This window comes from Saccharothrix sp. S26 (genome assembly GCF_021390395.1).
Lineage (GTDB): Bacteria > Actinomycetota > Actinomycetes > Mycobacteriales > Pseudonocardiaceae > Actinosynnema.
Genome location: NZ_JAJUWT010000011.1, coordinates 111,562 through 168,005, shown reverse-complemented (window position 1 = coordinate 168,005; position 56,444 = coordinate 111,562). Strand labels below are relative to the sequence as shown.

At 71.9% G+C, this 56,444-nt stretch carries 56 protein-coding genes (1 of these 56 running past the window's edge); 26 read left to right on the top strand and 30 right to left on the bottom strand.

Annotation, left to right across the window (positions count from 1 at the left end):
* Positions 1-86: 86 nt before the first annotated feature.
* The 5 genes from LZG04_RS19460 to LZG04_RS19440 form a co-directional block, all read right to left on the bottom strand.
* Positions 87-2,285: a DUF5682 family protein gene (locus tag LZG04_RS19460; protein WP_233818987.1), complete on the bottom strand. Its 2,199-nt coding sequence runs from the start codon at positions 2,283-2,285 to the stop codon at positions 87-89.
* Complete coding sequence (locus LZG04_RS19455) at positions 2,285-3,373, bottom strand: AAA family ATPase (protein ID WP_233818985.1); 1,089 nt, start codon at positions 3,371-3,373, stop codon at positions 2,285-2,287. Before LZG04_RS19455 ends, LZG04_RS19460 begins: the two co-directional genes overlap by 1 nt.
* On the bottom strand, positions 3,370-4,797 hold the full coding sequence (locus tag LZG04_RS19450; RefSeq protein ID WP_233818983.1) for a DUF5691 domain-containing protein: 1,428 nt from the start codon (positions 4,795-4,797) through the stop codon (positions 3,370-3,372). The genes LZG04_RS19455 and LZG04_RS19450 overlap by 4 nt, the downstream gene beginning before the upstream one ends.
* A gap of 220 nt (positions 4,798-5,017) precedes the next feature.
* A complete protein-coding gene (locus LZG04_RS19445; RefSeq protein WP_233818981.1) occupies positions 5,018-6,295 on the bottom strand; it encodes an SWIM zinc finger family protein in 1,278 nt (425 codons plus the stop codon).
* Positions 6,296-6,334: 39 nt separating this feature from the next.
* On the bottom strand, positions 6,335-7,513 hold the full coding sequence (locus tag LZG04_RS19440; RefSeq protein ID WP_233818980.1) for a homogentisate 1,2-dioxygenase: 1,179 nt from the start codon (positions 7,511-7,513) through the stop codon (positions 6,335-6,337).
* Positions 7,514-7,582: 69 nt separating this feature from the next.
* Between LZG04_RS19440 and LZG04_RS19435 the strand changes: the two genes are divergently transcribed.
* The 3 genes from LZG04_RS19435 to LZG04_RS19425 are packed head-to-tail and all read left to right on the top strand — an operon-like array spanning position 7,583 to position 10,290.
* Complete coding sequence (locus tag LZG04_RS19435) at positions 7,583-8,449, top strand: hypothetical protein (protein ID WP_308199180.1); 867 nt, start codon at positions 7,583-7,585, stop codon at positions 8,447-8,449.
* Positions 8,446-9,618 (top strand): fumarylacetoacetate hydrolase family protein, encoded by a 1,173-nt coding sequence (locus LZG04_RS19430; RefSeq protein ID WP_233818978.1) that lies wholly within the window; start codon positions 8,446-8,448, stop codon positions 9,616-9,618. The genes LZG04_RS19435 and LZG04_RS19430 overlap by 4 nt, the downstream gene beginning before the upstream one ends.
* 3 nt (positions 9,619-9,621) lie before the next feature.
* Positions 9,622-10,290, top strand: coding sequence for an IclR family transcriptional regulator (locus LZG04_RS19425; RefSeq protein WP_233818976.1), 669 nt, complete (start codon positions 9,622-9,624; stop codon positions 10,288-10,290).
* Positions 10,291-10,313: 23 nt separating this feature from the next.
* On the opposite strand, the gene LZG04_RS19420 is transcribed toward LZG04_RS19425, so the two are convergent.
* The 3 genes from LZG04_RS19420 to LZG04_RS19410 all read right to left on the bottom strand — a co-directional run bounded on the left by LZG04_RS19420 (position 10,314) and on the right by LZG04_RS19410 (position 11,736).
* Positions 10,314-10,517 (bottom strand): hypothetical protein, encoded by a 204-nt coding sequence (locus tag LZG04_RS19420; protein ID WP_233818975.1) that lies wholly within the window; start codon positions 10,515-10,517, stop codon positions 10,314-10,316.
* A 30-nt stretch (positions 10,518-10,547) separates the two neighbouring features.
* The gene (locus LZG04_RS19415; protein ID WP_233818973.1) at positions 10,548-11,147 is read right to left on the bottom strand and encodes a TMEM165/GDT1 family protein; all 600 of its coding nucleotides are present in this window, start codon (positions 11,145-11,147) and stop codon (positions 10,548-10,550) included.
* A gap of 250 nt (positions 11,148-11,397) precedes the next feature.
* Positions 11,398-11,736, bottom strand: coding sequence for a hypothetical protein (locus tag LZG04_RS19410; protein WP_233818971.1), 339 nt, complete (start codon positions 11,734-11,736; stop codon positions 11,398-11,400).
* 151 nt (positions 11,737-11,887) lie between these two features.
* On the opposite strand from LZG04_RS19410, the gene LZG04_RS19405 reads away from it, so the two are divergent.
* The 4 genes from LZG04_RS19405 to LZG04_RS19390 are packed head-to-tail and all read left to right on the top strand — an operon-like array spanning position 11,888 to position 18,593.
* Entirely contained in the window at positions 11,888-13,363 is a 1,476-nt protein-coding gene (locus LZG04_RS19405; RefSeq protein WP_233818969.1) for a cytochrome ubiquinol oxidase subunit I, read from the top strand.
* A gap of 12 nt (positions 13,364-13,375) precedes the next feature.
* Positions 13,376-14,392, top strand: coding sequence for a cytochrome d ubiquinol oxidase subunit II (cydB, locus tag LZG04_RS19400; RefSeq protein WP_233818967.1), 1,017 nt, complete (start codon positions 13,376-13,378; stop codon positions 14,390-14,392).
* Entirely contained in the window at positions 14,389-17,478 is a 3,090-nt protein-coding gene (gene cydD / locus LZG04_RS19395; protein WP_233818965.1) for a thiol reductant ABC exporter subunit CydD, read from the top strand. Before cydB ends, cydD begins: the two co-directional genes overlap by 4 nt.
* Positions 17,475-18,593, top strand: coding sequence for a GAF domain-containing sensor histidine kinase (locus LZG04_RS19390; protein ID WP_267936986.1), 1,119 nt, complete (start codon positions 17,475-17,477; stop codon positions 18,591-18,593). Before cydD ends, LZG04_RS19390 begins: the two co-directional genes overlap by 4 nt.
* Positions 18,594-19,146: 553 nt before the next feature.
* On the opposite strand, the gene LZG04_RS19385 is transcribed toward LZG04_RS19390, so the two are convergent.
* The 3 genes from LZG04_RS19385 to LZG04_RS19380 all read right to left on the bottom strand — a co-directional run bounded on the left by LZG04_RS19385 (position 19,147) and on the right by LZG04_RS19380 (position 20,924).
* The gene (locus tag LZG04_RS19385) at positions 19,147-19,647 is read right to left on the bottom strand and encodes a macro domain-containing protein (protein WP_233818961.1); all 501 of its coding nucleotides are present in this window, start codon (positions 19,645-19,647) and stop codon (positions 19,147-19,149) included.
* The gene (locus LZG04_RS43035) at positions 19,529-19,903 is read right to left on the bottom strand and encodes a DarT ssDNA thymidine ADP-ribosyltransferase family protein (protein WP_374202835.1); all 375 of its coding nucleotides are present in this window, start codon (positions 19,901-19,903) and stop codon (positions 19,529-19,531) included. The genes LZG04_RS19385 and LZG04_RS43035 overlap by 119 nt, the downstream gene beginning before the upstream one ends.
* Before the next feature lie 391 nt (positions 19,904-20,294).
* Entirely contained in the window at positions 20,295-20,924 is a 630-nt protein-coding gene (locus LZG04_RS19380; RefSeq protein ID WP_233818959.1) for a response regulator transcription factor, read from the bottom strand.
* 60 nt (positions 20,925-20,984) lie between these two features.
* Here LZG04_RS19380 and LZG04_RS19375 point away from each other — a divergent pair, with 60 nt between their 5' ends.
* Complete coding sequence (locus LZG04_RS19375) at positions 20,985-21,467, top strand: GNAT family N-acetyltransferase (protein ID WP_233818958.1); 483 nt, start codon at positions 20,985-20,987, stop codon at positions 21,465-21,467.
* A 46-nt stretch (positions 21,468-21,513) separates the two neighbouring features.
* On the opposite strand, the gene LZG04_RS19370 is transcribed toward LZG04_RS19375, so the two are convergent.
* The gene (locus tag LZG04_RS19370; RefSeq protein WP_233818956.1) at positions 21,514-22,128 is read right to left on the bottom strand and encodes a macro domain-containing protein; all 615 of its coding nucleotides are present in this window, start codon (positions 22,126-22,128) and stop codon (positions 21,514-21,516) included.
* Between the two features lie 102 nt (positions 22,129-22,230).
* On the opposite strand from LZG04_RS19370, the gene pheA reads away from it, so the two are divergent.
* A complete protein-coding gene (gene pheA, locus LZG04_RS19365) occupies positions 22,231-23,124 on the top strand; it encodes a prephenate dehydratase (RefSeq protein ID WP_233818954.1) in 894 nt (297 codons plus the stop codon).
* Positions 23,121-23,732, top strand: a complete 612-nt coding sequence (locus LZG04_RS19360) for a histidine phosphatase family protein (RefSeq protein ID WP_233818953.1) — start codon at positions 23,121-23,123, stop codon at positions 23,730-23,732. The genes pheA and LZG04_RS19360 overlap by 4 nt, the downstream gene beginning before the upstream one ends.
* Before the next feature lie 16 nt (positions 23,733-23,748).
* Here the strand turns inward: LZG04_RS19360 and LZG04_RS19355 are convergent, their stop codons facing one another.
* Both LZG04_RS19355 and LZG04_RS19350 read right to left on the bottom strand, forming a co-directional pair.
* Positions 23,749-24,099 carry a metallopeptidase family protein gene (locus LZG04_RS19355; RefSeq protein WP_233818951.1) on the bottom strand — a complete coding sequence of 117 codons (351 nt, stop codon included), beginning with the start codon at positions 24,097-24,099 and terminating at the stop codon, positions 23,749-23,751.
* A 4-nt stretch (positions 24,100-24,103) separates the two neighbouring features.
* Entirely contained in the window at positions 24,104-25,174 is a 1,071-nt protein-coding gene (locus LZG04_RS19350; RefSeq protein WP_233818950.1) for a septum formation family protein, read from the bottom strand.
* A 120-nt stretch (positions 25,175-25,294) separates the two neighbouring features.
* Here LZG04_RS19350 and LZG04_RS19345 point away from each other — a divergent pair, with 120 nt between their 5' ends.
* The 3 genes from LZG04_RS19345 (at position 25,295) to LZG04_RS19335 (ending at position 27,689) form a co-directional block, all read left to right on the top strand.
* Positions 25,295-25,981, top strand: a complete 687-nt coding sequence (locus LZG04_RS19345; protein WP_308199179.1) for a hypothetical protein — start codon at positions 25,295-25,297, stop codon at positions 25,979-25,981.
* Positions 25,982-27,145, top strand: coding sequence for a glutathionylspermidine synthase family protein (locus tag LZG04_RS19340; RefSeq protein WP_233818948.1), 1,164 nt, complete (start codon positions 25,982-25,984; stop codon positions 27,143-27,145).
* Between the two features lie 91 nt (positions 27,146-27,236).
* On the top strand, positions 27,237-27,689 hold the full coding sequence (locus LZG04_RS19335; RefSeq protein WP_233818946.1) for a DUF350 domain-containing protein: 453 nt from the start codon (positions 27,237-27,239) through the stop codon (positions 27,687-27,689).
* 78 nt (positions 27,690-27,767) lie between these two features.
* Here the strand turns inward: LZG04_RS19335 and LZG04_RS19330 are convergent, their stop codons facing one another.
* On the bottom strand, positions 27,768-28,355 hold the full coding sequence (locus LZG04_RS19330) for a hypothetical protein (protein ID WP_233818944.1): 588 nt from the start codon (positions 28,353-28,355) through the stop codon (positions 27,768-27,770).
* Between the two features lie 82 nt (positions 28,356-28,437).
* On the opposite strand from LZG04_RS19330, the gene serS reads away from it, so the two are divergent.
* Complete coding sequence (gene serS / locus LZG04_RS19325) at positions 28,438-29,691, top strand: serine--tRNA ligase (RefSeq protein WP_233818942.1); 1,254 nt, start codon at positions 28,438-28,440, stop codon at positions 29,689-29,691.
* 373 nt (positions 29,692-30,064) lie between these two features.
* Here the strand turns inward: serS and lhgO are convergent, their stop codons facing one another.
* Entirely contained in the window at positions 30,065-31,252 is a 1,188-nt protein-coding gene (gene lhgO, locus LZG04_RS19320) for an L-2-hydroxyglutarate oxidase (RefSeq protein WP_233818939.1), read from the bottom strand.
* An 11-nt stretch (positions 31,253-31,263) separates the two neighbouring features.
* Positions 31,264-32,139: an LLM class flavin-dependent oxidoreductase gene (locus LZG04_RS19315; RefSeq protein WP_233818937.1), complete on the bottom strand. Its 876-nt coding sequence runs from the start codon at positions 32,137-32,139 to the stop codon at positions 31,264-31,266.
* Between the two features lie 33 nt (positions 32,140-32,172).
* Here LZG04_RS19315 and LZG04_RS19310 point away from each other — a divergent pair, with 33 nt between their 5' ends.
* Together LZG04_RS19310 and LZG04_RS19305 are read left to right on the top strand one after the other, a co-directional pair.
* Positions 32,173-32,991, top strand: a complete 819-nt coding sequence (locus LZG04_RS19310; protein WP_233818935.1) for an HAD family hydrolase — start codon at positions 32,173-32,175, stop codon at positions 32,989-32,991.
* 42 nt (positions 32,992-33,033) lie between these two features.
* Entirely contained in the window at positions 33,034-33,975 is a 942-nt protein-coding gene (locus LZG04_RS19305) for an NAD-dependent epimerase/dehydratase family protein (RefSeq protein ID WP_233818933.1), read from the top strand.
* 64 nt (positions 33,976-34,039) lie between these two features.
* On the opposite strand, the gene LZG04_RS19300 is transcribed toward LZG04_RS19305, so the two are convergent.
* Genes LZG04_RS19300 through LZG04_RS19285 form a run of 4 tightly spaced genes read right to left on the bottom strand, consistent with a single transcriptional unit; the run spans position 34,040 to position 37,573 of the window.
* On the bottom strand, positions 34,040-34,441 hold the full coding sequence (locus LZG04_RS19300) for a DUF2304 domain-containing protein (RefSeq protein WP_233818931.1): 402 nt from the start codon (positions 34,439-34,441) through the stop codon (positions 34,040-34,042).
* 1 nt (position 34,442) lies between these two features.
* Positions 34,443-35,132 (bottom strand): glycosyltransferase family 2 protein, encoded by a 690-nt coding sequence (locus LZG04_RS19295; RefSeq protein WP_233818929.1) that lies wholly within the window; start codon positions 35,130-35,132, stop codon positions 34,443-34,445.
* A gap of 46 nt (positions 35,133-35,178) precedes the next feature.
* Entirely contained in the window at positions 35,179-36,318 is a 1,140-nt protein-coding gene (locus LZG04_RS19290) for a glycosyltransferase family 4 protein (protein ID WP_233818927.1), read from the bottom strand.
* Positions 36,319-36,328: 10 nt separating this feature from the next.
* On the bottom strand, positions 36,329-37,573 hold the full coding sequence (locus LZG04_RS19285; RefSeq protein WP_233818925.1) for a hypothetical protein: 1,245 nt from the start codon (positions 37,571-37,573) through the stop codon (positions 36,329-36,331).
* A 97-nt stretch (positions 37,574-37,670) separates the two neighbouring features.
* Between LZG04_RS19285 and LZG04_RS19280 the strand changes: the two genes are divergently transcribed.
* From LZG04_RS19280 to LZG04_RS19260, 5 genes are all read left to right on the top strand, one after another.
* Positions 37,671-38,441 carry a glycosyltransferase family A protein gene (locus LZG04_RS19280; protein ID WP_233818923.1) on the top strand — a complete coding sequence of 257 codons (771 nt, stop codon included), beginning with the start codon at positions 37,671-37,673 and terminating at the stop codon, positions 38,439-38,441.
* A gap of 75 nt (positions 38,442-38,516) precedes the next feature.
* Positions 38,517-40,460, top strand: a complete 1,944-nt coding sequence (locus LZG04_RS19275) for a DUF6541 family protein (RefSeq protein WP_233818921.1) — start codon at positions 38,517-38,519, stop codon at positions 40,458-40,460.
* A gap of 34 nt (positions 40,461-40,494) precedes the next feature.
* Positions 40,495-41,730, top strand: coding sequence for a UDP-galactopyranose mutase (gene glf, locus LZG04_RS19270; RefSeq protein WP_233818919.1), 1,236 nt, complete (start codon positions 40,495-40,497; stop codon positions 41,728-41,730).
* 7 nt (positions 41,731-41,737) lie between these two features.
* Positions 41,738-43,609 carry a glycosyltransferase gene (locus tag LZG04_RS19265; RefSeq protein WP_233818917.1) on the top strand — a complete coding sequence of 624 codons (1,872 nt, stop codon included), beginning with the start codon at positions 41,738-41,740 and terminating at the stop codon, positions 43,607-43,609.
* Between the two features lie 82 nt (positions 43,610-43,691).
* Positions 43,692-45,548 (top strand): glycosyltransferase, encoded by a 1,857-nt coding sequence (locus tag LZG04_RS19260; protein ID WP_233818915.1) that lies wholly within the window; start codon positions 43,692-43,694, stop codon positions 45,546-45,548.
* A gap of 81 nt (positions 45,549-45,629) precedes the next feature.
* On the opposite strand, the gene LZG04_RS19255 is transcribed toward LZG04_RS19260, so the two are convergent.
* The 8 genes from LZG04_RS19255 to LZG04_RS19220 form a co-directional block, all read right to left on the bottom strand.
* On the bottom strand, positions 45,630-45,929 hold the full coding sequence (locus LZG04_RS19255) for a ribbon-helix-helix protein, CopG family (protein ID WP_233818913.1): 300 nt from the start codon (positions 45,927-45,929) through the stop codon (positions 45,630-45,632).
* 33 nt (positions 45,930-45,962) lie between these two features.
* On the bottom strand, positions 45,963-46,202 hold the full coding sequence (locus LZG04_RS19250) for a hypothetical protein (RefSeq protein ID WP_233818911.1): 240 nt from the start codon (positions 46,200-46,202) through the stop codon (positions 45,963-45,965).
* Between the two features lie 71 nt (positions 46,203-46,273).
* Positions 46,274-46,486, bottom strand: a complete 213-nt coding sequence (locus LZG04_RS19245; RefSeq protein WP_233818909.1) for a hypothetical protein — start codon at positions 46,484-46,486, stop codon at positions 46,274-46,276.
* 84 nt (positions 46,487-46,570) lie between these two features.
* Complete coding sequence (locus LZG04_RS19240) at positions 46,571-47,467, bottom strand: glycosyltransferase (protein WP_233818907.1); 897 nt, start codon at positions 47,465-47,467, stop codon at positions 46,571-46,573.
* A 9-nt stretch (positions 47,468-47,476) separates the two neighbouring features.
* Positions 47,477-48,292: an ABC transporter ATP-binding protein gene (locus tag LZG04_RS19235; RefSeq protein WP_233819245.1), complete on the bottom strand. Its 816-nt coding sequence runs from the start codon at positions 48,290-48,292 to the stop codon at positions 47,477-47,479.
* Positions 48,293-48,310: 18 nt separating this feature from the next.
* The gene (locus tag LZG04_RS19230) at positions 48,311-49,231 is read right to left on the bottom strand and encodes an ABC transporter permease (RefSeq protein ID WP_233818905.1); all 921 of its coding nucleotides are present in this window, start codon (positions 49,229-49,231) and stop codon (positions 48,311-48,313) included.
* A gap of 59 nt (positions 49,232-49,290) precedes the next feature.
* Positions 49,291-50,142 carry a class I SAM-dependent methyltransferase gene (locus LZG04_RS19225; RefSeq protein WP_233818903.1) on the bottom strand — a complete coding sequence of 284 codons (852 nt, stop codon included), beginning with the start codon at positions 50,140-50,142 and terminating at the stop codon, positions 49,291-49,293.
* Positions 50,143-50,249: 107 nt separating this feature from the next.
* Positions 50,250-50,810, bottom strand: a complete 561-nt coding sequence (locus LZG04_RS19220) for a bacterial proteasome activator family protein (protein WP_374202834.1) — start codon at positions 50,808-50,810, stop codon at positions 50,250-50,252.
* A 104-nt stretch (positions 50,811-50,914) separates the two neighbouring features.
* Here LZG04_RS19220 and LZG04_RS19215 point away from each other — a divergent pair, with 104 nt between their 5' ends.
* On the top strand, positions 50,915-52,114 hold the full coding sequence (locus LZG04_RS19215) for a cysteine desulfurase-like protein (protein ID WP_233818899.1): 1,200 nt from the start codon (positions 50,915-50,917) through the stop codon (positions 52,112-52,114).
* The gene (locus LZG04_RS19210) at positions 52,111-52,770 is read left to right on the top strand and encodes a class I SAM-dependent methyltransferase (protein ID WP_233818897.1); all 660 of its coding nucleotides are present in this window, start codon (positions 52,111-52,113) and stop codon (positions 52,768-52,770) included. Before LZG04_RS19215 ends, LZG04_RS19210 begins: the two co-directional genes overlap by 4 nt.
* 227 nt (positions 52,771-52,997) lie before the next feature.
* On the opposite strand, the gene LZG04_RS19205 is transcribed toward LZG04_RS19210, so the two are convergent.
* On the bottom strand, positions 52,998-53,966 hold the full coding sequence (locus tag LZG04_RS19205) for an NAD(P)H-quinone oxidoreductase (protein ID WP_233818895.1): 969 nt from the start codon (positions 53,964-53,966) through the stop codon (positions 52,998-53,000).
* A 56-nt stretch (positions 53,967-54,022) separates the two neighbouring features.
* Here LZG04_RS19205 and LZG04_RS19200 point away from each other — a divergent pair, with 56 nt between their 5' ends.
* The 3 genes from LZG04_RS19200 to LZG04_RS19190 form a co-directional block, all read left to right on the top strand.
* Positions 54,023-54,670: a GNAT family N-acetyltransferase gene (locus LZG04_RS19200; protein WP_233818893.1), complete on the top strand. Its 648-nt coding sequence runs from the start codon at positions 54,023-54,025 to the stop codon at positions 54,668-54,670.
* A gap of 62 nt (positions 54,671-54,732) precedes the next feature.
* The gene (locus LZG04_RS19195) at positions 54,733-56,259 is read left to right on the top strand and encodes a M28 family metallopeptidase (protein WP_233818891.1); all 1,527 of its coding nucleotides are present in this window, start codon (positions 54,733-54,735) and stop codon (positions 56,257-56,259) included.
* A gap of 154 nt (positions 56,260-56,413) precedes the next feature.
* On the top strand, positions 56,414-56,444 hold the beginning of the coding sequence (locus tag LZG04_RS19190) for a collagen binding domain-containing protein (protein ID WP_233818889.1). It continues 1,451 nt past the right edge of the window; 31 of the gene's 1,482 nt are visible here — the first part of the coding sequence; it begins with the start codon at positions 56,414-56,416; its stop codon lies off the right edge, out of view.

Here is a 56,444-nt window from a genome sequence, read left to right as displayed (position 1 = left end):
GGTCGTGCCACTGCCGGTCGTGCCACTGCCGGCCACACCGCCGCCAGCACCCGTCGGCCGTGCCGCCCCCATCCCCGGCCCCCGCGTCACGCGCCTGCCCCCAGCAGATCGCGCACGTGACCCACGAGCCGCGCCGCCAGCTCCTCGTCCCAGTCACCGGCCGCCACGGCACCACCCGCCGCCGACCCCTTGACCCGGTCGCCCAGCATCCGCCGCTCGGCCGGGCTGAACTCGCCCACCGCCCGGCGCAACAGCGGCAGCGCCGCCGCGAAATCCGCCCCCGACAGGCCGGTCAACCACTCGTCCACGACGCCGAACAGCCGCGGATCTGCGGTGAGCAAAGCGGCTGAGCCGCGCAGGAAGCCCGCCACGAACGCCGTCGCCCCGGCCGCCAGCGAGACCGCCCGGTGCAGGCGGGTGGCCACCTCGTCGGAGTCCAGCGCGCCCGTCTCCCACAGCAGCCGGGTCGCGCGGCCCGTTGGCAGGCCATGCGCGTCCGGCATCGCGACCAGCGCCCTCAACGCCCGCTGCCACGTGTCGCGGTGCTCGTCGTCGGCGGCCAGGCGAACCGCGTCGTCCGCGCCCTCCACCGCCCGCACCGCGCGTTCCGCCGTGTCCTCGTCCACCCCGCGGCACGCCAGCGGCAAGCCGACCGCGCCGCGCGCCAGCAACCCGTGCAGGGCAACGCGAAGCAGCTCCGGGTCCGTGCCGCGCACCGAGCCGTAACGCACCGTCGTGGCCAGGTCCGGCAGGGCGGACAGCAGTTCCAGGGCGTCGGTCGCGGCGGCGGCGCAGCGGTCCAGTGCCTGGCGCGACGCGGCGACGGCCTCCGGGATCTCGCACCCCACGGCCTGGCCCAGGGCCTCGGCGGCGTCGACCACGCGGGTGGCCGCGGCGGCACGCGTGATCAGCACGGTGCGGGCGGCCGCCTCGACGGTCGTGCCGTGCCGGGCGGCGACGGCCAGCGCCACCGCGAACTCCGGCCGCCACTGCAACTGCCACGCCTCGGCGAACGTGCCCAAGGTCCGGGTCGTGTCCGGCGTGCCCCACGGCACGTCGAGCACCTCCAAGCGCCGCAACAACTTCGAGCGCTCACGATCGGTGTCCTTGCGCAGGTCGAAGCGCACCTGCTTGACCGCGGCACCGGCGGGCATCCGCAGCCGGCGCTGCAACCGCGCCAGGTCCGCCGCCAGCGGCGAGGTCGGCACGTCCTCGCCCACCTCGCCCAACCGCTCACCGACCACCAACTGCTCGTGCACCAGGCGAAGCGGCGTCGCGTCACCGCCGCACAGCACCGCGAGAGCCGCCTCCATCACCTCCGACAACCCGGGCGACGGCCGCCCCCGCATCGCGGCCAACGCGTCCGCCAACCGCACCGCCTCCACCGCGCTCGCCGTCGACGCCGGCAAGTCCTCCGCCCGCAACACCGCGCACGCCTTCGCGAACCACCGCGGCACGGCGTCACCGCGTTCGGCGCACTCCCACAAGTGCGCGTACCACCCCGGTGAAGCCACACCCGCGCCATACCCGGACGACGCCGCCAACCGACCGTGGCTCCACGGCACCCAAGTCCCCGACACCTTCCTGCGCGGCAACCCCTTCAACGCCGCGGCGTCCACCGAAGCGGGCGGCAAGGTGCGCAGCGCGGGTACGTGCCAAGCCCCGGCCACCACCGCGATCGGCCCCTCGACGTCCTTCAACGCCTGCCGGACGTTCTGCCGCATCGCGGCCTCCCGGCGCAACGTGCGCGCGTCCACCTGGTCGGCGAACTCCTCCCGCAACGCGCCCATCGCCTCCGCGACCGCCTCCGCCAGGTCACGCGGGTCGGTGTGGTGCTCGACCACGTCCTCCCACCAGCGCTCCGGGTCGTCGAACCCCGCCGCCCGCGCCAGGGTGCCGAGCGGGTCGACCGCCGCCTTCGGCTCGTCGTCAGGCGACTCGGGCTCCGGATCGTCCAGCGACGCGGCGGCCGGCAGGTCGAAGAACCGCACCGGCACACCGTTGGCGTGCGCCCACGTCATCGCCCGCCACTCCGGCGAGAACTCCGCGAACGGCCAGAACGCGGCCCGCGCCGGCTCCGCCTCGTCGTGCAGCAACAACGCCACCGGCGGCGTCAGGTCCGGCACGTGCGGCAGCAGGGCGTCACCCTCCGGTGGGCCCTCGATCAGCACCACCTCCGGCCGCACCGCCGCCAACGCCGCCGCGACCATGCGCGCCGATCCCGGGCCGTGGTGCCGGATCCCGAGCAGCGTCACCCGCGTGGGCAACGGCTGGTCGCGCGCCATCAGCCCACCAGGTCCTGGCACGCCCGGTACAGGTCACGCCACTCGGCGCGCTCCTTCACCACCGCCTCCAGGTACTCCTGCCACGCCGCCGTGTCCGACACGCGGTCCTTCACCACCGCGCCCAGCAGCCCCGACGCCAGCTCGTCCGCGGTGATCGTGCCGCTGCCGAAGTGCCCGGCCAACGCCATCCCGCTGGTCACCACCGAGATCGCCTCGGCCGTGGACAGGCTGCCGCTCGGCTTCTTCAACTGCGTGCGGCCGTCCACAGTGGACCCGTTGCGCAGCTCGCGGAATATCCGCACCACCCGGCGCACCTCCTCCAGCGCGGGCGGCTCGGCGGGCAGCTGCAACGCCCGACCGAGCTGCGCGGCCCGTGCCGACACGATCTCCACCTCGTCGTCCTCGGTCGCGGGCGGCGGCAGCACGACGGTGTTGAAGCGCCGGGCCAACGCCGACGACATCTGGTTCACGCCCCGATCGCGGTCGTTCGCGGTCGCGATCACGGTGAACCCGGGCACCGCCTGCACCTGGATGCCCAGCTCCGGGATCGGCAACGTCTTCTCCGACAGGATCGTGATGAACGAGTCCTGCACCTCCGCCGGCATCCGGGTCAGCTCCTCGACGCGCACCACCGCGCCCTCGCGCATCCCCGTCATCACCGGGCTCGCCACCACCGCTGCCTCCGACGGCCCCTCGGCGATCAACCGCGCGTAGTTCCAGCCGTAGCGGACCTGGTCCTCGCCCGTGCCCGCGGTGCCCTGCACGACCAGCATCGAGTTGCCGCTCACCGCCGCCGCGATGTGCTCGGACAGCCACGACTTCGCCGTGCCCGGCACGCCGACCAGCAACAACGCCCGGTCGGTGACCAACGTGCCCACGGCCACCTCGACCAGCCGCCGGTCGCCGACGTACTTCGGCGTGATCACCGTGCCGTCGGCCAGCGTGCCGCCGAGCACGTAGGTGACCACCGCCTGCGGCGACATCCGCCACCGCGGCGGGCGGGGCCGGTCGTCCGCCGCCGCCAGGGCCGCCAGCTCGGCGGCGTACTGCTGTTCCGCGGCGGGCCGCAGCACGGGTTCGGTGGTCACTGGCTTTCCTCCCGGTGGTTGAACGCCTCGCGCAGCTGCATGCGCAGGCGCAGGACGTCGAGTTCGACGGTGTGCTCGGGCCAGCGCTCGGTGATGCGGGCCCAGTTCGCGCCGAGCACTTCGGCGTCACCCCTGGCCAACAGCACCGCGGGCGGCCGGCCGGCGCGCCACCTCGGGTCGCGCATCCCGGCGTAGCGGTCGAGCAGGTCCGCGGTCGCCCGCGCGCTCCACGGCGCCGGCAACTGCGAGCAGGCGTGGTCGAGCAGGTCGTAGTTCCACTGCCGCGACACCTCCACGACGGTGCGCGCGGCCAGCTCGGCGGGCAACCCGCCGAGCATCTCCAACTGCTCCATCCCGGTCAGCGACCGCGTCGCCGCCACCGCCCACGGCCGGGCGTCGTCGGCGAGCTTCAGGTTCTGCGCCACGCCCCGCAGCAACGCGCTCGCCCACGGCCCGCGGGCCAGCACGGCGGCCGCGCCTTCGTCGTCGGTGTCGAGCCGGCGGGTCCAGTGCTGCGGCGGCACGCTCGCCGCCGCACCGCGCAACCGACCGGCGACACCGGCCTCGGAACCGTCTTTCATCAGGTCACGGGCCTCGTCCGGCTCGGGTGCGAGCTCGGCCCACAGCTCGTCGGACTGCACGTCGAACCCGTCGGCGGTCAGCCACAGACCGCGGTGCAGGCGTTCGGCGGCACGTTCGGCCAGGGCGGACGTCGGCAGCGTGCGCAGCAGCCGCAACGCCTCGTCGTGCACGCCGATCGCGCGGTCGTCCAGCGCGCGCTCGAGCAGCGGCTCGTCGTCCGGGCCGAGACCGGCCTCCAGGGCGCTGACGAGCACCTGGCGGTCGGTGGCGCGGCGTTGGACTTCGAACTGGGCGGCCAGGAACTCGCGCGCTCTCGCCGGATCCTGGTTGCGCGCGCGGCGCAGGGCGGCGAGGCGGGATGTGCCGGGCAGGTCGAGGGCCTGGTCGAGGTCGACCTCCTCCACGACCACACCGGTCGCGGCCCAGGACCAGGCCGGGCGGATGGTCGCCAGCCACCGGCCGCGGGCCCCGAGGACGGCGGAGACGGCCGGGCGCAGGCCGGGGTGGGCGGTGCCCAGGCCCAGCAACGCGGGCAGTTCGCGGTGGTCGGCGACGACGCGCGCCGCCTTGGCCATGCCGCACCACTCCGTGAGCAGCATCTGGTCGTCCAGGGCCAGAATCTGGACCAGGACCGACCGGGCGGCCGGGTGGGCGCGGACGTCGTCGGAGGCGGGGGCGGTGGGGGTCGGTGGGGTGTCGACGGGCCGGGGGAGTTGTGCGCCGTGGGCGGCGACGCCCAGGGCCGCGAGGCGGTCCAGCAGGGCGGTCGGGGTGGTGCCCGCGCGGTGTGCGCCCACCAGGGCCGCTTGGACGGCCTCGTGCCATTCGGCTTGGAGGGTCATCGGCGGCCGCCCGTGGTCGCCGGGGTGGTTCCGGGTCGGCTCCCGGTCCCAGTCCCAGTCCGAGTCCGAGGCTGGGGGCGGGAAGGGGGCAAGGGCGGGTGGTCGGGTTGGGGGGTCGCGGTTCCTCGTATGCAACCGAGGTGCGGGAACGGTGTTTTCGTACATTTTCGGGCGATGATCACCCGATTGTGGGACAGAGGGCGTTGCTTGAGCTGCGTGATCATCCCACGACCTCCGGTGCCTCGCCTGGGATGGCGACCGCGCCCACGCGCAGGTCGCGGCCGTTCCACAGGGCCCAGGCGTCGAACGGGTCGCCGCCGGTCAGGGCCAGGGCCTGGTCCAAGGCCAGGTCGGCGCGCACCGGCAGGCCGTGGCCCGTGTGGTCGACCAGGTGGCGGTTGTCCTCGGTCACCCGCACCGCGGCGCAGGCCAACGGGTGCAGGCGTTGCCACGGGTCGGCCTTCAGGTGCTCCTCCAGCCCGGCCAGCGCCGCCCGCCACGTGGCCGGAGCGGGCACGGGGGCGGGGTGCTGCTGGACCAGCAGCTCACCGACCGCGACCCGGTGCGGCGGGACGCCGGGATAGGGGTGCACCACCCCCTGGACCTGCACCCCGTGCGTGAACGGCGGCGCGGGGCGGCCGCCGCCGCCCAAGTGCCGCACGGCCACGACCCAGCCGTGCGAGCGCCCCCACGCCCACTGCCGCACGGTCCGCACCAAGCCGTCGTCGGACTCCAGCTTCAGCAACGGCACCCACAGGTCCGACCAGCCGGGACCGGCGCGCACCTCCTCCTCCGCCACGGCGAAGCCCAACCGGCGGCGCACCACCGCGTCGGGCGACGACGACAGGCGCGCCAGCAGGTGCAGCCCGCCCAACCGGTCCGCCGCGTCGTGCGCCCAGTGCGGTCCACCGGCCGCGACGATGCCGCGCACCTCGTCCACCGCCGACGCCAGCCCCTTGGCCTGGGCGTCCACCATCCGCGCCTGGATCGAGTGCCACCACGCCGCGTCCCGCGCGGGCAGCCCGGCCAGGCCCGCGCCCGCCACGTCGCCCAGCCAGTCGGTCAGGCCCGCGACCCCGGCGCGCACCGCGTTCTCCCTGGCCTGGGCGGTCTTCTCCTTGGCCTTGGCCCGCCGCGCGACCGCCTCCGCCGAGTCGTCCGGGGCCGCGGGGCCGGCGGCGGCCCGGGTGCGCCGGGTCAACCACTCCGTCACCCAGTCGGGCGTTTCCGCGACCGGCAACGGCTCCCGCGCGTCCCGCAGCTGCAACGCCAGCGCGTGCTTGCACGGGAACTTGCGCGACGGGCACGAGCACTTCGTGGCCCGGTCACCCAGGTCGACGCACACCTGGTACGGGTTCTTGCCGCTGCCCTTGCACAGACCCCACAGGGCGGTGTCGCTGCGACCCGTCCCCTGCCAGCCGGAGGACCCCGCCAGCCGGGTGGCGCTGCTCGCCACCTGGCCGTCCGGCGCCTGCTCCAGAAGCGCTTGTGCGTCCATGCCGGCAGACGTTAGAGGCACCCACCGACAAACAGTCGATCACTCCAGGTCAGGGCCCCGGCGTGCCCAGGACCAGGCGTACTTCGGGTCCTCCGACGCCAACGCGGCCTCGCCCAGGTCGAGCGGCCGGAACGTGTCCACCATGACCGCGGTCTCGTCGAAGTAGTCCACCCCGAGCGACGCCTCGACCGCGCCCGGCTGCGGCCCGTGCGTGCAGCCCGACGGGTGCAGCGACAGCGAGCCGAGGCCGATGCCGGACCCCTTGCGCGCCTCGTAGTTCCCGCCGACGTAGAACAGCAGCTCGTCGGAGTCCACGTTGGCGTGGTTGTACGGCACCGGGATCGACAACGGGTGGTAGTCGACCTTGCGCGGCACGAACGAGCACACCACGAAGTTCGGCCCCTCGAACGTCTGGTGCACCGGCGGCGGCTGGTGCACGCGGCCCGTGATCGGCTCGAAGTCGCGGATGCTGAACGCCCACGGGTACAGGCAGCCGTCCCAGCCGACCACGTCGAACGGGTGGTTGGCGTAGGTGAACCGGGTCAGGCCCGCGCGGTGCCGCACGAGCACCTCCACGTCCTCGCCGTCCACCAGCAACGGCTCCGCCGGCCCGCGGACGTCCCGCTCGCAGTAGGGCGAGTGCTCCAGGAACTGCCCCTTGGCCGACAGGTACCGCTTCGGCGGCCCGATGTGCCCGGTCGCCTCCAGCACCAGGATGTTCATCGGCTCCGACGGCACCACGCGGTACGTGCACGACGTCGGCAGCACCACGTAGTCGCCCTCGCCGACCGGCAGCGCGCCGTAGATCGTCTCCACGACGCCCTCGCCCGACTGCACGTACAGCAGCTCGTCGCCGGCGGCGTTGCGGTACAGCGGGCTGGGCGCGGTCGCGGTCACGTAACCGATGACCACGTCGGCGTTGCCGAACAGCGTGCGACGGCCGGTGACCGCGTCCACTTCGGAGGATTCCCAGGTCAACGCCGGTGCCTTGAAGTGGCGCGGCTTGAGCGGGAGGTTCGGCGCCAGCGCGCCGCGCGTCTCCTCGACGGTGACGGCGTCGACGATCGCGGTCGGCAGGTGGCGGTGGTAGAGCAGCGCCGAATCGGCCGAGAAGCCCTCCACCCCCATGAGCTCTTCCGCGTACAGCCCGCCCTCCGGTGTGCGGAATTGCGTGTGGCGCTTTCGGGGGATCTCACCCACCTGGCGGTAGTACGCCATGGTTCACTCCGGGCGTTCGATAGTCGGACATCTTTGTTCATTGACCGGTACGCCACTAGCGTGTCAGCCGTGTCAAGCGCCTTCGAACTCCGTGCGCCCGGTCCACGCGGCACTCCGCCCCTGCTCGCGAGGCTTGTCGACGACGCCGCACTGTTCCCGCCGGGCAACGCCTCCATGCCCGACGCGGTCCGCGGCCACCTCGACGCACGTGCCGGGGAATGGGCCGGCGCGGTGGGCCTGTTCCTGTGCCCCGCCTCGCGTCTGGCCGAGCTGATCACCGAGCTGATCAAGGTCAAGCCGGTGAAGCCGGTCGCCCTGTCGCTGGTCATCGACACGGGCCTGGGAGGTGTGCCCAAGGCCGTGTCGATCGTCGAGTCCCGCAGCGAGCTGCTCGCGCTGCGGATGGTCGAGATGCCCGCTCCGTCCGACGTGGACGAGGTGTGGCTGGAACGCGTCTCGGAGTTCGTGCCCGAGGACGTCATCCGGGTGGTCGAGCCCCGGCGCGGCGGCGCGGAGTGGCTCGACGGCGTGCGCCGCGTCATCGAGCACGGCAGCTGGCCCAAGCTGCGGTGCGGCGGGGTGAGCAAGGAGAACTTCCCCAGCGTGGACGAGGTCGCCGACTTCCTGTCCGTGGTCAGCGGCGGCGGCGTGGCGTTCAAGGCGACCGCCGGCCTGCACCACGCCGTGCGGCACACCGACGAGGAGACCGGGTTCACCCACCACGGGTTCCTCAACCTGCTCGTGGCGACCGCGCGTTCGCTGTCCGGCGGCGACGTGCGCGAGGCGCTGTCCAGCACGGACGCGGTCGCGCTCGGCGAGGAGGCGGCCGGGCTGTCCGACCAGGCCGCGCACGCCGTCCGCGGCGTGTTCGCCTCCTACGGGTCGTGCTCGCTGGAGGAGCCGATCGCCGACCTCGAGGAGCTGGGTCTGCTGTGAGCTGGATCGAGGATCCCGCCTTCACCGCCGACGAGCCGTTCGGGCCGCAGACGCTGCCCTACGGCGTCGTGCCCGGCGGTGTCGCGGTGCGGGTGGGCGACCAGGCGCTGCTGCTGCGCGGGCTGGCCCTGGGGGAGCGGCTGGAGCCGCTGGTGGCCACGGGCACGCTGGACGCCCTGCTGGCGGCCGGCCGTCCCGCGTGGAGCGAGCTGCGGGCGCGGCTGGTCGAGATCGTCTCGGCGGCCTCGGCCCCGCGCGGCGCGGAACTGGTCGGGCTGGACGGCGCGGTGCTGCCGTTCGCCGTGGCCGACTACGTGGACTTCTACTCGTCGCGCCACCACGCGGAGAACGTCGGCCGGATCTTCCGGCCCGACGGCGAGGCGCTGCTGCCGAACTGGACGCACCTGCCCATCGGCTACCACGGCCGGGCCGGGACGGTCGTCGTGTCCGGCACGCCGGTCGTGCGGCCGCACGGGCAGCGGCGCACGTCGGCCGGTCCCGTGTTCGGGCCGACGGGCAGGCTGGACATCGAGGCCGAGGTCGGGTTCGTGTGCGGCGGGCCGGTCGCGTCGCGGCTGACGCCGTCGCAGGCGGTCGACCACGTGTTCGGCGTGGCGCTGGTCAACGACTGGTCCGCGCGCGACGTCCAGGCGTGGGAGTACCAGCCGCTCGGGCCGTTCCTGGGCAAGTCGTTCGCCACGTCGGTCTCGGCGTGGATCACCCCGCTGGAGGCGTTCGCGGTGGCACGGGTGTCCCCGCCGCCGCTGGGCAACGACGTGCTGCCGTACCTGGTCGAGGAACGGCCCTGGGGGCTGGACATCGACCTGGAGGTCGAGTGGAACGGCGTCGTGGTGTCCAGGCCGCCGTTCCGCGAGATGTCGTGGACGTTCGCGCAACAACTCGCGCACCTGTCGGCGAACGGCGCTACCGTTCGGCCGGGCGACCTGATCGCGTCGGGCACCGTGTCCGGCCCGTCCCGCGACGAGCGCGGCTCCTTCCTGGAGCTGAGCTGGGGCGGGAAGGAGCCGGTGGTGCTCGACGGCGACGAGCGGACGTTCCTGGAGGACGGCGACACGGTGCGGATCACCGCGACGGCTCCGGGTGAGGGTGGTTCGGTCGTCGGGCTGGCCGAGGTGGTCGGCACGGTCGCGCCCGCCGACGAGAGGTAGAGCGTGGTCAGACCCGATCCGCGCGGCAGGCTGCCGGCGCCCGCGTCCAAGGAGAGCTCGCTGACCCTGGAGCGGGGCCTGGCCCTGCTCCAGGCGGTGGCCGACGCCGAGTCGGAGGCGCCGTCGATCAGCGAGCTGGCGGCCGCCATCGGTGCGTCGCGGGCCGCCGTGTACCGGCTGCTGGTGCCGTTGCAGTCGCGCGGGCTGGTGCGGCGCGAGGGGTCGAAGGTGCGGCTCGGGCTCGGGGTGCTGCGGCTGGCGTCCAACGTGCTGCCGCAGCTCCGCCTGGCCGCGCAGCCCGCGCTGCGGACCCTGGCCGAGACCGTGGGCGCGACCGCGCACCTGACCGTGGCCGACGGCAGCGAGGCGCAGGCGGTGGCCGTGGTCGAGCCGTCGTGGACGGCGTACCACGTGGCGTACCGGGTCGGGTCGCGCCACCCCGTGCACCGGGGTGCGGCGGGCAAGGCCATCGGGCTGTCGCCGGAGGGCCGGCAGTGGGTCCACTCGACGGGCGAGCTGCAACCGGGCGCGTTCGGGGTGGCCGCGCCGGTGCGGGGCGTGCCCGGGTTGCGGGCCAGCGTGGGCGTGGTGGCCTTGGAGAAGCTGGACGGCGACGTGGTGGGTCCCCAGGTGGTGAGAGCGGCTCAGGAGGTCGCCGAAGCGTTGCGCTGACGCCTCCCGAGCCGACCGCTCGGTCATTCGGGCCCGGGTTCACCCGGGTGGACTATGAGGTGGCCTTCCTCGGTGAGGACGATGCGCCGGCCCGGGTAGGCGCGCTGGGCGATTTCCATGTCATGCTCGTCGAAGTCGCCGTAGAACAACGGGACACCACGCGACAGCTCGCACTTCTCGGTGCCGGTGGGCCACCGGTAGGCCCAGGCGTCGAGGCTGAAGCCCACGTGCGGCGGGGGCAGGTCAGGGACCGGTGGTCATCCGGTGATCGCCTGCCACAGGGCGAACAGGGCGAACGCGGCGAACACGAAGCCGCTCACCCGCTGGATCAGGTGGGTCGGGATGCGGGTGGCGATCTTGCGGCCCACCAGGACCGCGATGGCGGCGACCGTGGCCAGCGCGAGGAACGCGCCCAGGCCCACGAACACCGGGCTCGCGTAGCGGGCGGACAGGGCGGCGGTGGCCAGTTGGGAGGCGTCACCCCACTCGGCGGCGAACAGGACGCCGAACGAGGTCAGCGCGGCCCGCCGGAACGTCACCTGGCCGGGGCCGGTGGACGCGGCGTCGGCGTCGTCGCCGTCGTGCGAGAACCCCTCCTTGAGCAGCAGGAACGAGCCCACGCCGAACAGGACGGCGACCACGGCCGCCACCACCCGGTCGGGCAGCAGGGTCAGCACGCCGCCGAACGTCGCGGCCACCACGCACTGGATGGCGAACGCGGCCGTCACGCCCGCGAACACCGGCCAAGCCCGGTACCTGGTGGTCAGCACGAGGGTGGCGACCATGGTCTTGTCCGGCAGCTCGGCCAGGAAGATGATCGCGAAAGCAGTCGCCAGGGCGATGAGCTCGGGTGCCACGGGTACCTCCGACGTCCGATGTGAACCCGGACGGAGGCAGCACGACCCCGACCGGGCGTGGTGCACTGCCCGGCCGGAGGTCTCGTTCGCCCGCTCCTCGACGAGGAACGGGTGAGGGACCGGATCCGCGCGCAGGCGGATCAGTGTGTCGATCTCCTCGCCCCGGTCGTGGTGACCCGGGGGAACTACTCCCCTCTGGCGTCGCTCATCGTAACCCGTCGAGCGGGCCGGAGGGGTGTGACGGCGACCATCACGGCCACGGGCCCGCGTTGCAGATCACACCGCCGGAGCCGGTCACCGAGCCGGTGGCGTCGGAGACCACGACCTGGACGTCGAGGTACCGACCGGCCGCGCAGGTCCGCTGCCCGGTGAACCTGCGGTTGTCCAGGGACGACGAGTAGACGCCGTTGATGTACCACCGGACGGTCGAGGACGCCTGGGCGTCGTCGTACACGGAGCAGATGTACCTCGATGCCCCGCTCTCGCAGAGCACGTCGACCTGCGTCACCGCGCTCGCCGACGGGGTCGGGGAAAGGGCCGCCGCGGCGGCCGAGAATAACGCCGCCAGGCCGAGGGAAGTTCGTCTCATGGGCTCCTCCAACAACAGGGGGCCTCGACGTTAGCGGTCGGTGTCCTTCCTGCTCAACGGCCGTGCGGAGAGGGGTTCGGGACCTTGGTCCCGGGTCCGGGGGGACCCTCGGACCTGAAGCTCCCCCCACCGCCGGACCTACGGTCGATCCGTGGACGTCCTAGACCTGGCACGGTGGCAGTTCGGCATCACCACCGTCTACCACTTCCTGATGGTGCCGCTGACCATCGGGCTCTCCCTGCTGGTGGCGGGGATGCAGACCGCGTGGGTGCGCACGGGCAACCGCAAGTACCTGGCGATGACCAAGTTCTGGGGCAAGCTGCTGCTGATCAACTTCGCCATGGGCGTGGTGACCGGCATCGTGCAGGAGTTCCAGTTCGGCATGACCTGGAGCGCCTACTCGCGGTTCGTCGGCGACGTGTTCGGCGCGCCGCTGGCCATGGAGGGCTTGGTCGCGTTCTTCGTCGAGTCCACGTTCCTCGGGCTGTGGATCTTCGGCTGGGACCGGCTGCCGAAGAAGGCCCACCTCGCCTGCGTCTGGGCGTTCTCGCTGGCCACGATCGCGTCGGCGTACTTCATCCTGGCCGCGAACTCGTGGATGCAGCACCCGGTGGGCGTGGAGATGGTCGACGGGCGGCCCCGGCTGAACTCGATCTGGGCGGTGCTGGGCAACAACACCACGCTGGCCGCGTTCCCGCACACGATCTTCGGCGCGTTCGCCGTCGCCGGGGCGTTCCTGGTGGGCATCGGGGCGTGGCACCTGTGGCGGCGCGGCGACGAGGGGCCGGTGTGGCGGGCGTCGGTGAAGGTCGGCGCCTGGGTGGGCGTGGTGGCGTTCACCGGGCTCGCCATCACCGGTGACGTGCAGGGCAAGCTGATGTTCGAGCAGCAGCCGATGAAGATGGCGGCGGCCGAGGCGCTGTGCCACACCGAGCAGCCCGCCGCGTTCTCGGTGTTCGCGATCGGCGACGTGTCGCGGCCCGACTGCGAGAACGTCAAGAGCATCACCGTGCCCGCGCTGCTGTCGTTCCTGGCGCACAACGACTTCACCACCGAGGTGAAGGGCATCGAGGACCTGGTGCCGATGTACCAGGAGAAGTACGGCACCAACTACCCGGTCGACCCGAAGCTGGGCGAGCTGTCGGGCAAGCCGATCGACTACGTGCCGAACCTGCCGGTCACCTACTGGGGCTTCCGGCTGATGATCGGCTTCGGCGCGATCTCGGTCGGCGCGGGGCTGCTGATCCTGTGGCTCACGCGCGGCGGCCGGGTGCCGCGCGGGCAGTGGTTCCGGTGGCTCGCGCTGGGCAGCGTCGCGACGCCGTTCCTGGCCAACAGCTTCGGCTGGATCTTCACCGAGATGGGTCGGCAGCCGTTCGTGGTGGTGCCGAACCCGAGCGGGGTGGACGGGGTGTGGATGTTCACCGCGCGTGCCGTGTCATCGTCGACACCGGGGGAGGTGTTGACGTCGCTGATCGCCTTGACGCTGGTCTACGGGGTGCTGGCCGGCGTCGAGGTGTTCCTGGTCCGGCGGTACGTCCGCGCGGGGGTCGCGGGCGTGCTGCCGGCCCGGAAACCCGATGACGACGCCGACGAGCGTGACGACGTCCTGTCGTTCGCGTACTGAGAGGGACGGGCCGTGGAGACGCTCTGGTTCTGCGTGATCGCCCTGCTGTGGCTGGGCTACCTGTTCCTGGAGGGCTTCGACTTCGGCGTCGGGATGCTGCTGCCCGTGCTCGGGCGGTCGGAGCGCGAACGCCGCGTGCTGATCAACACGATCGGCCCCGTCTGGGACGGCAACGAGGTGTGGCTGCTGGTCGCGGCCGGCGCCACGTTCGCCGCGTTCCCCGACTGGTACGCCTCGCTGCTGAGCGCGGTGTACCTGCCGCTGGTGCTGTTCCTGCTGGCGCTGATCGGGCGCGGGGTGGCGTTCGAGTACCGGGGCAAGGTCGACTCGGCGCGGTGGCGGCGGGTGTGGGACACCGTGATCGTCAGCGGGTCGTGGGTGGCCGCGCTCGGGGTCGGGCTGCTGCTGTCGGCGACCGTGTTCGGGTTGCCGCTGGACGCCGCGGGCGACCGGGTCGGCTCGCCGTTCGCGGCGATCCGGCTGGAGACGCTGCTCGGCGCGGTCGCCGTGGCCGGGTACGCGCTGGTGCACGGCGCGGTGTTCCTGTCGTTGAAGACCGAGGGCGAGGTGCGGGAACGGGCGCGTGCGTTGGCGCTGAAGGTCGCGCCGTTCGCGCTGCTGCCGCTGCCGGTGCTGCTGCTGGTCGTGCAGCTGCGGTTCGGTTCGGTGTGGACGTGGGGCGCGTCGATCGTGGTGGCGCTGGCCGCTTTCGGCGCGTACGCGCGGCTCGTGCTGCGGCGCGAGGGGCAGGCGTTCGCGTTGATGGGCCTCACGGTGGCGGCGACGGTGGCGGCCCTGTTCGGCGCGCTGTACCCGAACGTGCTGCCGTCCACGTTGGACCCGGCGTGGTCGCTGACCGTGGCGGGCGCGGCGTCGAGCCCTTACACGCTGACCGTGATGACCTGGGTGGCCGCGTTCGGCACCCCCGCCGTGCTCGTCTACCAGGGGTGGACGTACTGGGTGTTCCGCAAGCGGATCGGCACCCGGCACATCCCGGACGTCCACGTGCCCACCGGGTCGACCCGATGAACTTCCCCGGAGCCCCTTCCGCCAAGAAGCCGGGGAAAGGCCCGCTCGGCGCGCTGCCCGCGCTCTCGCGTTCGGCGCGCCGGGCGTTGGCCTGGTGTGCGCTGCTGGCCGCGCTGACGGCCGGCGCGCTGGTGTGGCAGGCCGTGGCGCTGGCCTCGGCGCTGGTCGGGGGCGGGTCGTTGGCGGTGCTGGCGGCGGCGGTCGTCGTGCGGGCCGGGTTGGCGTGGGCGACCGAGTCGGTGGCGGCGCGCGCGGCGGCGGGCGCGAAGGAGGAGCTGCGGGCCGCGGTGCTGGACCGGGCGCTGGGGCTGGGGCCGTCGTGGGTCGTGGCGAGGGGACCGGCGTCGCTGGCGGTGACGGCGACCAAGGGGCTGGACGCGTTGGACGCGTACTTCACCCGGTACCTGCCGGCGCTGGTGACGACGGCCGTGGTGCCGGTGGCGGTGGGCGGCTGGATCCTGGTCACCGATCCCACGTCGGCGGTGCTGATCGCCGTGACGCTGCCGCTGATCCCCGTGTTCGCGATCCTGATCGGACGGTTCACCTCGGCGCGGGTGGCCGCGGCGGCGTCGGCGCTGGAGCGGTTGTCGGGGCGGCTGGCGGAGCTGGTGCGGGCGCTGCCCGTGCTGACCGCGTTCGGGCGGGCGTCGGCCCAGGCGTCGGCCGTGCGGGAGGTCGGCGAGCGGTACCGGCGGGCCACCATGGGCACGCTGCGGGTGGCGTTCCTGTCGGCGTTGGTGCTGGAGATCGTGGCGTCGCTGTCGGTGGCGCTGATCGCGGTGGGCATCGGGCTGCGGCTGGTGTCGGGGGAGATGACCCTGATCACCGGCCTGGTCGTGCTGATCCTCGCGCCCGAGTGCTACCTGCCGCTGCGGGCGGCGGGCGCGGCGCACCACGCGTCGGAGGACGGGGTGGAGGCCGTGCGGCGGGTCGCCGAGATCCCGGCGCCCCGGCCCCGCGGGGACGACGCCGAGCCGGTGGAGGGCGTCGAGGTCCGCGACCTGCGGGTGCGGCGGCGGGGGCGGTTCGCGCCGGACGGCGTCGGGTTCCGGGTGCGGCCCGGCGAGGTGCACCGGCTGGACGCGCCCAGCGGCGCGGGCAAGTCGACGCTCTTCGGCGTGCTGCTGGGGTTCGTGGAGCCCGACGGCGGGTCGGTGTCGGTCGACCGGTCGTCCATCGCGTGGGTGCCGCAACGGCCCGCGTTCGCCGGCCGCACGGTGGCCGACGAGCTGGAGCTGACCGTCGGGCACGTCGACCACGAGGTGCTGGCGTCGGTGGCGGCCGACCACCTGGTGGCGCGGCCGATCGCGGAGCTGTCGACCGGGGAACGGCAACGGGTCGCCGTGGCCCGCGCGCTCACCCGGGTCCGGGACGGCGCGAAGGTGCTGCTGCTGGACGAACCCACCGCGCACCTCGACCAGGCGACGGCCGCGAAGGTGATGACGGCCGTGCACCGGGCCGCCGCGGGAGGTGCGGCGGTCGTGCTGGCGACCCACCGGCTGGTGGGCCCGCCGGTCGAGGAGGTCGCGCCGGCACGCGAGGTCGGCGTGGTGGACGGTCGGTCGGCGGTTCCGCGCACACCGCGCCCGACCCGGCGGCTGGTGGCCGGCGCGCTGCTGGGTGCGGCGGCGTCGTTGAGCGGCGTGGCGCTGACCGCCGTCGCGGCCCACCTGATCGCGAAGGCGGCCACCCAGCCGCCGATCCTGACGCTGTCGGTGCTGGTGGTCGGCGTGCGGACGTTCGCGCTGGCCAAGGGCGTGCTTCGGTACCTGGAGCGGCTGGTGTCGCACGACGCCGCGTTCCGCCAGGCCGAGTCGGCGCGGGTCCGGCTGTGGCGCGGCCTGCGGCCCGGGCGGGCCGAGCTCACCCGGCTCGTGGACGACGTCGACACGGTCCGCGACCTGGTCCCGCGCGTGCTCCAGCCGCCGTTGGTCGCGGTGGGCGTGTCGGTGGCGGCCGTGGTGCTGTTCGCGGTGATCCAGCCGATGGCCGGGCTCGCCCTGGCGGTGGCGCTCGCCGTCGGCGGCACGCTCGCGCCGGTCGTCGCCGTGCTCACCGAACGCCGGGCCACGGCGGTGCTCGCCAGGGGACGGCGGCAGGTCTCGGAGCAGGTGCTCACGCTGCTCACCGCCGCGCCGGACCTCATCGCGTTCGGCGCGGACGGCGAGGTGCGCGCCGAACTGGCCCGCCAGGACGCCCGGCTCGCCCGGCTGGCCCGCCGGCAGGCGCTCGGGGCGGGTGCGGCGATCGGCATCGTGCACCTGACCACGGGCCTGGCGTCGGCGGTGTGCATCGGCCTGGCCGGTGGCGTCGACCCGCTGCTCCTGCCGGTCCTGGGGCTGGTGCCGCTGGCGTTGGCCGAGGCGTTGAGCGCCCTGCCCGCCGCCGCCCAGCACCGCGCGGCGTTGCGCGAGGCGTACGGCCGGATCGTCGAGCAGCCGCCGGTCGCGTCGGCCGGGAAGGTGGAACGGGGGTCGGTCGGCGGCGCGGTCGGGCTGGAAGGTGTCACGGCCCGGTGGCCCGGCAGCGCCGAACCCGTGCTGGAACGGGTGTCGGTGGACCTGCCCGCCGGGGCGAAGGTCGCCGTGGTCGGCCCGTCGGGCGCGGGCAAGTCGAGCCTGTTCGCGCTGCTGCTGGGGTTCCTCGAACCCGAGCGGGGGCTGGTGTGGCGGCCCGACCGCGTGGCCTGGTGCCCGCAGGAGCCGATGCTGGTCACCACCACGGTCCGCGAGAACCTCCGGCTGGGCGACCCCCGGGCGGACGACGCGCGGCTGCGGTGGGCGCTCGACGTGGCCGGCGTCCGGCTCGACCTCGACACCGTGATCGGACCCACGCTGCTGTCGGGTGGCGAGGCGCAGCGGGTGGCGCTGGCCCGCGCGCTGCTCCACGACGCCGACCTCGTGCTCCTCGACGAGCCGACCGCGCACCTGGACGAGCCGACCGCCGCCGCGCTGCTGGCACGCCTGGACGACGTGCTGCGGGACAAGACCGTCATCCACATCACCCACCGACCGGGTGAAGCGGAACGGGCCGACCTGGTGCTGGACGTCACCGACGGGCGGCTGCGGGCCAGGGCCTACCGTTGACCACCGTGGACCCCGCCCGCGTGCTCGCCGCGTCGACCGAGATCACCTCGGCCGCCCTGGCGGGCGACGACCCCGACGCCGTGCTGCCGCTCGTGGTGCGCAGCGCCGTCGAGCTCGCCGGCGCGGACCTCGGGCTGGCCATGGTCACCGCCGACGACGGCACGCTGACCGTCGAGGCGTCCTCGGGGGACGACGACCCGGTGGGCGTGGTGCTGTCGAGCCGCTCGTCGGCCGCGCGGGCGGCGCGGACCGGCGTGCCCGTGGTCGCCGACGACTTCACCACCGACCCGCGCACCGCGCCGTTCGTGCCCAAGGCGCTGCGCGGGTACGGGCCGTTCGCGGTCGCGCCGTTCGGCACCAAGGAGCGCAGGATCGGCGCGCTGGCGGTGTACCGGCGCAAGGGCGAGCCGCCGTTCAGCCCGGACACCGTCGAGGTGCTGGCCGCGTTCGCCGCCCAGGCCGGGCTCGCGGTCGTGCTGGCCGAGGGGTCGACCGCCCGCCAGCGGGTGGCTGTCTACCAGGAGCGCGAGCGCATCGCCCGCGACCTGCACGACGTGATCATCCAGCGGCTGTACGCGACCGGCGTGCAGCTGGAGCTGCTCGACCGGCGGCTCAAGCTCGAAGGGCGGGAGGCGCGCCGGTTGGCCGAGTGCGTGGACCAGCTCGACCAGACCATGGCCGAGGTCCGCGCGACCGTCCGCGCCCTGCGCAGCGCCGACCCCGGCAAACCCGGCGACGTCGACCTCAAGGGGTCGGTGCTGGCCGAAGCGCGGACGGCGGGCGAGCTGCTCGGGTTCGAGCCGGAGGTGCGCGTCGAGGGCGACATGACCGACGTGCCGCCGGACCTGGCCGACCACGCGCGGGCGGCGCTGCGCGAGGCGCTGTCCAACGTGGTGCGGCACTCGGGGGCCCGGCACGTCGGCATCGCGTTGCGCCGCACGCCCGACCGGCTCGACCTGGAGGTCGTCGACGACGGCTGCGGCATCCCCCGCGGCGTGGCCAAGCGCGGCCTGCGGCACCTGGAGGAACGCGCCCTGGCCGCGGGCGGCGGCTGCGAGCTCACGTCCTCGCCGCGCACCGGCACCACGATCAGCTGGCACGTGCCCCTAGCGTGAGCGGCAGCCGTTGATGTGCCTTGCGCGAGCAAAAGCGAATTGCGACTACACCGAGGCCCTCTCGACCAGTCCGACGGATCGCAGCTTGCTCCAAGCGCTCTCGACATGCTCGCGGGTGAACAACCTGCGTTTGCGCGGAGTCCACTCCTGGACGAACACCCAAGCGGTTGCCGCATCAGTCGCACATCACAGGCCCGACGATCTGCCCGACTACGTCAGTGGCCGGAGACGACTCGACGACGTAGCGCGCAGCCGTGCGAGCGCCTAGGTCGGTCGGTTCGACAGGAGTGAGGTCGAGGACTGCGGACGTACCGTCGCCGAACCCGCGAAAAAAAGTTCCCTCCATTTCCTGGATCAAATGGCGGGTCCGCTCGCTATAAGGGCCGTACCGGCCCTGCTCGAACTTCAGGTTCAACTGGGGAACAAGCACTTGGGCGAAGCACATCAACCTCTGGATCTCGAGGTGTGACGCGCCGGTAAATGATTCCCAAGGTTCGACGGACTGCCGTGCTCCGGCGTAGCGCTCGATGAGCTGGATCAGTGCCGCCCTGCTTCAGGTCATCCGAAGAGGCTTCGGTGCAAGGTTCCTTGGCTCGGTACTGGGTGGATAGAGGTGCACGTCGACGTCCGACAGGTCCCGCAGGGTCGAACGTATGATCGGTTCGACCTGTGCCCAATCGAGGCCGCCATTCCCGGAACCCAGCGGGGGGATGGCTATCGACTTGATGTCCAGGTTGCCGAGCACTTCTACCAGGTCTTCGAGTCCGCGTTCGATGTCCTCCAGGCGCGAATTCGATTTCCAGTGCCCTTTTGTGGGAAAGTTGATGATGTACCGAGGGCCGGCCAGTGAGTGGAGTTCTACCACGAACATCCGGCCGAGATCGACCTCTCCGCGCTTGCACGCGCGCGCGTACGCCTCGAAGTTCTCGGGGTACCTATTCTTGAACTGCAGGGCCAGTCCCTTGCCCATGACGCCTACGCAGTTCACGGTGTTTACCAGCGCGTCTACGTCGGCGGCCAGCAGATCGCCCTTCTGTTCTATGATCACGGCCACCCTCATAGTAGTAGAAGCCCGGCTCGACGAGGTAGCTCCTCGCGTCAGTATACGGCAGGATCGAGCGCACATGGGTCATTGTCTCGATGGTTTTGGTCACGACGTGTGACACCAGTTCGAGTGGCATCCGGTCCAGTACGAGGAACTCGGCGGCCCGTCTACTCCGACGGTGCGGGTCTTCAGGGGTAGACCACCTTGCCGACCGGATAGGCGCGATCAGGCTGAACTCGAATGTAAGGTCGACGGGAATTGACACTGCGCAACGCGATGCTCACACGGGGTTTCGCTCCCGCGACGAGTGCGCCAGAACCGCGGATATCAGACAGGTTCGCGGAATGCGTCAGGTGCCAAACCGACCAACTCCTCGCCATGTCCTTGTCGGGGTAACTGTCTCCGACTGCGGCGAACCCTGAAGCCCTGATGAACCTCAATCGGTCCGCCATGCTCGAGCCCTCCTCCTCGGAGTCTGTTCCCGGACCTTGGGTCACTTCTGCACAGCCGTCATCACACCCGGCGACGCTCCGAGACGGCAGGTGCCGCCAGGTATGATGAACCGGCGCCGATCACCGGGAAAGGGAGATCGGGCGCGCCGTTGGTGGCGTTCATGCCAGACGCCACCATGGGGCAGCCAGGTCCGGACACGGACCCTAGCGTGAGCGGCGGGCCACCCAGGCGGCGGCTTGGGTGCGGCGTTCCATGCCCAGCTTCGACAGCACCGCGGTGACGTAGTTCTTCACCGTCTTCTCCGCCAGGAACAGCCGTTCGGCGATCTGCCGGTTCGTCAGGCCCTCCCCGATCAGGTCCAGCACTCGCCGCTCCTGCTCGGTCAACGCGTCCAGCACGTCCACCTCGGGCGGGCGGCGCATCCGGTCCAGCACGCGGGCCGTGGTCTGCGGGTCCAGCAACGACCGGCCGGCCGCCACCTCCCGCACCGCCGTCACCAGGTCCTGCCCGCGCACCTGCTTGAGCAGGTAGCCCGACGCGCCCGCCATGATCGCGCCGACCAGCGCCTCCTCGTCGTCGAACGCGGTCAGCACCAGGCACCTCGGGCCGTCCGCCGCCGCGCGCAGCCGACGGCACAGCTCGACCCCGCCGCCGTCGGGCAGCCGCACGTCCACCACGGCCACGTCCGGCCGGGTCGCCGCGGCCCGGACCAGGGCCTCGTCCACCCCGCCCGCCTCGGCGACCACCGCGATGCCGTCCTCGTCCTCCAGCAACTCGCGCAGCCCCCTGCGCACCACCTCGTGGTCGTCTACGAGCAACACTCGCACCGGCACGAACCAACCATAGGTCGAATGCCGGTACCCACCGCGCCCGCCCGCCAAGACAGTGCAGGAATGCTCGTACGCGCGATCGAGGAAGCCGACCGGATCGTCGTCGGCAGGCTGGTGCTGGAGCTGTGGGGCGCGCACACCGCCGTCGCCCACGGCCAGGTGTTCTTCCCCGCGAGCCTGCCCGGGTTCCTGGTCGAACAGCAGGACACCGTGGTGGGGCTGCTCACCTACGCCGCCGTCGACGGCCACTTGGAGATCGTCACCATCGACGCGTTGCGAAGAGGCAGGGGTGTCGGCAGCTCGCTGGTCGACGCCGCCGTGCACCGGGCCCGCCAGCTCGGCTGCTCCCGGGTCCGGCTCACCACGACCAACGACAACCTCGACGCCCTGCGGTTCTACCAGCGGCGCGGCTTCCGGCTCGCGGCCCTGCGCCCCGACGCGGTGCGCGAGGCCCGCCGGCTCAAGCCGGAGATCCCCAGCGTGGGCGGCTACGGCATCCCCATCACCGACGAGCTGGACCTGGAGCGTTGGGTCGCCCCGCGCTAGTTGTCCACAGGCCCCAGCCAGGCTGTCCACAGGTTGTGCACAACCGTCACCTGCTGGGCAGCGGGCTGAACACCTCGTCCCACGCCGCCGCGACCTGCCGGGCGCACGTGGCGGGCGCGACGCCGCCGACACCCGTGCCGAGGCCGGGCATGGCGATCGTGCGCACCACCTCGCGCAGCGGGCGGCCGTCGTCGAGCCTGCCGCCCGACCACAACCGCAGCACGGCGCGCGCGGCCAGGTACGGGTGCACGGTGTCCTGGGGCAGCAGCTCACCGGGCTGCCGCATGGTCGGCGCGCTGATCAGCCACTCCGGCTCGGGTTCGCCGGTCGGCACCACCAGCGCCTCGCCCACGGGCAGCTCGCCGCCGTGCAACCCGAGCACGGCACTGCGCACGTTGCCCTCCACCAGCGGGAACGCGCGCGCGTAGACCGCGTCGATCCCCCCGCGCATCCAGCCGGAGGAGTTCGCGGGGCTCACCACGGCCTCGGCGACGATGTCGAGCACCGAGCCCCGGTGCACCTCGACGCCGGTCCGGCCGTCGGCCACCGCGAGCCAGGCGCGGGCCAGCGGTTCGTCGACGGCGCACAACACCAGACGGGGAACTGCTACCGGAGCGTTGATCTCACCCTCCGTATCGGCGGCGGACACATCTCCCAGCATTCCAGGAGAACCCGTTGGTGCGGAACGGGGGCGGGCACCCGCCGGGCGGGTGATCCTCGCCTCAACACGGTCACCGGACGTGGTCCTCGTATCGTTGCGGCCGTGCTCGCCTATTTCGGACCGCAGGGAACGTTCACCGAGCAGGCCGCACGCGGCTTCGCCTCTCCGCAGCAGGAGCTGGTCCCGTTCGACACGGTGCCCGCCGCGCTCGCCGCCACCCGGCGGGGGGAAACGCAGTCGGCGTGCGTGCCGGTGGAGAACTCCGTCGAGGGTGCGGTGCCCGCGACGATGGACGCGCTGACCGAGGGGGAGCCGCTGGTCGCGGTCGCCGAGGCGGTGCTGCCGGTGCGGTTCAGCGTGCTCGTGCGGCCCGGTGGCGGACCCGTGCGCACGGTCGCCAGCCACCCCCACGCGCTGGCCCAGGTGCGGCACTGGCTCGCCGAGCACCTGCCGGCGGCGGACGTGGTCGCCACGACCTCCACCGCCGCCGCGGCGCGCGCCGTGCTCAACGGCGAGTTCGACGCGGCGGTGAGCGCGCCGGTGGCCGTGCGGCACTACCCGCTGGAGGTGCTGGCCACCGACGTGGCCGACGTCCGCGACGCCAAGACCCGGTTCCTGCTGGTGCGCCCGCCCGGCGAGCTGCCCGAGCCGACCGGCCACGACCGCACGTCCGTGGTCTGCACGGCGGCCGACCGGATCGGCGCGCTGTCGGAGCTGCTGACCGAGCTCGCGCTGCGCGGCATCAACCTGACCCGCATCGAGTCGCGGCCCACCAAGGGCAGGCTCGGCGAGTACCGGTTCTACATCGACCTGGACGGCCACGTGGCCGAGCCCAGGGTGGGTGACGCGCTGGCCGCGCTGCACCGGCACTGCCCGCAGACCCGGTTCCTCGGCTCGTACCCGAAGGCCGAGCCGGGCGGTGCGGTCGCGGGCAACGAGGAGTTCGTGGCGGCGGCCGAGTGGGTCGAAACGGTCCGGAGGGGGCACGGCGCGTGAGGTTGATCCTGGTCAGACACGGCGAGACGGCGTCGAACGTGAAGATGGCGCTGGACTCGCTGCCACCCGGTCCGCCGCTGACCGACGCGGGCGTGGCGCAGGCCGCCGCGCTGGCCGGGCAACTGGCCGACGAGCCCGTGGTGGCCGTCTACGCCAGCACGGCGGTGCGCGCTCAGCAGACGGCGGCGCCCGTGGCGGCGGCGCACGGCCTGGAGGTCGAAGTCGTCGACGGCGTGCAGGAGATCTTCTGCGGCGACCTCGAAGGGCGGCACGACCGCGAGGCGTTCGAGATCTTCATCGCCACGGTCAAGCGGTGGGCGGAGGGCGACCTCGACGTGCCGCTGCCCGGCGGCGAGAGCGGCCGCCAGGTGCTCGACCGCTACCTGGCCGCGGTCGACAAGATCGCCGCCAAGCACGCCGAGGGCACGGTGGTGCTGGTCAGCCACGGCGCGTCGCTGCGCATGGGCGCGCTCGCGCTGGCCCGCGACGTCAGCCCGGCGCTGGCCGAGACGGGCCTGCTGCCCAACACCGGCCGCGTCGTGCTGGAGCGGGACGGGAGCGGGTGGCGCTGCACGTCGTGGACCGGCGTGGACGTGGTCGACGGCTGAGCACCCCTCCGCGGGGTCAGCCCCAGCCCAGCTCGTGCAGCTTGGCGTCGTCGATGCCGAAGTGGTGCGCGATCTCGTGCACCACGGTCACGACCACCTCCTCCACCACGTCGTCCTCGGTGCGGCAGATGTCGAGGATCGCCTCGCGGTAGATCGAGATCCGGTCGGGCAGCACACCGCCGTAGTCCGTGGTCCGGCTGGTCAGCGCGATGCCGTGGTAGAGGCCGAGCAGGCTCGGCACCTCGGCGTTGCGGTCCTCGACCAGCACGACGACGTTGTTCATCGCCGCCGCGAACTCCGGTGGGATGAGGTCGAGCGCCTCGGCGACCAGCTCCTCGAACCGCTGACGGGTCATCTCCACCGGCATGGCGTCACCTCGTCGTGGTCGTCGTCGTGGTGGTCGTCGTCGTCTCGTCCGACTTCGGCGGTTTGGCGTCCGACGACGAGGGCGGCGCGGCGGAGCTGGAGTTCGACTGGGAGTGCAGCGGCGCGCCGGTCGCCTCCTCCTGCTGCACGGCGGTCGTCTGCGGCGGGTTGGACGTGGTCAGCGGCGGCGCGTTCGGGTTGCGCACGCTGCCCTCCCACGGCGCCAGGACGTTGTTCACCGGCTGCGCCCCGACCTTGCAGTTCACCAGCCGGGAACCGGCGGCCCAGCTCTCCGGGGCCCTGGTGTCCCAGGCGACGATCAGACCGCGGGCCTTGAGGTCCGCGCCGCCGCTGTACTCGGCGGTGATCCGGGTGCACTCGCCCGCCAGGAGCTGGTCCTGCTGCTCGGGCGACGGGTACTCGCCGGGCGGCATCGCCACCACGCCGGTCATCTCGAACGTGTGCGGCTTCGCGCACTCCACCGGGTCGCCCACGGAGCCGGTCCCGGTGATGCCGAGGCACACGCCCGGGTCGTAGACGTCGGACTGGTCCTGGGTGCGGGCCGAGCCGTAGGCCGGCAGCAGGCCGCCCGCCGGACCGGCCACCTGCAGCCCGCAGCGCAACGTCCGCTGGCCGTCCGCCCACAGCCGCTCGCCCGGGTTGAGCGGGCCGACCGTGTACTTGCCGAACGGGTCGAACTTGCCGCCCAGGTAGTCCAGCGACATCGTCGCGCACCGCTCCTGGCTGATCTGCTGCCACGCGGCGTCGTCGGGGAACGGGGCACCGGGGCCATGAGCAGCGGAGATGTCCGCCACACCGGTCACCTCGAACAGGTGCTGCGCGGCGCAGTCGACCTTCTCCACGTCGGAGAGGTCCTTCTTGGTCCAGTTCAGGCAGTCACCCGCCTGAGCTGCCATGACGGGGTTCACCGTGGTCGAGGGCGTGCTGCCGGCACCGCCCGCGCCCACCGGCCAGCCGGTGAGCGTGCTCAGGGCCAGCAGGACGAGCGCGCCGGCGAACGCGCCGAGCAGGACCAAGTGGTCACCCCGACGAAACCAGCGCAAGGTCGCGGACATCTACTCCATGATGCCTGTGTAGGCCGAGGAACCGTTCGGGCGGGTGGAGAGTGTTGCTTTTGGGACACTCGTCACCCATTCGGCGGCCGATCTCTGTAGCGTCCCCGCCGGGAGTGGCTGATGACTGAGAACGACAACACCGGTAACGCGGCGCCCGGTCAGGGTGGGCCGGGCGGACCGAGCGGACCGGGTGCGCCCGGCCCGCGGGGCGGTGGCGCCACGCCGCCGCCGTACGTGCCGCCGACGCCCCCGGACGCCCGGGGCCCGTCGGACGGCCCGCCCCGCGGTGGGCGCGGCCAGATCCGGCAGCAGGAGCCTGGCCAGACCAAGCCCCGGCCGCCGACGCTGGCCGAGCAGCGGGCCCGTGCCGCGGCGATCGAGCAGCAGCGCGAGCAGCAGCTCGCCGTCGAGGCCGAGGAGGCGCGGCGCAAGAAGCTGCGCAAACGGCTGCTCATCGGCGGTGGCGTGGCCGTCGGCGTGGCCGGCGTGGTCGCCATCTGGTACGCCGCGTCCAGCCCCGACGACGTGGTCGCCCAGTGCGTCAAGGACGACGTGGTGGTCGAGGACCAGTACTGCGACGAGAGCTACGCCCGCACGCACGGCGGGTACGTCAGCGGTGGGTTCATCTACATCGGCGGCAGCTCCTACCGCTACAACTACGGCGCGCCGAGCACCCCGGTCGGCCAGAAGATCAGCGGCGGCACCTACACCATGCCCAAGGGTGCGAACATCAGCACCAAGTCGGGCACGGTCGTGCAGCGCGGCGGGTTCGGCGTGTCCGGCGGCAGCAAGAGCGGGGGCAGCTGAGTGCGTCGCGAGACCTCCACGCCCCGGCCCGACTGGCAGCGCACCGTGTCCGAGCAGGGACTGGTGTTCGGCGCGCCGGCCAGGGCCGCGGACGGCAGCCCGCGCCCGTACTGGGACGAGTCGGCGCACTACGTGTTCGACATGAGCGACGTGCTGTCGCTCGAAGCCGACGTCGAGCTGCTGCACAACATGTGCCTGGAGGCCGTCGACAACGTGGTGCTCACCGAGCGCTACCGGGACTTCGGCATCAACGAGTGGCTGTGGCCCGCGATCGCCGAGTCGTGGAAGCGCCGCGACCCGCACGTCTACGGGCGGTTCGACCTGCGCTACGACGGCCGCGGCCCGGCCAAGCTGCTCGAGTACAACGCCGACACGCCCACGTCCCTGCTGGAGGCGTCGGTCGTCCAGTGGAACTGGAAGACCGACGTCTTCCCCGAAGACGACCAGTGGAACTCCATCCACGAGAAGCTGGTCGAGCGCTGGGCCGAGATCGGCGGCCGGCTGCCGTCCAACGAGCTGCACTTCACGTGGTCGGGCGCGGACCCCTCCGGTGAGGACCACGTCACCGTGGCCTACCTGCAGGAGACCGCGGCCGAGGCGGGCATGGACACCGTCGGCCTGGCGATCGAGGAGATCGGCTGGGACTCGCTGCTGCGGCGGTTCGTCGACCTCGAGGACGCCCCGATGGGCACGGTCGTGAAGCTCTACCCGTGGGAGTGGGTGGTCGACGAGCAGTTCGGCCGCTACGCGGTGGAGAGCCTGCCCGGCACCCTGTGGGTCGAGCCGCTGTGGAAGATGCTGCTGTCCAACAAGGCGCTGCTGGCCGTGCTGTGGGAGATGTACCCCGGCCACCCGAACCTGCTGCCCGCGTTCCTGGACGACCCCGGCCTGCTCACCGAGTACGTGCGCAAGCCGCGGCTGGGCCGGGAGGGGCAGAACATCCAGATCGTCGCCCCCGGCTACGAGACCCAGACCGGCGGGGTCTACGGCAAGGAGGGGTTCGTCTACCAGCTGTTCGACCCGCTGCCCGAGTTCGACGGCTACCGGCCGGCGCTCGGCGCGTGGGTCGTCGGCGACGCCTCGGCGGGTCTCGGCATCCGGGAGACGGTCGGCCTGGTCACCGACGACGGTGCGGCCTTCGTGCCGCACAGGATCGTCGAATGAGCCCTTCGCCACTCCCCACCGGCGCACCGAACACGTCACCGGCTCCTTCACCGGCGGCACAACCGATCAACCTGCACACCATGGAGGGTCTGTGATTCCCCCACTCGCGTTGGACCCCGGCTTCGGGTCCGCCATCGGCACCGGCGTCGGTGCGATCGCGCTGTACGCGATCGTCGGTCTGATCCTGATGGTCGTCGGCTTCTACGCCATCGACTGGACCACGCCGGGCAAGCTGAGCGCGCTGGTCCGCGGCGGCGCCCCGAACGCCGTCATCGTCACCTCGGCGGGCCTGGTGAGCATGGCGCTGATCGTGGTCGTGGCGATCTACAGCTCGGCGGGCAAGCTGGCCGAGGGCCTGCTGTCGGCGCTGATCTTCGGCTTCGTCGGCATCGTCGTGCAGGTGCTCGCGGTCCGGCTGCTGGAGTGGGTGACCAGGCTCGACATCGGCTCGCTGATCGAGTCCGACCGCTTCGCGCCGGCCAGCGTCGTGGTGGCGTCGGCGCACGTCGCGCTCGGCCTCGTGGTCGCCGTCGCGATCTCGTAGCTCCCTCGGAGTGCGGTGGAGGGGGCGTGCCCGCCGGTCGGGCCCGCCCCCTCCGCGCTGTTCGAGGGCGGCCGCCGGTCAGCCCACCGGCAGCCGCTTCTGCCAGGCGATCGGCCCGACCTTGATCCGGGTGCTCGCCGAGCCGTTCCACTCGACCGGCAACCCGCCCGCGCTCAGCGCCGCGACCACCTCGCGCCCCACGGCCTCGTCGGCCGCCTCACCGAAGGAGCCGTACGCGAGCCACACCTGCCCGTCGACCACGGCCCGCTCGGTGTCCTGCTGGTGGAAGAACACGTACCCGCGTGCCCCCTCGCGCGCTTCGTCACCGATCTCCGCGTGCCCGCACGTCTGGCAGCACGTGAAGTCGGCCCGAGCCGTGATCCCACCCCGGTCGAGCGCGTGGAAGGCGGCGAAGAGCCGGTCGACGTCCGTGCGCTCCGGCCACCCGTCCTGCTCGGCGGCACGCTCCCGCCACACCCGCCCCACCACCACCCGCGCGACCGCCTCCGTGACCGGGCGCTCCTCGTCGGCGAAGTGATCAACCACCCGCTCGACCGCGTCCTCCACCCCGCTGAACCCCGCGTGCACCACGCTGCGCGCGTACTCCTCGACCTCCGCCACCACGTCGGCGGGGAGGTCGGTCACGTCGTCTGCTCGTTCAACCACGGGCGCATCCTGCCCCAGGGGTCCGACACCTCCGGCTCGACGTCGTGCAAACCGGTTCGCGGCGGGTACTACCCTTCCCTGTGTGATTGACCTCAAGGCACTGCGCGAGAACCCGGAAGCCGTCCGCGCGTCGCAACGCGCGCGTGGCGAGGACGAGACCGTGGTCGACGCGCTGCTGTCCGCCGACGAGCGCCGCCGGGCCGCCATCGCCCGCGCCGACGCGCTGCGCGGCGAGCAGAAGACGTTCGGCAAGCAGGTCGGCCGCGCCAAGGGCGAGGAGCGCGACGCGCTGCTGGCCAAGGGCAAGGAGCTGGCCGCCGAGGTCAAGGCCGCCGAGGCCGAGCAGTCCGCCGCCGAGGCCGAGCTGGCCGAACTGCACCGCGCCGTGCCGAACCTCGTGCACCCCGACGCGCCCGAGGGCGGTGAGGACGACTACGTCGTGCTCAAGCACGTCGGTGAGAAGCCCGAGTTCGACTTCGAGCCGGTCGACCACCTCGACCTGGGCCTGCGGCTCGGCGCGATCGACATGGAACGCGGCGCGAAGGTGTCCGGCTCGCGCTTCTACTTCCTCACCGGCGTGGGCGCGCAGCTCGAGCTGGCGCTGCTGAACATGGCCGTCGCCCAGGCCACCGCCGCCGGGTTCAAGCTCATGATCACGCCGACCCTGGTGCGCCCCGAGATCATGGCCGGCACCGGGTTCCTCGGTGCGCACGCCGGCGAGGTCTACCGGCTGGAGGCCGACGACCTGTACCTGGTCGGCACGTCGGAAGTCCCGCTGGCGGGTTACCACGCCGACGAGATCCTGGACGGGCCGAAGCGGTACGCGGGCTGGTCGTCGTGCTACCGCCGTGAGGCCGGCTCGTACGGCAAGGACACGCGCGGCATCATCCGCGTGCACCAGTTCAACAAGGTCGAGATGTTCTCCTACGTCAAGCCGGAGGACGCCGAGGCCGAACACGCCAAGCTGCTGGCGTGGGAAGAGGAGATGCTGGCCAAGATCGAGGTCCCCTACCGGGTCATCGACACGGCCGCCGGCGACCTCGGCACGTCAGCCGCCCGCAAGTTCGACTGCGAAGCCTGGATCCCGACGCAGAACGCCTACCGAGAGCTGACCTCGACCTCCAACTGCACCACCTTCCAAGCCCGCCGCCTGAACGTCCGGTACCGCGACGAGAACGGCAAGCCCCAGATCGCGGCCACCCTCAACGGCACCTTGGCAACCACCCGCTGGATCGTCGCCATCCTCGAGAACCACCAGCAGGCCGACGGTTCGGTCGTCGTCCCGCAAGCCCTGCGCCCCTTCCTCGGCCTCGACGTCCTCAAGCCGATCGCTTAACCAATCCAACCACCCACAACGGACCCGGAGCCCCACCGCAGAGGCCCGATTTGACATGGGTTCGGGTGCTTTGGCCTGCCTGGAGTGCTCGTAAGGGCCCCATGTCAAATCGGGTCGGGCTTGAGCAGTGGCTTGGGGTGGAAGTGAAAGCCTCAAAAGCTAAAAAGCGAAAAGCGTCCTCGCCGGACGGGCAGATCAGCAGGATGACCCCGACTACTGCGGAGCCATTAGTGAAAGCCGCGGGCAAAGCTGCACGCGCGCCCTCCTTGACACGTGCGGTAGGGCGGAGCCAGGTCGGCGGGATGACACGAAGCCCTCCTTTGGGAAAAGCGGGCCAGTGGCAGTGGGGGTGGGTTGGCAGTGGGGGTGGGTTTCAGGTCCAGCTTTGTTCGGTTTTGGTGGCTACGTGTTCGGCGATTTCCAGGGCGGAGGTGGCGGCGGGGGAGGGGGCGTTGAGGACGTGGACCTGGCGGGGGGCCGTGTCGATCAGGAAGTCGTCGACCAGGGAGCCGTCGGGGAGCATGGCTTGGGCGCGGACGCCTGCTTGGGCGCGGACCAGGTCGTCCTCGCGGATGGCCGGGACGAGGCGGGACAGGCTGGTGGCGAAGCGCTTGCGGGAGAGGGAGCGGAGGACTTCCGCGGCGCCCGTGCGGGCGAAGCGGCGGGCCAGGTGCCAGGTGCCGGGGAAGCGGGCCACGTCGGCGAGGTCGGTGGGGGAGATGTCGCGCCAGCGGTAGCCCTCGCGGCGCAGGGCGAGGACGGCGTTCGGGCCCGCGTGGACGCTGCCGTCCAGCATCCGGGTCAGGTGGACGCCCAGGAACGGCAGCGCCGGGTCCGGGACGGGGTAGATGAGGCCGCGGACCAGGTGGCGGCGGTCGTGGCGCAGTTCGTAGTACTCGCCGCGGAACGGGACGATCGTGGCGGACGGGGTGATGCCCGCCAGGCGGGCCACGCGGTCGCTGTGCAGGCCGGCGCAGTTGACCAGGGCGTCCGCGCGGATGACGCCGCGGGTGGTGGCCACCTCGACGCCGCCGCCGGACAGGGCGCGGCGGATGGCCAGGGCGGGGGTGTGCAGGCGCAGGTCGTGGCCGTTCAGCTCGCGGACGAGGGCGGCGCAGACGGCCGGGAAGTCGATGACGCCGGTGCTCTCGACGCGGAGCGCGGCCACGGCGGCCACCTCCGGCTCGTGCTCGCGGGCCTCGTCGACGCCGATGCGGCGGGCCGGGACGCCGTTGGCCTCGGCACGGGCGGCCAGCGCGTCGAGGCGCGGGACCTCGTCGGGGGAGGTGGCGACCACGAGCTTGCCGCACACGTCGACCGGGACGCCGTGCTCACGGGCGTAGGCGACGATCGAGGCGTTGCCCGCGACGGACATGCGGGCCTTCAGCGAGCCCGGCTTGTAGTACAGGCCCGCGTGGACGACGTTGCTGTTGTGGCCGGTCTGGTGGGCGGCCCACCTCGGCTCCTTCTCCAGCACCACCACGTCGTGACCGCGCCTGGCCAACGCCCGCGCGGTCGCCAGGCCCACGATCCCGCCACCGATCACCACGACTCTTCGCACAGCGGGGAACGCTAGCCGCCGACCAACTCGGGCAGGACGTCGGCCGCGACGCGTTCCAGCACGGCCTCGCTGCCCGCGTAGACGCCGCTCTCCCGGGGCCAGTGCACGACCAGGTCGGTGAAGCCCAGCTCACGCGCCCGGCCCGCGACCTCGCGGAAGCGCTCCACGCTGGTCAGCGAGTACACCGGGCACGAGTCGGCGTTGAGGTGGAAGTCGACGGTCCCCTTGGCCCGGTCGATCCCGGCCAGCACCTCGCGGAACCGCTCGGCCATCGCGGCCACGCCCGCCCACCACGTCTCGTCGTCGTCGGTGTCGGGGCCGGTGGTGACCCAGCCCGTGCCGTACCTCGCCGCGACCCCCATGGCCTTCGGCCCGTTCGCCGCGACCACGAACGGCAGCCGGGGCCGCTGCACGCACCCCGGCGCGCTGCGGGCGTCACGGATCTCGTAGTGCTCGCCGCTGAACGTGGTCCGCTCCTGCGTGAGCAGCAGGTCGAGCGCGGCCACGAACTCCTCGAACCGGCCCTGCCTGCTGCCCGGCGGCGGGCCGCCCATCACCTGCGTGTCGTATCCCACACCGCCCGCGCCGACGCCGAGCGTGAAGCGGCCGTCGGAGAGGTCGTCGAGGGCCAGCAGCTCGCGCGCGAACGGCACCGGGTGGCGGAAGTTCGGCGAGGCGACGAACGTGCCGAGCCTGATCGTGCTGGTCGCCGAAGCCGCCGCGGCCAGCGTCGGGACGGCCCCGAACCACGGCCCGTCGACCAGCGAGCGCCAGCCCATGTGGTCATAGGTCCAGGCGTGGTGGAAGCCGTACTCCTCGGCCGCCTTCCACCTGTGTTCGGCCATCCACCAGCGGTGTTCGGGCAGGATCACAATCCCTGTGCGCACCCGGCGACGGTATCCGAGAGGCACCATGTGAGGGTGCAGAGACCTTCCCTTGTGGCATCCGACGTCGACGGCACCCTGCTCACGCCCCTCGGGCGGGTCAGCCCGCGCACCGCGGGCATGGTCGGCCGCGTGCTGGCGGCCGACGTCCCGTTCGTGCTGGCCACCGGCCGCCCGCCCCGCTGGGTGCCCGACGTGGCGGCCGCGGCGGGCCTGTCCGGCTACGCCGTGTGCTCCAACGGCGCGGTGATCTACGACATCGGCGCGGACCGCGTCGTGTCGGCCGAGCTGCTCACCCCCGAGCAGTTGACGACCCTGGCCACCGTGCTGGACGAGGCGCTGCCCGGCTGCGCGATGGCCTCCGAACGCGTCGGCGAGTCCGTCCGCGGCTCCAGCGAGTCCGAGTTCATCTCCGACGAGCACTACCTGCACCCGTGGGACGAGGGCGCGCAGCCGCTGCCGGGGCACCAGCGGGCCCAGCTGCTCGGCAAGCCGGCGGTCAAACTGCTGGTCAGGCACCCGAACATGACGTCGGACGAGATGGCGAGGGCCGCCGGGCCGCTGGTCGGCGACTCGGTGGCGATGACCTGGTCGACCAACGAGGGGCTGCTGGAGTTCGCCGCGCCCGGTGTGACCAAGGCGTCCGGCCTGGCCGCCGTCGCCGACCTGCTCGGCGTGCCCGCGAGCGGCGTGCTGGCGTTCGGGGACATGCCCAACGACGTGCCGATGCTCACCTGGGCGGGTCACGGCGTGGCGATGGCCAACGCCCACCAGGACGCCCTGGACGCGGCGGACGAGGTGACCGCGGCCAACTCCGAGGACGGGGTCGCGCTGGTGCTCGAGCGGTGGTTCTAGGCTGCCCGTGACGACTCCCCGACCCATTCTGGAGAAACACCCGTGCGCGCACTCGTGACCGGCGGTGCCGGCTTCATCGGTTCGACCCTGGTCGACAGGCTCCTGAGGGACGGGCACGAGGTGCACGTCGTCGACGACCTGAGCCGCGGCAAGCGGACCGCGCCCGCCGACCCGGCCCACGCCGACCGCTACTCGTTCTCGCGGGTGGACATCACCTCGCCGGAGCTGACCGACGTGGTGACCTCGTTCGGGCCGGAGGTCGTGTACCACCTGGCCGCGCAGATCGACGTGCGCGTGTCCGTGGCCGACCCGCTGCTCGACGCCACCAAGAACGTGCTGGGCACGGTGAACCTGGCCGAGGCCGCCCGCCGCGCGGGCGTGCGCAAGGTGCTGTTCGCCTCCTCCGGCGGCTCGATCTACGGCACGCCGGAGGTGCTGCCGGTGGCGGAGACCACGCCGATCAACCCGAAGTCGCCCTACGCGGCGTCGAAGGTGTCCGGCGAGGTGTACCTGAACACCTACCGCCAGCTGTACGGCCTGGAGTGCACGCACCTGGCGCTGGCCAACGTGTACGGGCCGCGGCAGGACCCGCACGGTGAGGCGGGCGTGGTGGCCATCTTCGCGTCCGCGCTGCTCGCGGGCCGCCCGACGAAGGTGTTCGGCGACGGTGGCAACACCCGCGACTACGTGTTCGTGGAGGACGTCGTGTCTGCGTTCGTCGCCGCCTCGGGCGAGGCGGGCGGCGGCCGGCGCTACAACATCGGCACCGCGCACCAGGTGTCCGACCGCGAGCTGCACACCCTGGTGGCGCAGGCGGCCGGCGTGGCCGACGACCCCGAGTTCGCCCCGGCCCGGCTGGGCGACCTGCGGGCGTCGGCGATCGACCCGTCGCTCGCGCGGGCCGAGCTGGGCTGGAAGCCCGAGGTCGACATCGCCACCGGCGTGCGGCTGACCGTGGACTACTTCCGCTCGCTGGAAGGCTGACCGGACGACGAACGGGCCGGTCACCCCGCGGGGAGTTGGCCGGCCCGTTCGACGTCGGTGCTGGTCAGGAGGTGTGCGCGGGATCTTCGGTGCGCTGGACGGCCTCGACGTGCTCGATGGCCTCGGCGTCGGCGCGCGCGGGAGCCTCCGCGTTGCGCAGCGCGATGGCGCGGGCCAGGCGCGCGTAGCGCAGCTCCAGCTCCTTGAACCGCAGGTAGGTGTTGATGGTCTGGAAGCCGAACGCCACGACCAGGGCGTAGAGCAGCAGGTCGGTGCCCCGGCCGACGCCGACGAGCTCGGCGAGCTTCGACACCTCGACCGGCCTGATGACGGCGACCACCGCCAGCACCAGGAACAGCAGGAAGCCGATCTTGACGCCGGCCGCCGTCTTGGTCGTGCCGTGGTTCTTGAGGAAGAACACCAGCAGCACGACGACCGCGGCGATGAGCAGGAACTGGATCAGCATGTCAGCGCCTGGACCCCGTCTTGAGAGCCGAGTCGAACAGGATGTTCACGCCGTTGATGAGCGACTGCCCCTTGGACATCGAGTACTCCGTGTAGAGGATCTCGACCTGCTCCTCGGTGACGCGCCACCCGCGCTGCGAGATCATGTCGACGATCTGCGACGCGTGGCCCATGCCGTTCAGCGTGATGCGGAGCTCGTCCGCCACCTTCTTGTTGAACACCCGCAGCCCGTTGTGCGCGTCCGAGAGCTTCAGCTTGCGCAGCTTGGGGCTGACCGCCACCACGGTCTTGAGCACCACGCGCTTGATCAGCGGGATGTGCGAGTCGTCGCCCTTGAACCGGGTGCCGACGATGATGTCGAACGGCTCGGAGCGCAGCCGCTCCAGCATCCGCACCACGTCCGCGACCTGGTGCTGGCCGTCGGCGTCGAACGTCACGAAGTACTCGGCCCCCGGCTGCTCGCGGGCGTACTCGACGCCCGTCTGGATCGCCGCGCCCTGGCCGAGGTTGACCGGGTGCTGCACCAGGTGAGCGCCCGTGCCGCGGATCGCGTCCGCTGAGCCGTCCCGGCTACCGTCGTCGACGCACACGATGTTCGGGAACGTCTGCAGCGCGTTGCGCACCACGTCCGCGATCACCTGTGCTTCGTTGTAGACGGGCACGACCAGCCATACGTCAGACTGGTCCGCCACGGCGGCCTCCCTGGCGAGTGAGTCGGATGGGGTTTCGCAGAACAGGCTAGCGCGCGGTCCCCGTCCGGCCGTCGCCGACCAGCATTGAGGCGAACTCGGCGATGGTGCGGTCCCACGAGAAGCGCTCGCGGGTGATCTCGCCCAGCTTGGCCGCCCGCGCCTCGCGGTCCGGGTCGGTCACGGCCGCCTCCAGGGCGGCGGCGAGCGCGCCGGGGTCGCGGGCGGGCACCAGCCAGCCGGTGACGCCGTGGTCCAGGATCTCGGCGGTGCCGCCGACGTCGGTGGCCACGACCGTGCAGCCGAGGGCGGCCGCCTCCAGCACGGTCGTCGGCAGGCCCTCGGTCCAGCTCGGGTTGACGAACAGGGTGGCCGAGGACATCTCGCGCAGCGCCGTGTCGTGGTCGACCTCGCCCAGGAACACCACGTGGTCGGTCAGGCCCAGGCGCGCCACCTGGTCGCGCAGGTCGGCCGCGGCCGGTCCGTCGCCGCACAGCCGCAGCTTCAGCGGCACGCCGCGCCGGTGCAGGGTGGCGGTGGCGATGAGCAGGTCGGCCACGCCCTTGCCGTTGATGAGCCTGCCCACGTAGCAGGCCACGGGCCCGTCGGCGTCGTCCGGCCGGGAGACCACGCCCTCGGGCACCTCGATGCCCCGGTAGAGCACCTTGGCGTCGCGCTTGGCCAGGTCGCGGACGAACCGCGCGGCCGACTGCGACACGGCCACCACGCCGTCGGCCCAGCGCAGCACGGGCTGGCTGGTGAGCAGGTCGACGGTGGCGGCGACGAACCGGACGAACCAGCCGCCGCTCTGCACCGGGCTCGACCCGTGCTCGACGTGCAGCCTGCGCAGCCCCGCCCGCTTGGCGAACAGCGACGCCCACAGGTGCGGCCAGTAGAAGCGGGTGTGGGTCATCAGGACGGTGTCCGGCCCGCACAGCTCGCGCAGCTTCCTGGTGAAACCGGGGTTGGGCACGGGGTAGTGCGAGATCACCTCCCGGCCCGACCAGCGCACGACCGTCCACCGGTCGCCCAGCCGCTCCACGCCCGCCGGCGCGCCCACCGCCGAGGTGAACACGGTGATCCGCAGGTCGGGGTCGGCTTCCAGCATCCGGCGGTGCAGTTCGTGCGCGTACGCCTCCACACCGCCCTTGTGGGGCGGGTAGTAGACCGGCATGTCGACCAGGTGCACGGCCACGAATCTAGGCCCTTTCCCGATGTCCGAGCAGGCCGCCCCAGGCCAGCGCGGCCGCGGTCAGCCACGCCAGCGCCATGCCCAGCGCGACGCCCGCGACGCCCAGCAGGAGGCCGAGGCCGGCCACCAGCGCGATCTCGGTGACGAACTGGACGGTGCGCACCCGCGGCCCCAGCCAGGCGCGGCCGCTCGCCTTGGCCGCCACCAGCGCCGTCTGGGCCGTGGCCAGCAGGAACGCGTACACCAGGAGCAACAGCACGACCGGCCGCAGGCCCTCCCACGGCGTGCCGAGCGCGGCGGTGAGCGGGTCGGCGGGCGCGATCAGGGCCAGGGCCGCGAAGACCAGGCTGACCACCGCGGCGAGCCCGGAGACGAGCATCGGGGCGCGCACGACCTCGCGCGCGGACCGGCCCGCCAGGTGGGCGAGCAACGCGTTGCTGATGCCGATGAACAGCACGGTGAGCGCGGTCACCGGGACCAGCGCCTTGCGCAGCAGGCCGAGCCCGTCCAGGCCGACCACCCACGCGGTCACGCCGAACGTGGCCCAGGTGCCCGCGGTGAGGTAGACGGCGTCGATGAGGAACCCGGGCAGCAGCGACCGCCGGTCGCGCAGCCAGCCGCGCACCGCGCCGAGGGCGAACGGCCCGCCGGTCAGCCACGCGCAGGCCGCCGCAACGGGCACCGCGCTCAACGCCCACAGCAAGTAAGTGGACGATGCGTCCAGTTCACCGACGAGCACGGCCACGCCCACCGCGCCCAGGAACAGCGCCAGCCACGAGCCGTCCAGCGCGAGCGCCCGCAACGGCCGTTGCCGCGCGTAGGAGACGTACCGGCCGTGGTCGAGCACCGCCGTGAACGGCGAGGCCAGCGCCTGGATCAGCAGCAACGTCCGGGCCGGGCCGTCCATCAGCAGGCCGACGAGCAGGCACACCACCCCGATCGCGACGCCGAGCAGCAACGACGTCGCCGCCGCGCCGCGCACACCGCGCGCGTCGCCGTCGGAGACCGCCTTCGACACCAGCAGCGGCTCCGCCGCGAGCGCCCGGCCCAGGTACCACTGACCGATCTGCACGATCGCGACCAGCGAGAACACGCCGTACTCGGCGTCGGTCGACACCGGCGCGGCGATCAACTGCACGGCGAAGGTGATCGCGCTGAACACGAGTTGGTCGATGGTGACGGCCGACTGGCGCACCGCCGTGGCGGCCAAGGCGCGCAGACCGTCGAGCCGTGATCTGTTCGCCGCCGTCACGGGTGTCCTCTTCTTGCGGGTGCCAGATTCTCCGGGGTGCCGAAGCGGGCCTTACTGTACGGCGTTGGCCGATCCCACCCCGCAGCAGGAGAACCCCATGCCATCGCCGGTCTCCGTGGTGATCCCGTGCGCGCCCCGGGCGGACTTCCTCGCCGAGACGCTGCGCTCGGTCGCCGAGCAGACCCACCAGGACTGGGAGGTCGTGCTCGTCCTCGACGGCGAGTGCGAGCGGAACCGGGCCGCCGCGCGCACCCTGCCCGACGACCGGGTCCAGGTGCACCTCACGCCCGAGCCGCGCAGCGGGCCCGCCGTCGGCCGCAACATCGGGCTGGACGCCGCCAAGCACGACCTGGTGGCGTTCCTCGACGCCGACGACCTGTGCATGCCGCAGCGCCTGGCCCACCAGGTCGCCGTGCTCGAACAGCGGCCCGGCCTGGGCCTGGTCGGCGCGTGGGCCCGGCAGATCGACCCGTCCGGGCAGGTCGTGGGCGAGATGCACTCGGCCATCGGGCCCGAGGTCGCGCGCACCATGCTGCTCTACAACTGCCTCATCACCTCCACGATCGTGGTCCGCAAGGAGCTGGCGGCGCAGGTCGGCGGCTTCGACCCGCGGCTGGTGCGGCTGGAGGACTACGACCTGTGGCTGCGGGTGATGGCGCGCGCGGACGGCGACGTGCTGCCCGAGGAGCTGGTCGGCTACCGCGTGCACCCCGGCCAGTACAGCCGCGGCGCGCTCATGGGGCCGCACACGAAGCTGCTGCGCCGGTCGAAGCAGGAGCTGGCCAAGCGCATCGGCGTCAGCGGGCTCGGCGTGGCCGCCCGGCACGCCGCCTGGCTGGGCGTGCAAGTGGCCCACCGCCGCTGGTGAGGCCCGCGCGAGTAGTCTGCGGTCGCAGCGGGACGGGGACCCGCTCCTACGCCAAGTGATCGGGTTGCTGACGCGATGAGTGCCGCACTGCTCGTGCTGTTGCTGCTGTGGGTGCCTGGCCTGGTGTTCGGCGCGGCCATCCGGTTGCGCGGGTGGACGCTGGCCGCCGCGGCGCCCGCGCTCACCTACGGCCTGGTCGCGATCGGCGGCCTGCTGCTGGGCGAGCTCGGCTTCTCCTGGACCCTGGTCACGTTCGGCGCGTGGACGCTGGTGGCGTCGGCCGTGCTGTTCGCCGTGACCGCGCTGATCCAGCGCCGGTGGCCCGCGCGGGTGGACGACGACGAGCCGCGCGTGTCGCGCCGGGGCCACCTGGTGGTCGGCGCGGGCGTGGCGATCGGCCTCGCGGTGGGCGCGGTCACGTTCCTGCGCGGCATCAGCAGCCTCAACCGGCTGGCCCAGGACTGGGACGCCCCCCACCACGGCAACCTGGTGCGCTGGCTCGCCGAGCACCACACGTCCCTGGTGTCGACCGCGGGCGCGATCGGCAACCAGCCCGAGAACGCGAACTACTTCTACCCGGCCACCTACCACCAGTTGCTGGCGCTGCTGCTCGACCAGTTCGGCATCACGCTGCCGCAACTGCTCAACTCCGGCGCGCTGAGCACCGTGCTGGTGTGGCCGGTCGGCATCGCCGCGATGGGCCTGGCCTGGAAGCTGCCCGCCCGGATGGTCGCGCCGGCCGCCGCCGTGTCGACGTGGTTCTCGCCGTTCCCCTACGACTCGCTGTGGCGCGGCCCGCTGTGGCCCTACGTCGCGGGCATCGCCCTGCTGCCCGCCGTGCTCGCCCTGGTCACCTACCTGATCCGGCCGCGCGGCATCACCGGGCCGGTCGCCGTCGCGGTGTCCACGGCGGCGCTGGTCGGCCTGCAGCCCAGCCTGGCGTTCATCCTCGCCGGCCTGCTCGGCGTCATCTTCGTGGCCTGCGTGTTCCGGCTCGTGCCGATCGACTGGAAGCGCGCGTGGCCGACCCTGGTCACGATGGGCGTGCTGGCCGTGCTGGTCGCCGTGCCGCTGATCCTGCCGTCGATGGGCTCGGCCGACGGCGTGGCCGCCATGGTGTGGCCGTCGGAGGCCACGCCCGCCGGCGCGTTCGGGCAGATGCTCACGTTCTCCGGCGTGGTCGACTTCCCGCAGTGGTGGATCGGCCTGCCCGCGCTGTTCGGCGTGGTGATCATGGCCCGGCGGCGGCTCATGACGTGGATGGTCGGCGTGTGGCTCGCGTTCGGCGCGCTCTACGCGGTGACCGTGTCGCTGGAGGGCGCGATCATCCAGCGGCTCACCGGCTACTTCTACAACGACCACTGGCGGCTCGCGGTGATGCTGCCGCTGCCGGGCGCCATCGGGTTCGGCGTGGCCGTGGTCGCGTTCGGCACGTGGGTGGTCGACCGGTACCGGGACAAGGTGCCCGCCCTCGGCCGCACGCCGTGGGCCCCGGTCGCCATCAGCGTGGTGTTCTTCCTGCTCATCGGCTTGATCAGCGGCGCGTACATCGGCCGCAACAGCGCCCGGCTGGCCGGCAACTACCAGAACGGGCCGACGGTCAGCGACGGTGAGCTGGAGGCCTACCGGTGGCTGGCCGACCACGTCCGGCCCGGCGAGCGGGTGATGAACGACGTGTTCGACGGCAGCGGCTGGCTGTACGCGATGGCCAAGGTCGAGCCGGTCGAGTGGACGTTCTACGGCACCCCCGTGGGCACGCCGAGCAACTACCTGACCAAGAACCTCAACAAGCTCGACAGCGACCCCGAGGTGCGCGAGGACCTGACCGAGCTGAAGGTCCGCTACGTGATCGTCGGCCGGGGGTACGTGCGCAAGGACAACCGGATCGCGCCCGGCTTCGTCGGCCTCGACCGCACGGCGGGATTCACCGAGGTGTTCCGCAACTCCGATTCGGTGATTTACGAAATCGAAGGTCAGGAGAGCGTGGTCGAACCGGCCGCCGCGGGGGCCGGTCGATGAGCGTATCGACCCGTCCGGGTGTCGCTTTCACCCCATGGGGTGTGGGCGGTGGCGTCGGGTCACTGCCGTACCCTCGACTGCTGTGAGCTTCGCTGGATTTGACCTGATCGTCGTCGGTTCCGGGTTCTTCGGCCTGACGGTGGCCGAACGCACCGCGTCCCAGCTCGACAAGCGCGTGCTCGTGCTGGAGCGCCGCGCGCACATCGGTGGCAACGCCTATTCCGAGCCCGAGCCCGAGACGGGTATCGAGGTGCACCGGTACGGCGCGCACCTGTTCCACACCTCCAACAAGCGGGTGTGGGACTACGTCAACCAGTTCACCGAGTTCACCGGTTACCAGCACCGCGTGTTCGCGATGCACGCCGGCCAGGCCTACCAGTTCCCGATGGGCCTGGGCCTGATCTCGCAGTTCCTCGGCCGCTACCTGAGCCCGGAGGAGGCCCGCGCCTGGGTCGCCGAGCAGGCCGCCGAGTTCGACTCCAAGGACGCGAAGAACCTGGAGGAAAAGGCGATCTCGCTCATCGGCCGCCCGCTGTACGAGGCGTTCGTGCGCGACTACACCGCCAAGCAGTGGCAGACCGACCCGAAGGAGCTGCCCGCGGCGGTCATCAGCCGCCTGCCGGTGCGCTACACCTTCGACAACCGCTACTTCAACGACACCTACGAGGGCCTGCCCGTCGACGGGTACACCGCGTGGCTGGAGCGGATGGCCGACCACCCGAACATCGAGGTGCGGCTCAACACCGACTTCTTCGACGTCCGCGACGAGATCCCGGCCGGCACCCCCGTGGTCTACACCGGGCCGCTGGACCGCTACTTCGACTACAGCGAGGGCTGGCTGGGCTGGCGCACGCTGGACTTCGAGCAGGAGGTCCTGCCGGTGGGCGACTTCCAGGGCACGCCGGTGATGAACTACAACGACGCGGAGTTCCCGTTCACCCGCATCCACGAGTTCCGGCACTTCCACCCCGAGCGCGAGTACCCGTCGGACAAGACCGTCATCGTGCGGGAGTTCTCCCGGTCGGCGGAGAAGGACGACGAGCCGTACTACCCGATCAACACCGCCGAGGACCGCGCCAAGCTGGAGCGCTACCGCGAACTCGCGCGCGCCGAGGCGGCCGAGCGTAACGTCATCTTCGGTGGCCGACTGGGCACCTACAAGTACCTGGACATGCACATGGCGATCGGTTCCGCGCTGAGCGTGTTCGACAACAAGATCGCCCCGCACCTGGCCTCCGGTCGGGCGCTGGACGGTTCGCTGGAGGACTGATTCGGTTATGTCGGGCAACTCCACCCTCGTCGAGCACGAGGCTCCGGAGAAACTGCTGGCGCAGCGCGGCCTGTTCGCGGGCCCGTCGCAGATCGTCTCGGAGGACCTCTACGCCGAGATCTCGCAGGGCATCGCCGACCGCGAGCGGCACCGCCTGGTCGTGCACCCGCACGCCGCGGTGTCGATGAACACCTACTTCGGCCGCTTCCCCGCCACCTACTGGCAGCGGTGGTGCGTGAGCGCGGAGGTGGAGCTGAGCCTGACCCTCACCGGTTCGGGCACCGTCTCGATCGTCGCCTCCGACGCGGAGGGCGAGTCGCGGACCATCGTCGCCGAGCAGGTCTCGGGGGCGAAGGGCCAGGTCGTCAGCATGACGGCCAAGATCGACAAGTTCACCGACGGCGGCGCGCTGTGGTTCGACGTCGTCACCGGCGAGCACGAACTGGTGGTCGAGAACCCCCGCTGGACGGTCGCGCCGCCCAAGCGGGTGCGGCCGACCGCGATCGTGATCTGCACGTTCAACCGGGTCGAGGACTGCCTCAACACCATGGCGGCCCTGGCCTCCGACGCCGAGCCGCTGAGCCTGGTCGACGCGGTGTACGTGGTGGATCAGGGCAGCGACCCGGTCGAGTCGCGGCCCCGGTTCGCCGAGGTCGCCGCCGCGCTGGGCGACAAGCTGCGCTACATCCGCCAGCCCAACCTCGGCGGCGCCGGCGGCTTCACCCGCGGCCTGTACGAGGTCATGGAGGTCGACCACGCCGAGCACGCCAACGTGCTCTTCATGGACGACGACGTGCTGTGCGAACCGGAGATCGTGGTCCGCACGACCGCGTTCGCCAACCGCACCGCGCAGCCGGTCATCGTCGGCGGCCAGATGCTGTACCTGCTGCACCCCAACCACCTGCACGTGGGCGCGGAGTACGCCAACCTCGACACGCTGGCCCCCGGCCAGGTCGTGGAGGGCGCGCTGCACGACGCCGACCTCACCGGGTACGACGAGGAGACCGGCAAGCGCAACGTGCAGGACCGCCGGGTCGACGCGGGCTACAACGGCTGGTGGTCGTGCCTGATCCCGTCGGAGATCGTCAAGGCGATCGGCTACCCGCTGCCGCTGTTCTTCCAGTGGGACGACATCGAGTACGGCTACCGCGCGCGGGCCCGCGGGTTCGCCACGGTCACGCTGCCCGGCGCGGGCGTGTGGCACGCCGACTTCCACTGGAAGGACTGGGACGACTGGCACCGGTACTTCAACCTGCGCAACGCGCTGATCACCTCGGCGCTGCACAGCCAGTTCGACCCGAAGCGGATCTGCCGCTCCATGGCGGGCCAGCTCGCCACGTACCTGGTCGCCATGCAGTACGGCCTGGCGGCGACCCAGCTCAAGGCCATCGAGGACTTCCTCAGGGGTCCCGAGGTGCTGCGTGACGGTGGTGTCGAGGCGGCGGCGGAGATCCGCAAGCTGCGCGCCGAGTTCCCCGAGACGGTCAAGCACCCGGCCTCGGAGGTGCCCGGCATCTCCTCCGGTGACCTGCCGCTGATCAGCGCGCCGCCCGCGCCGAAGCTGTTCGCGCCGGTGCTGGCCAAGCGCATGGTCAACCAGCTCCTCGGCCGCAGCGCGCACGACGTCGGCGCGGTGGCCGCGGGCGACGCCGCCTGGTGGCACGTGTCGCTGTTCAACACCGCCGTGGTCACCGACGCGTCCCAGGAGGGCGTGCGGGTCCGGCGGCGCGACCGCGAGCTCGCGATCCGGCTCGGCAAGCGGGGCACGAAGCTGCTCAAGGAGCTCTACCAGCGGGCCCCGGAGATGCAGCGCGCCTACCGCGACGCGATGGGCGAGCTCACCAGCCGCGAGAACTGGCGGCGGTTGTACGACCTCTGATCGACCCGGCGGGGCGGCCCTGAGCGGTCGCCCCGCTTCTCTTTCCCGCCTTCCCCACGCGCAACACACCGAGGGACCTTCAGTGGACGCAGTGCACCGGATCATCCTGCCCCGGGACGACGACCCGCTCGACGTGCGGCCGATGTACCTGGACGAGCCGCAGAACGTGCACTGCCAGGTGGACTCCCGTCGCGCCCTGACCGTGCCCGAGCACGCCAAGGTGTCGTTCGCGACCTACTTCAACGCGTTCCCGGCCAGCTACTGGAAGCGGTGGACGGTCGTCGACGAGGTCGTGCTGCGGATGAGCGTGCGCGGCTCCGGCCGGGTCGACGTGTACCGCTCCAAGCCCAGCGGCGACGTCGTGCACCTGGAGGGGTCGTTCGTCCGGGACGCGGCGGACTGGACGCCGCTGGAGTTCCCGGTGTCGCTGCGGCCGTTCGAGGACGGCGGGCTGATCTGGTTCGACGCGTTCACGCACGAGTCGCCGCTGGAGATCCGCGACGCCGAGTGGGCCGTGCGGTCGCCGCTGCCCGCGAAGAAGGTCGCGGTCAGCATCACCACCATGCGCCCGCACGACGCGGTGGAGGCGCTGCGGGCGCTGGGCAGCGACCCGGCCGTGCTCGACGTCGTGAGCAACGTCTTCGTGGCCGACCAGGGCGCGGTGAAGGTGCGGTCGGTGCCGGGCTTCGCCGAGGCCGCGGCCGGGCTGGGCGACCGGCTGGAGGTCATCGAGCAGGACAACCTGGGCGGCTCAGGCGGGTTCACCCGGGGCATGTTCGAGGCGATCGAGCACACCGACGCCGAGCAGGTCATGCTGATGGACGACGACATCCGGCTGGAGCCGGAGGCCGTGCTGCGGTCCAACGCGTTCGCGCGGGCGGCGGCGTCGCCGGTCATCGTCGGCAGCCACATGCTGAACCTCCAGGCCAGGACCCGCATCCACAGCACGGCCGAGATCGTCGACCTGGGCACGTGCTTCTGGCGGGCCGCGCCGGGCGCGGTGACCGACCACGACTTCGCCGAGTCGTCGTTGCGCGAGACGCCCGAGCTGCACCCCCGCGTGGACGCCACCTACAACGGCTGGTGGATGTGCCTGTTCCCGCGCGAGGTGGTGGAGCGGACCGGCTACCCGCTGCCGCTGTTCATCAAGTGGGACGACGCCGAGTACTCGTTGCGGGCGCTGGAGCACGGGTTCCCGACCGTGTCGCTGCCGGGGTCGGCGGTGTGGCACATGCCGTGGACGGACAAGAACGACTCGACCGACTGGCAGGCGTACTTCCACACCCGCAACCGGCTGGTGCTGGCCGCGCTGCACAGCCCGTACGACGTGCGGACGGGCATCGTCAAGCACGGGTTGAAGCTGTCGCTGCGGCACCTGCTGTCCATGGAGTACTCGACCGTGGCGTTGCAGCAGAAGGCGATCGAGGACTTCCTGGACGGCCCGGCGGGCCTGTTCGACTCGCTGCGCACGGCGTTGCCGATGGTGCGGGCGATGCGCGAGGAGTACAGCGACGCCCGGCGGCTGGAGTCGGCCCGCGAGTTCCCGCCGCCCACGTTCGACCTGGTGCGCGCCGAGGCGTTGTTGCAGCCGGCGAAGGGCAAGGCGACGATCGCGGTGCGCGCGGCGAAGTCCGTGCTGCACAACCTGCGCCCGCCCCAGCCGGCCGCGGGCGAGCGCCCGCAGCTCAACGTGCCCGCCCTCAACGCCCGCTGGTTCCTGCTCGGCAACCTGGACAGCGCCACCGTGTCCACGGCCGACGGCACGGGCGTCGCGTTCTACAAGCGCGACCCCGAGCAGTTCCGCACCCTGATGGCCCGAGCCGTGCGCAACTACCGCCGGCTGGGCAAGGAGTGGCCGAAGCTGCGCGCCCAGTACCGCGCCGCCCTGCCCGACCTCACGTCGGCCGAGCAGTGGCGCAAGGCATTCGAGAACCGCTGACCTTCAGGCGGCGGTTCGACCCCTCACCCTCAGGCATCCGAGCCGGTGGCAGCGTTGCACTGGTCGATCCGTCCACCACGGTCAGTGATGAGCGAGGTACTCCTCCAATGCCTCGCGGATCACCGTGGACGTGGTGGTCTGACGATCCTTCGCCAACTGCTCGACCCGTTCCTTCAGCTGAGCGGGTACGCGTGCCTTGAGTTCAGGCGACGTGCTGCCGCCTGACGACAGCGAGGGGCGGCCGACCCGGGCAAGGGCCTCCTGCGCCATCTCCTCGGCACGTGCTTCGGTGATGCGACGCCCCTTGCTGTCGAGCACGACTTCCTCGTCCAGGTCGACGTCCTCCACCTGATCAGCATCGAACTTGTACTCGCGAACCATGATGATCACCTCCGGTGCGGTGCGTGGTCGGCGTTAGCGATCTCGGTAGTGGGTGGGCATCACGTGGATGATGAGGAGCACATCATCGGCCTCGAGTTCGACTCCCACGATCTCGAGTCCCACGCCTCGGTCGTCCTCCCCTGTCCAGAAGAGCTTCGGATCTTCGTTGTCATCGACGGGGAGGGCGGTCGGAGGGTAGTTGTTGATCACATGCAGCGCGTGCGCTCGTCCGATGCGGTGCTTGCGGGCGGACTGGCTGAACCTGAGGCGCACCTCGGCTATTTTGTGCCACAAAATTTTGCTCGTCAAGGCGGGGCTCGGCCTTGACCGCGCCGGCCGCGCGCTCAGGCGAAGTGCGCGGCCACGACGTGGCTGAAGTTGACCACGAAGTCCTTGCCGTCGGCGGTCGCGATGGCTTGCGTGTGGCCGTTGCGCACGACCTGGATCAGGCGTGGGCCGAGGTCGTCGGCGGTCTCCTGGGAGACCCGGATGGAGATCGGGTTAGGGTTGGCGGCCAGGTGTAGCACCAGGGTCGTCTTACGCGCTTCAGAAGTCATGGCGCACAGCCCACCAGCCAGGCGCGTGACCAGGCAAGACGGGTTCGCCGTCAGCGATTCCGCGTCAAGCTGAACGGCGGCCGCTCACTTGCGGAAGAAGCGTTCCCGTTGGCCCAGGCGCACGAGCTTCAGCCACTCCAGGAACGCCTTCGGGTCGCGTCGCACGCCGATGAAGTACAGCCCGAACCGGAACGCCTCCAGCAGGCCCAGCTTGCGCATGCCCGGCTGGGACAGCAGGTACCCGCGGTTGCGGTAGGTGTAGTAGCGCTTGACCGCGTTCTCCGGGTCCTGCGCGTGGAACCGGCCGCCGAGCATCGGCTTGAACTCGTCCGACCCGTCCGGGTGCAGGTAGGCGACCTTCAGCGACGTGCCGAACGGCAGGCCGGTGCGCACCAGCCGCCGGTGGATCTCCACCTCGTCGCCGCGGAAGAACAGCCGGTAGTCCGGCACGCCGATGACGTCCACCGTGGACGCCTTGAACAGCGCGCCGTTGAACAGCGACGCGATGCCCGGCAGGAAGTCCGTGCCCAGCTCGGCCGCGTTCCGCTTCCACGTCAGCCCGCGCCGCAGCGGGAACGCCAGCTTGTCCGGCCGCTCGATGTTCGCCACCACCGGCGAGACCGCGGCCAGGTTGCGCCGCTGCGCCTCCTCCAGCAGCACGGCGAGCACGGTCTCGTCGGCGGGCCGGCCGTCGTCGTCGGCCAACCACAGCCAGTCGGCACCCAGTGACAACGCGTGCAACATGCCGAGCGCGAACCCGCCCGCGCCGCCGAGGTTGCGGTGCGAGGCGAGGTACGTGGTCGGGATCGGGCACTGCGCGACCAGGTCGTCCACCGGCTGGTCGGGCCCGTTGTCCACGACGACCAGGTGGTCGAGCGGCCGGGTCTGCGAGGCCAGCACCTTCAACGAGTCGGCCAGCAGCTCGCGCCGGTGCCGCGTCACCACGACACCGACCACGGAGCCCTGCGGCAGTGCGCCCACGACGGTCACCTACTCGCCACCGTTCCCGCTCAGCACCGTCGGCTGACCGATCCGCTCCAGCGTCTCCTCGCTCAGGTGCTCGTAGGGGTCGCGGCCCTTGTAGGCCGTGACCACCTCGCGCAGCGAGCCGTGCATCTTGACGTGCCCCTCGTCCATCCAGATGGCCGTGTTGCACAGCTCGACCAGGAAGTCGTCGGAGTGGGAGGCGAACACCAGCATGCCCGACCGCTTGACGAGGTCGTTGAGCCGGTCGCGCGCCTTGGCCAGGAACGCCGCGTCGACCGCGCCGATGCCCTCGTCCAGCAGCAGGATCTCGGGGTCGATCGAGGTCACCACGCCGAGCGCCAGGCGCACGCGCATGCCGGTGGAGTAGGTGCGCAGCGGCATCGACAGGTAGTCGCCCAGCTCGGTGAACTCGGCGATGTCGTCGACCCGCTTCTCCATCTCCTTGCGGCTCATGCCGAGGAACAACCCGCGGATCATGATGTTCTCGTACCCGGAGATCTCCGGGTCCATGCCGACGCCGAGGTCGAACACCGGCGCGACCTTGCCGACGATGCGCGAGCTGCCCCGCGTGGGCTCGTAGATGCCCGCGAGCAGCCGCAGCAGCGTGGACTTGCCGGCGCCGTTGTGGCCGACGAGGCCGACCCGGTCACCGTGCTTGAGCGAGATGTTGATGTCGTGCAGGGCCTCGATGATCGGGACGCGTCCCTCCGCGCCGATCTTGCCGCCGACCTTGCCCAGCGCGAGCTTCTTCAGCGACCTCGACTTGGCGTCGAAGATCGGGAAGTCGACCGAGGCGTTCCAGACGTCGATGCTGACCATGATGTGTTGCGGCCTCACTCAGACCCAGTAGGAGACGCGGGCACGGTAGTTCCGCATCGCGATCAGCGCCAGTGTCCACCCGACGACGGTCAGCCCGCCGACCACCGCCCAGTGGTGCCAGTCCTGCGTGTGGCCCAGCAGGGGCGCGCGGAAGATCTCCACGTAGTGGTAGACCGGGTTCAGCTCGGCGATCAGGATGCGCCAGTCGCCACCGCCCCCGGTGCCCCCGGTGACCTTGTTGAGCACGCCCACGTGCCACACGATCGGCGTCATGAAGAACACCAGGTTGATGAAGCTGTTGATCACCGGCGGGATGTCGCGGAAGCGGGTGCTGATGATGCCGAACAGCAGCGCCACCCACACCGCGTTCACGACCACCAGCACCAGCGCCGGGATCGCCATGAGCACGCCCCAGGACAGGCCGGGCTGCACGGTGTCGTCGCCCGCCATCTTGTACTCGCCGACCAGCGACGGGAAGTAGATCGCGACCACGACCACGTACACGACCATGTTGTGGGCCAGAAACAGCGTCTGGCGCCACACCATGCGCAGCACGTGCACCGTGATGGGCGCGGGCAGGTGCTTGATCAGGCCCTCGTTGGAGATGAAGACCTCGGTGCCCTCGGTGACCACGCCGAGGATGAAGTTCCAGATGATGAACCCGGCCGTCACGTACGGCAGGAACGTGCCCAGCTCCTGCTTGAACAGCTGCGAGTAGAGCAGGCCGAGCGCGAGCGCCGTGGTGCCCATGGAGATCGTGATCCACAGCGGTCCGATGACCGACCGGCGGTACCGCTGCTTGATGTCCTGCCACCCGAGGTGACCCCACAGCTCCCGCAGTCGCCAGGCGTCGCGCACGTCGCCGTACGCGCGCGCGAACGTGCGCGAGTTGGGTGCGAGGGGAGCGGGTGGTCGCTCGACCGTACTCGTGGGTTGCACGAGGGGTGAGACTACCGGCGACGGGGTGGCGCCCTCGTCGCCGGGCTGTCACGGTGCGGTCACCTCTGCCGCGGGGCCTCCGGCACGCCGGTCACCTTCATGATCACCTGCTCGTGGTCGTACGTGTACCCGCGGTAGTCGAACTCGATCCCCGTGCGGGCGACGTACTCCGTCCACGCCTTGTGCTCGTGGTCCTGCCAGCCGGGGTAGTTGAAGTACTCGTCGAAGACGATCACGCTGCCCGGCACCAGCCGCGGGCCCACGAGGTCCAGCACGGTCTTGGTGGACGAGTACAGGTCGCAGTCGACGTGCAGGAACGACACCGGGCCGGGGTGGGCGTCGAGGAAGCCGGGCAGCGTGTCGTCGAACCAGCCCACGACCAGCTCCGCGCCGTCGACGTCCGGCAGCCCGTCCATGCCGAACAGGCCGGCCGGGAAGCCGTTGCGCCAGTCCTCGGGCAGGCCCTCGAACGAGTCGAACCCGTACACGTCACGGCCGGCGAACGCGGTGGCGATCAGCTTGAGCGTGCCGCCGGTGTAGACGCCGAACTCCAGCGCCATGCCCTCGGCCTCGACCAGGCCCAGCGCGTGCTCCAGCGTCGCGTGGGGGTGGCCGAAGTGCGGCGCGGTCGGCAGGTGCTCGCGGATGAACGCGGCGCTCTGCCTGGCCGCCTCCTGCTCACCCGCGAACACCAGGTCGCGGCGGGCCCGGACCTCGTACTGGATCGTGGCGTCGACCGCCCGGTCGGCCTGCCTGCGCAGCTCCTCCACCTCGCGCTGCAGTCGCGCGATCCGCTCGACCTGCTCGTGGTGGTAGGGGCGCACCACGTCGTCGATGACCCGGAAGATCTTGCCGCGCACGCGCTTGCGGACCTCGTCGACGAACGGGCTGTGCCGGACTTTGTCGAGCACCTGGCGCTCCTCTCGCGGTGTGGCGGTGAACACAGTCGGGCAACGCGGCGCCCCTTGTCCAGCCCGCGACCTCACCACCGCACCGGAACGTTACAAGTACGGGAACGCTACAAGTACTGACCCGTGCCCCGGATGTGCGGACCGCCCTCGCCGTCGGCGTGCCCGGACCCGGCGGGCAGGGCGCGGCCGCGCATCTGCTCCAACTGCACGCGTGCCGCCATCTGCTGGGCGAACAGGGCCGTCTGGATGCCGTGGAACAGCCCCTCCAGCCAGCCGACCAGCTGTGCCTGGGCGATCCGCAGCTCCGCGTCGGACGGGGTGCCCTCCTCGGTGAACGGCAGGGAAAGCCGCTCCAGCTCCTCGCGCAGCTCCGGCGCCAGGCCGTCCTCCAGCTCGTCGATGGACCGCTTGTGGATCTCCTTGAGCCGGTTGCGGCTGGCCTCGTCCAACGGTGCCGCGCGCACCTCCTCCAACAGCTGCTTGATCATCGTGCCGATGCGCATGACCTTCGCCGGCTGCTCGACCAGGTCGGTCACGTCCTGGCCGCCCGCCTCCTCGCCGGACGGCAGCCGCGCCGCCCCCACCGGGGAGCCGTCCGGGCCGACCACGACCACGTGCCGCTCGTTCTCCACCTGATCACCTCGGTGTGCCTCGCTCATGCGTCCCATCCTGGCCCGATCGGGTGTCGCACGCCGAACCGGGTCACGGATCGGGTGGCAAACCCGCCGCCCCTGCTGTCGCTCCTGCCGACGTCCTCCGTACGGTGTGCGGCATGGCGTTCGACGTCGCCCGGGTCCGTGGGCTGTTCCCCGCGCTCGGCGACGGCTGGGTTCATCTGGACGCTCCTGCGGGGATGCAAGTACCCGAACAGGTGGCCACGGCCGTCTCCACCGCGCTGCGCGCACCCGTCTCCGGGCCGGGTGGCATATTCCCCGCTTCGCAACGCGCCGAGGCCATCGTCGACGCGGCCAGGCGGGCGGTGGCCGACCTCGTCGGCGCCGACCCGGCGGGCGTCGTGCTCGGCCCGAGCTCCGCGGTGCTGCTGCAACGGCTGGCCGACGCGCTGTCGGAGGGCTGGTTCCTCGGCGACGAGGTCGTGGTGTCGCGGCTGGACCACCCCGGCAACATCGCGCCGTGGCAGCGGGCCGCGCAGCGCACCGGCAGCGTGGTGCGGTGGGCCGAGGTCGACATCGAGACGTGCGAGCTGCCCGCCTGGCAGTACGACGAGCTGGTCACGCCCAAGTGCAAGCTGGTCGCGGTGACGGCCGCGTCCGGCTCCGTCGGCACCCGCCCGGACCTGCGCAAGATCGCCGAGGTCGCGCGTCGCACGGACGCGCTGGTCGTGGTGGACGCCTCCTCCGCCGCGCCGTTCGTGCCGCTCGACATCACGTCGATGGACGCCGACGTGGTGGCCGTGTCGGCGAACAACTGGGGCGGGCCGCCGGTCGGCGCCCTGGTGTTCCGCGACCCGTCGATGCTCGACCTGCTGCCGTCGGTGGCCGTCGAGCCCGGCGCGCGGGGTCCCGAACGCCTGGAACTCGGCCCCCACGCCTACCCGCTGCTGGCCGGCCTGGTGGCATCGGTCGAGTACCTGGCCGGTCTGGACGACGCCGCCGTGGGCCCGCGCCGCGAGCGCGTGCTCACCTCGTTGGGTTCGGTGAAGGCGTACCAGGCGGGACTTCTGGCTAATCTCATCAACGAACTGCGATCGCTCCGTCACGTCATGGTGATCGGCGACGCCATGCGCCGGGTGCCGGCACTGGCGTTCACGGTGGCCGGCGTGAAGGCGACCGACGGCGTCGAGCACCTCTCCGAGCGCGGCGTGTGCGCGTTCGCCGACTCGGGGCAGCACGGCGTGTTCTCGGTGCTGGGCGTGGGCGAGGTCGGCGGGGCGATCCGCGTCGGCCTGGCGCACTACACGAACGCGGCGGAAGTGGACGAGCTCGTGCGGGCGGTCGCCGAGCTGGCGTGAGACCGGGGGGCTGGGTGGACGACCTGCTGTCACGGGAGCTCGCCGACCTCGCCGCCCTGCACCGCCTCGCACCCCTGATGTCGGAGTACCTGCCCACCACCGCGCACGAGCTGCGCCCCGCCGCGCTGGCGGCCGTGATCGACGAGGTGCTGCTCGGCTCGCGGACCGTGCTGCTCGAGTGCGGGTGCGGGGCTTCGTCGGTGGTGCTGGCCCGGCTGCTGGCCCGGCGCGGGTTCGGGCACCTGCTGTCGGTCGAGCACGACGAGCGCACGGCCGCGTTCGTGGCGAGCCAACTGCGGCGGGAAGGTCTCGGGCACGTGGCGAGGGTGGTGCACGCGCCGTTGACCCCGCACCCGGCGGCTTTGGGCAACGCGCAGTGGTACCACCCGCAACTCGTGCACGACGAGGTGTCGGCGTACGTCGAGCGGTACGGGTTGGTCGACTTGCTGTTGGTCGACGGGCCGTTGCTGGGCGACGCGCGGTACCCGGCGCTGCCCGTGCTGCGCGGGGTGCTCGCGCCGGGCGCGGCGGTGCTGGTGGACGACGCGGAACGGCCCGGGGAGCAGACCGTGCTGGTGCGGTGGGCCGAGGAGTTCGCTTTGCGTTTCCGCACGACGCCTCGGACTTTTTTGGCTTCGGCGATGGCGTTGGATTGATGACGGAGTATCTGAAAGATTCGATGATTTAGAGATTAAAAGCGTCCTCGCCGGACGGGCAGATCAGCAGGATGACCCCAACTGCGTCCGGAATGCTGCGGTTGGGTGCCGGCGAACGGCGCGGGGGTCGCCGGCGGGCCCGGGGGTCCGGTCTCGTCCGGCGCGATGCCCTTCTTTTTCAGCAGGAGGGCTTCGTGTCATTGCGCCGACCTGGCGTTTTCAGCGTTTCACACCTTCAGCACGAGCTTGCCGAAAACGTCACCGCCCTCAAGTGCACGATGAGCCTCGGACGCGCGTTCGATGGGCAACACCTCGTGCACGATGGGCTTGACCTGACCCGCCGCGATCAACGGCCACAAGCGCTCCCGCACCTCGGCGACGATCCGGCCCTTGCCGTTCGGCCCGTCCACCGGTCGGAACCGCAGGCCCGTCCCGGTGACGCTGGCGCGCTTGGACAGCAGCTTGCCGATGTTCAGCTCACCCTTCACCCCGCCCTGAAGGCCGATGACGACCAGCCGCCCGTCCGGCGCGAGCACGTCGACGTTGCGGTCCAGGTAGGACGCGCCCATGTTGTCCAGCACGACGTCCGCCTGCCCGACCTCGGCCACGAAGTCCTGCTCGCGGTAGTCGACGAGCACGTCCGCGCCGAGGTCGGCGCACCGACGCAGCCGCTCGGCCGAGCCTGCGGTGACGGCGACGCGCGCACCCAGCGCCTTGGCGACCTGGATGGCGTGCGTGCCGATGCCGCCCGCGCCACCGTGAACCAGGAACGTCTCGCCGGCCCGCAGACCGGCGACCATCACCACGTTCGACCAGACCGTGCACGCGACCTCGGGCAGCGACGCGGCCGTCACCAGGTCGACGCCCTCGGGCAGCGGCAGCAGTTGGGCGGCGGGGACGACGACCCGTTCCGCGTAGCCGCCGCCGGCGAGCAGGGCGCACACCTCGTCGCCGACCTGCCAGCCCGTGACGCCGTCACCGAGCGCGGCGACCGTGCCCGAGCACTCCAGCCCGGGTGACTCCGACGTGCCCTTCGGCGGCGGGTAGTGGCCTTGGCGTTGCAGCAGGTCCGCCCGGTTCACGGCGGTCGCGGCGACGTCCAGCAGCACCTCTCCGGGGCCCGGTTCGGGATCCCGAACCTCCGTCCACGCCAGCACGTCCGGTCCGCCGGGTTCACGAATGGTGATCGCGCGCATGCGCTCGACGGTAATCCGGTCGCCGGCCGGGCGCGCGGTCGCCACCATCGACGGGCATGGACCACTGGCCGTTGCGCGAACTGGTGCTGCGCACCCCGCGCCTGGAGTTGCGCCCCGACGACGACGAGGGCTTGGCCGAGCTCGCGGACCTGGCGTTGGACGGCATCCACCCGCCCGACCGGATGCCGTTCGGCGTGGAGTGGACCGACGCGCCCCGCGAGCGGCTGGGCATCAACACGCTCCAGCACTACTGGCAGGTCCGGTCCGCGGTGTCGCCCCGGCGGTGGACGGTGAACTTCCTGGTGCGCCTGGACGGCCGCGTGGTCGGCGTGCAGTCGCTCGGCGCGGACGAGTTCCCCGTCCTCGACGAGGTCACCACCGGGTCGTGGATCGGGCTGCGCCACCAAGGCGGTGGGATCGGCACGGAAATGCGGGCCGCCGTGGTGCTCTTCGCGTTCGACCACCTCGGCGCGGTGGCGGCGCGGTCGAGCGCGTTCGTCGACAACCCGGCCTCGCACGCGGTGAGCCGCAAGCTCGGCTACCGGCCGGACGGCACGTTCCGGCAGGTCAGGAGGGGTGAGCCAGCCGAGCAGATCCGGTTGCTGGTGACGCCCGAGACGCTGCGGCGACCCGCCTGGAACCTTAAAGTGAGCGGTGTCACACCGTGCTTGCCCCTGCTCACAGGGCGAGAACCCGCCGAGTGACGGATTGCGTTCGCCCCCGTGACTTGTGAGGGTTCGGCATCCGAGTGAAGGGGAACTCGATCATGTCAGGTAGAACCGGGATCCGACGCGTGGCGATCCTCGCGGCGTCAGCGTCCCTCGCACTGGTCGCCGTCCCGGCCGTCAACGTGGCGTCGGCTTCGACGCTCGACGGTCCGAAGCTGGCCAAGAACCTCACCAAGAACGTCACCGCGGACGGGGTGAACCGCCACCTGATCGCCCTCCAGCGCATCGCCGACCGCAACGGCGGCAACCGCGCGGCGGGCACGCCCGGCTACGACGCCAGCGTCGAGTACGTGGCGGGCAAGCTGCGCGGCGCGGGCTTCGACGTCTCCACGCCGGAGTTCACCTACCCGGTGCAGATCACCGACGCGGCCATCGCCAAGGTCGGCACGACCACCTACGAGAACATCCCGCTGGAGTTCTCCCCGCAGACGCCGGTCGGCGGTGTCACCGGCCCGCTGCGCGTCGTGCCCGAGGACGCGACCCCCGGCTGCGAGGCCTCCGACTTCGCCGGGCAGGACTTCACCGGCAGCGTGGCGCTGATCCGCCGCGGCGCGTGCACGTTCGACGTGAAGCACCGCAACGCGGCCGCCGCCGGCGCGATCGCGGTGATCATCTCGAACAACCGCGAGGGCTCCCTGGCGGGCGTCACGCTCGGTGCGCCGGGCGTCGTGCCCACCGGTGGCGTCACCCAGGCCGACGGCAACGCGCTGGCCCAGCTCGGCGGCCAGCCCGTCACCGTGGACCTGCGCTACCACGAGGAGGACCGCGTCTCGCGCAACGTGATCGCGCAGACCAAGACCGGCCGCACCGACAACGTCGTGATGGCGGGCGCGCACCTCGACAGCGTCGAGAACGGCGCGGGCATCAACGACAACGGCACCGGCTCGGCAGGCCTGCTGGAGACCGCGCTGAAGCTCGGCGGGTCGCCCAAGGTCAACAACGCGGTGCGGTTCGGCTGGTGGGGCGCGGAGGAGCTCGGCCTGGTCGGGTCGACGAAGTACGTGCAGTCGCTGACGTTCGAGCAGCAGCTCGACATCGCGCTGTACCTGAACTTCGACATGATCGGCTCGCCCAACGCGGGCTACTTCGTCTACGACGGCGACGACTCCGACGGCGTCGGCGCGGGCGCGGGCCCGTACGGCTCGGGCCAGATCGAGCAGGCGTTCGTCGAGTACCTGACGGTCGAGAAGGGCGTGCAGACCGAGGGCACCGACTTCACCGGCCGCTCGGACTACGGCGAGTTCATCGCCCAGGGCATCCCGGCCGGCGGCCTGTTCACCGGTGCCGAGGTGCTCAAGACCGAGGCGCAGGTCGCGAAGTGGGGCGGCACGGCGGGCGTCGCGTACGACCCGAACTACCACGGCTCCGGTGACAACCTGGGCAACGTGGACCGCGTCGCGCTGGACCGCAACGCCGACGCGCTGGCGTGGGTGACGGCGTCGTACGCGATCAGCACCGAGAGCGTGAACGGCGTGCCGGCACGGTCGCAGCGCGCGGCGGCGCGTGCGGCGGCGGCGCGTTCGCTGCACGTGGAGGCGCACCACTCGCACGCCGACGTGGCGTAGAACACGTCGGCACGGGTAACGCGGGCCGGTCTCCCCACGGGGAGGCCGGCCCTTCCCACGTCCACCGCTGGTCCACTGTGGACGATGTGATCGGAACGTGAGCCGGGTCGGCTACGTTGCCCCCACCTGATCCGATCCTCAAGGGGGGCCTGCCTTGACCACCTCGAAGCGCGCTGTCGCGCGAA

What these genes read in the sequence shown, in the direction of transcription:
- LZG04_RS19450 (WP_233818983.1), bottom strand. Translation starts at nt 4,797, where the DNA reads ATGACCCTCCAAGCCGAATGGCACGAGGCCGTCCAAGCGGCCCTGGTG.
- LZG04_RS19275 (WP_233818921.1), top strand. Translation starts at nt 38,517, where the DNA reads ATGAGTGCCGCACTGCTCGTGCTGTTGCTGCTGTGGGTGCCTGGCCTG.
- LZG04_RS19280 (WP_233818923.1), top strand. Translation starts at nt 37,671, where the DNA reads ATGCCATCGCCGGTCTCCGTGGTGATCCCGTGCGCGCCCCGGGCGGAC.
- LZG04_RS19235 (WP_233819245.1), bottom strand. Translation starts at nt 48,292, where the DNA reads ATGGTCAGCATCGACGTCTGGAACGCCTCGGTCGACTTCCCGATCTTC.
- LZG04_RS19375 (WP_233818958.1), top strand. Translation starts at nt 20,985, where the DNA reads ATGCTCGTACGCGCGATCGAGGAAGCCGACCGGATCGTCGTCGGCAGG.
- LZG04_RS19245 (WP_233818909.1), bottom strand. Translation starts at nt 46,486, where the DNA reads ATGACTTCTGAAGCGCGTAAGACGACCCTGGTGCTACACCTGGCCGCC.
- LZG04_RS19200 (WP_233818893.1), top strand. Translation starts at nt 54,023, where the DNA reads ATGGACCACTGGCCGTTGCGCGAACTGGTGCTGCGCACCCCGCGCCTG.
- LZG04_RS19345 (WP_308199179.1), top strand. Translation starts at nt 25,295, where the DNA reads ATGACTGAGAACGACAACACCGGTAACGCGGCGCCCGGTCAGGGTGGG.
- cydD (WP_233818965.1), top strand. Translation starts at nt 14,389, where the DNA reads ATGAACTTCCCCGGAGCCCCTTCCGCCAAGAAGCCGGGGAAAGGCCCG.
- LZG04_RS19300 (WP_233818931.1), bottom strand. Translation starts at nt 34,441, where the DNA reads ATGCTGATCCAGTTCCTGCTCATCGCCGCGGTCGTCGTGCTGCTGGTG.
- LZG04_RS19265 (WP_233818917.1), top strand. Translation starts at nt 41,738, where the DNA reads ATGTCGGGCAACTCCACCCTCGTCGAGCACGAGGCTCCGGAGAAACTG.
- LZG04_RS19410 (WP_233818971.1), bottom strand. Translation starts at nt 11,736, where the DNA reads ATGAGACGAACTTCCCTCGGCCTGGCGGCGTTATTCTCGGCCGCCGCG.
- LZG04_RS19445 (WP_233818981.1), bottom strand. Translation starts at nt 6,295, where the DNA reads ATGGACGCACAAGCGCTTCTGGAGCAGGCGCCGGACGGCCAGGTGGCG.
- LZG04_RS19350 (WP_233818950.1), bottom strand. Translation starts at nt 25,174, where the DNA reads ATGTCCGCGACCTTGCGCTGGTTTCGTCGGGGTGACCACTTGGTCCTG.
- LZG04_RS19255 (WP_233818913.1), bottom strand. Translation starts at nt 45,929, where the DNA reads ATGGTTCGCGAGTACAAGTTCGATGCTGATCAGGTGGAGGACGTCGAC.
- LZG04_RS19215 (WP_233818899.1), top strand. Translation starts at nt 50,915, where the DNA reads ATGGCGTTCGACGTCGCCCGGGTCCGTGGGCTGTTCCCCGCGCTCGGC.
- LZG04_RS19460 (WP_233818987.1), bottom strand. Translation starts at nt 2,285, where the DNA reads ATGGCGCGCGACCAGCCGTTGCCCACGCGGGTGACGCTGCTCGGGATC.
- LZG04_RS19370 (WP_233818956.1), bottom strand. Translation starts at nt 22,128, where the DNA reads ATGCTGGGAGATGTGTCCGCCGCCGATACGGAGGGTGAGATCAACGCT.
- LZG04_RS19355 (WP_233818951.1), bottom strand. Translation starts at nt 24,099, where the DNA reads ATGCCGGTGGAGATGACCCGTCAGCGGTTCGAGGAGCTGGTCGCCGAG.
- LZG04_RS19195 (WP_233818891.1), top strand. Translation starts at nt 54,733, where the DNA reads ATGTCAGGTAGAACCGGGATCCGACGCGTGGCGATCCTCGCGGCGTCA.
- LZG04_RS19220 (WP_374202834.1), bottom strand. Translation starts at nt 50,810, where the DNA reads ATGGGACGCATGAGCGAGGCACACCGAGGTGATCAGGTGGAGAACGAG.
- LZG04_RS19440 (WP_233818980.1), bottom strand. Translation starts at nt 7,513, where the DNA reads ATGGCGTACTACCGCCAGGTGGGTGAGATCCCCCGAAAGCGCCACACG.
- LZG04_RS19205 (WP_233818895.1), bottom strand. Translation starts at nt 53,966, where the DNA reads ATGCGCGCGATCACCATTCGTGAACCCGGCGGACCGGACGTGCTGGCG.
- glf (WP_233818919.1), top strand. Translation starts at nt 40,495, where the DNA reads ATGGGGTGTGGGCGGTGGCGTCGGGTCACTGCCGTACCCTCGACTGCT.